At 58.0% G+C, this 57,671-nt stretch carries 48 protein-coding genes and 3 pseudogenes (1 of these 51 running past the window's edge); 30 read left to right on the top strand and 21 right to left on the bottom strand.

Annotation, left to right across the window (positions count from 1 at the left end; translation table 11 throughout):
* The 3 genes in view from K226_RS0115085 to K226_RS0115075 are tightly spaced (at most 36 nt apart) and all read right to left on the bottom strand, a layout consistent with a single transcriptional unit that may run on beyond the window.
* On the bottom strand, positions 1-254 hold the start of the coding sequence (locus tag K226_RS0115085) for a tripartite tricarboxylate transporter substrate binding protein (RefSeq protein WP_024815593.1). 730 nt of this gene lie to the left of the window's left edge; 254 of the gene's 984 nt are visible here — the first part of the coding sequence; the start codon lies at positions 252-254; its stop codon lies beyond the left edge, outside the window.
* A 36-nt stretch (positions 255-290) separates the two neighbouring features.
* Positions 291-2,096, bottom strand: coding sequence for an acyl-CoA dehydrogenase C-terminal domain-containing protein (locus tag K226_RS0115080; RefSeq protein ID WP_035242059.1), 1,806 nt, complete (start codon positions 2,094-2,096; stop codon positions 291-293).
* A 5-nt stretch (positions 2,097-2,101) separates the two neighbouring features.
* Positions 2,102-2,890: a crotonase/enoyl-CoA hydratase family protein gene (locus tag K226_RS0115075; protein ID WP_024815591.1), complete on the bottom strand. Its 789-nt coding sequence runs from the start codon at positions 2,888-2,890 to the stop codon at positions 2,102-2,104.
* Positions 2,891-2,993: 103 nt separating this feature from the next.
* Between K226_RS0115075 and K226_RS19085 the strand changes: the two genes are divergently transcribed.
* The gene (locus tag K226_RS19085; protein WP_051463552.1) at positions 2,994-3,566 is read left to right on the top strand and encodes a TetR/AcrR family transcriptional regulator; all 573 of its coding nucleotides are present in this window, start codon (positions 2,994-2,996) and stop codon (positions 3,564-3,566) included.
* A gap of 72 nt (positions 3,567-3,638) precedes the next feature.
* Here the strand turns inward: K226_RS19085 and K226_RS19080 are convergent, their stop codons facing one another.
* Positions 3,639-4,796 carry a CaiB/BaiF CoA-transferase family protein gene (locus tag K226_RS19080; RefSeq protein WP_051463550.1) on the bottom strand — a complete coding sequence of 386 codons (1,158 nt, stop codon included), beginning with the start codon at positions 4,794-4,796 and terminating at the stop codon, positions 3,639-3,641.
* Positions 4,797-4,813: 17 nt separating this feature from the next.
* Complete coding sequence (locus tag K226_RS0115065) at positions 4,814-5,611, bottom strand: enoyl-CoA hydratase (RefSeq protein WP_024815590.1); 798 nt, start codon at positions 5,609-5,611, stop codon at positions 4,814-4,816.
* A gap of 273 nt (positions 5,612-5,884) precedes the next feature.
* Here K226_RS0115065 and K226_RS0115060 point away from each other — a divergent pair, with 273 nt between their 5' ends.
* The 3 genes from K226_RS0115060 to K226_RS0115045 all read left to right on the top strand — a co-directional run bounded on the left by K226_RS0115060 (position 5,885) and on the right by K226_RS0115045 (position 9,937).
* On the top strand, positions 5,885-6,847 hold the full coding sequence (locus K226_RS0115060; protein WP_024815589.1) for an IS5 family transposase: 963 nt from the start codon (positions 5,885-5,887) through the stop codon (positions 6,845-6,847).
* Between the two features lie 1,747 nt (positions 6,848-8,594).
* Positions 8,595-8,786 (top strand): substrate-binding domain-containing protein, encoded by a 192-nt coding sequence (locus K226_RS0115050; protein ID WP_024815588.1) that lies wholly within the window; start codon positions 8,595-8,597, stop codon positions 8,784-8,786.
* Between the two features lie 203 nt (positions 8,787-8,989).
* Positions 8,990-9,937 (top strand): IS5 family transposase, encoded by a 948-nt coding sequence (locus K226_RS0115045; RefSeq protein ID WP_024815587.1) that lies wholly within the window; start codon positions 8,990-8,992, stop codon positions 9,935-9,937.
* A gap of 180 nt (positions 9,938-10,117) precedes the next feature.
* Here K226_RS0115045 and K226_RS19885 read toward each other — a convergent pair whose 3' ends face one another.
* Entirely contained in the window at positions 10,118-10,603 is a 486-nt protein-coding gene (locus tag K226_RS19885) for a hypothetical protein (RefSeq protein ID WP_162150982.1), read from the bottom strand.
* Positions 10,604-11,470: 867 nt separating this feature from the next.
* Entirely contained in the window at positions 11,471-12,817 is a 1,347-nt protein-coding gene (locus K226_RS0115035) for a replication initiation protein (RefSeq protein ID WP_024815585.1), read from the bottom strand.
* Between the two features lie 1,745 nt (positions 12,818-14,562).
* Here K226_RS0115035 and K226_RS19880 point away from each other — a divergent pair.
* Entirely contained in the window at positions 14,563-14,853 is a 291-nt protein-coding gene (locus K226_RS19880) for a hypothetical protein (protein ID WP_155886557.1), read from the top strand.
* A 145-nt stretch (positions 14,854-14,998) separates the two neighbouring features.
* On the opposite strand, the gene K226_RS0115030 is transcribed toward K226_RS19880, so the two are convergent.
* From K226_RS0115030 to K226_RS0115015, 4 genes are all read right to left on the bottom strand, one after another.
* Positions 14,999-15,991: a ParB/RepB/Spo0J family partition protein gene (locus tag K226_RS0115030; RefSeq protein ID WP_024815584.1), complete on the bottom strand. Its 993-nt coding sequence runs from the start codon at positions 15,989-15,991 to the stop codon at positions 14,999-15,001.
* Positions 15,992-15,993: 2 nt separating this feature from the next.
* Positions 15,994-16,662, bottom strand: a complete 669-nt coding sequence (locus K226_RS0115025; protein ID WP_024815583.1) for an AAA family ATPase — start codon at positions 16,660-16,662, stop codon at positions 15,994-15,996.
* An 870-nt stretch (positions 16,663-17,532) separates the two neighbouring features.
* Complete coding sequence (locus K226_RS0115020) at positions 17,533-19,395, bottom strand: site-specific integrase (protein ID WP_081739429.1); 1,863 nt, start codon at positions 19,393-19,395, stop codon at positions 17,533-17,535.
* A 1,409-nt stretch (positions 19,396-20,804) separates the two neighbouring features.
* Positions 20,805-21,776, bottom strand: coding sequence for a DNA-binding protein (locus K226_RS0115015; protein ID WP_238324272.1), 972 nt, complete (start codon positions 21,774-21,776; stop codon positions 20,805-20,807).
* A gap of 169 nt (positions 21,777-21,945) precedes the next feature.
* Here K226_RS0115015 and K226_RS0115010 point away from each other — a divergent pair, with 169 nt between their 5' ends.
* The gene (locus tag K226_RS0115010; protein ID WP_024815580.1) at positions 21,946-22,998 is read left to right on the top strand and encodes a site-specific integrase; all 1,053 of its coding nucleotides are present in this window, start codon (positions 21,946-21,948) and stop codon (positions 22,996-22,998) included.
* Positions 22,999-23,186: 188 nt separating this feature from the next.
* Positions 23,187-23,282: pseudogene (locus K226_RS19615) on the top strand (transposase domain-containing protein); the annotation flags it as partial.
* Positions 23,283-23,438: 156 nt separating this feature from the next.
* Here K226_RS19615 and K226_RS0115005 read toward each other — a convergent pair.
* Positions 23,439-24,299, bottom strand: coding sequence for a LysR substrate-binding domain-containing protein (locus tag K226_RS0115005; protein ID WP_238324271.1), 861 nt, complete (start codon positions 24,297-24,299; stop codon positions 23,439-23,441).
* 216 nt (positions 24,300-24,515) lie between these two features.
* Between K226_RS0115005 and phnC the strand changes: the two genes are divergently transcribed.
* Genes phnC through K226_RS0114985 form a run of 4 tightly spaced genes read left to right on the top strand, consistent with a single transcriptional unit; the run spans position 24,516 to position 27,992 of the window.
* On the top strand, positions 24,516-25,337 hold the full coding sequence (gene phnC, locus K226_RS0115000; RefSeq protein WP_035242057.1) for a phosphonate ABC transporter ATP-binding protein: 822 nt from the start codon (positions 24,516-24,518) through the stop codon (positions 25,335-25,337).
* Entirely contained in the window at positions 25,331-26,206 is an 876-nt protein-coding gene (gene phnD / locus K226_RS0114995) for a phosphate/phosphite/phosphonate ABC transporter substrate-binding protein (protein ID WP_024815577.1), read from the top strand. The genes phnC and phnD overlap by 7 nt, the downstream gene beginning before the upstream one ends.
* Positions 26,203-27,003 (top strand): phosphonate ABC transporter, permease protein PhnE, encoded by an 801-nt coding sequence (gene phnE / locus K226_RS0114990; protein WP_008903165.1) that lies wholly within the window; start codon positions 26,203-26,205, stop codon positions 27,001-27,003. The genes phnD and phnE overlap by 4 nt, the downstream gene beginning before the upstream one ends.
* 17 nt (positions 27,004-27,020) lie before the next feature.
* Positions 27,021-27,992, top strand: a complete 972-nt coding sequence (locus tag K226_RS0114985; protein WP_024815576.1) for a phosphonate dehydrogenase — start codon at positions 27,021-27,023, stop codon at positions 27,990-27,992.
* A 533-nt stretch (positions 27,993-28,525) separates the two neighbouring features.
* Here K226_RS0114985 and K226_RS0114980 read toward each other — a convergent pair.
* The 5 genes from K226_RS0114980 to K226_RS19070 form a co-directional block, all read right to left on the bottom strand.
* The gene (locus K226_RS0114980) at positions 28,526-29,377 is read right to left on the bottom strand and encodes a nucleotidyl transferase AbiEii/AbiGii toxin family protein (RefSeq protein ID WP_024815575.1); all 852 of its coding nucleotides are present in this window, start codon (positions 29,375-29,377) and stop codon (positions 28,526-28,528) included.
* A complete protein-coding gene (locus K226_RS0114975) occupies positions 29,374-30,270 on the bottom strand; it encodes a hypothetical protein (RefSeq protein WP_238324270.1) in 897 nt (298 codons plus the stop codon). Before K226_RS0114975 ends, K226_RS0114980 begins: the two co-directional genes overlap by 4 nt.
* Before the next feature lie 276 nt (positions 30,271-30,546).
* Complete coding sequence (locus K226_RS20455; RefSeq protein WP_369795479.1) at positions 30,547-30,705, bottom strand: thermonuclease family protein; 159 nt, start codon at positions 30,703-30,705, stop codon at positions 30,547-30,549.
* 23 nt (positions 30,706-30,728) lie between these two features.
* Complete coding sequence (locus tag K226_RS20450; RefSeq protein ID WP_369795476.1) at positions 30,729-31,058, bottom strand: thermonuclease family protein; 330 nt, start codon at positions 31,056-31,058, stop codon at positions 30,729-30,731.
* Between the two features lie 171 nt (positions 31,059-31,229).
* Positions 31,230-31,643, bottom strand: coding sequence for a LexA family transcriptional regulator (locus K226_RS19070; RefSeq protein ID WP_236748872.1), 414 nt, complete (start codon positions 31,641-31,643; stop codon positions 31,230-31,232).
* 269 nt (positions 31,644-31,912) lie between these two features.
* Here K226_RS19070 and K226_RS0114960 point away from each other — a divergent pair, with 269 nt between their 5' ends.
* The 3 genes from K226_RS0114960 (at position 31,913) to K226_RS0114950 (ending at position 35,010) form a co-directional block, all read left to right on the top strand.
* Complete coding sequence (locus K226_RS0114960) at positions 31,913-32,554, top strand: SOS response-associated peptidase (protein WP_024815572.1); 642 nt, start codon at positions 31,913-31,915, stop codon at positions 32,552-32,554.
* 73 nt (positions 32,555-32,627) lie between these two features.
* On the top strand, positions 32,628-33,422 hold the full coding sequence (locus tag K226_RS0114955; RefSeq protein WP_081739433.1) for a DNA/RNA non-specific endonuclease: 795 nt from the start codon (positions 32,628-32,630) through the stop codon (positions 33,420-33,422).
* A gap of 163 nt (positions 33,423-33,585) precedes the next feature.
* Positions 33,586-35,010 carry a tyrosine-type recombinase/integrase gene (locus tag K226_RS0114950; RefSeq protein ID WP_024815570.1) on the top strand — a complete coding sequence of 475 codons (1,425 nt, stop codon included), beginning with the start codon at positions 33,586-33,588 and terminating at the stop codon, positions 35,008-35,010.
* A gap of 18 nt (positions 35,011-35,028) precedes the next feature.
* Here the strand turns inward: K226_RS0114950 and K226_RS0114945 are convergent, their stop codons facing one another.
* Complete coding sequence (locus K226_RS0114945; RefSeq protein WP_024815569.1) at positions 35,029-36,126, bottom strand: DNA-binding protein; 1,098 nt, start codon at positions 36,124-36,126, stop codon at positions 35,029-35,031.
* Positions 36,127-36,404: 278 nt separating this feature from the next.
* Here K226_RS0114945 and K226_RS19610 point away from each other — a divergent pair.
* Both K226_RS19610 and K226_RS0114940 read left to right on the top strand, forming a co-directional pair.
* A pseudogene (locus K226_RS19610) lies at positions 36,405-36,708 on the top strand (type II toxin-antitoxin system RelE/ParE family toxin).
* Positions 36,709-36,773: 65 nt separating this feature from the next.
* The gene (locus tag K226_RS0114940) at positions 36,774-37,103 is read left to right on the top strand and encodes a helix-turn-helix domain-containing protein (RefSeq protein WP_024815568.1); all 330 of its coding nucleotides are present in this window, start codon (positions 36,774-36,776) and stop codon (positions 37,101-37,103) included.
* Positions 37,104-37,110: 7 nt separating this feature from the next.
* On the opposite strand, the gene K226_RS19065 is transcribed toward K226_RS0114940, so the two are convergent.
* On the bottom strand, positions 37,111-37,428 hold the full coding sequence (locus K226_RS19065) for a hypothetical protein (RefSeq protein WP_024815567.1): 318 nt from the start codon (positions 37,426-37,428) through the stop codon (positions 37,111-37,113).
* A gap of 730 nt (positions 37,429-38,158) precedes the next feature.
* On the opposite strand from K226_RS19065, the gene K226_RS0114930 reads away from it, so the two are divergent.
* Positions 38,159-38,665: a heme-binding protein gene (locus tag K226_RS0114930; protein WP_024815566.1), complete on the top strand. Its 507-nt coding sequence runs from the start codon at positions 38,159-38,161 to the stop codon at positions 38,663-38,665.
* Positions 38,666-38,875: 210 nt separating this feature from the next.
* On the opposite strand, the gene K226_RS0114925 is transcribed toward K226_RS0114930, so the two are convergent.
* Entirely contained in the window at positions 38,876-39,913 is a 1,038-nt protein-coding gene (locus K226_RS0114925) for a Cj0069 family protein (protein WP_230305084.1), read from the bottom strand.
* A gap of 203 nt (positions 39,914-40,116) precedes the next feature.
* Here K226_RS0114925 and K226_RS0114920 point away from each other — a divergent pair, with 203 nt between their 5' ends.
* The 12 genes from K226_RS0114920 (at position 40,117) to K226_RS0114870 (ending at position 53,799) form a co-directional block, all read left to right on the top strand.
* Complete coding sequence (locus K226_RS0114920; protein ID WP_024815564.1) at positions 40,117-41,088, top strand: chromate resistance protein ChrB domain-containing protein; 972 nt, start codon at positions 40,117-40,119, stop codon at positions 41,086-41,088.
* A gap of 199 nt (positions 41,089-41,287) precedes the next feature.
* Positions 41,288-42,517: a chromate transporter gene (locus tag K226_RS0114915; RefSeq protein ID WP_051463546.1), complete on the top strand. Its 1,230-nt coding sequence runs from the start codon at positions 41,288-41,290 to the stop codon at positions 42,515-42,517.
* A 149-nt stretch (positions 42,518-42,666) separates the two neighbouring features.
* Positions 42,667-43,014, top strand: coding sequence for a hypothetical protein (locus K226_RS0114910; protein ID WP_024815562.1), 348 nt, complete (start codon positions 42,667-42,669; stop codon positions 43,012-43,014).
* Positions 43,014-43,634 (top strand): superoxide dismutase, encoded by a 621-nt coding sequence (locus tag K226_RS0114905; protein ID WP_024815561.1) that lies wholly within the window; start codon positions 43,014-43,016, stop codon positions 43,632-43,634. The genes K226_RS0114910 and K226_RS0114905 overlap by 1 nt, the downstream gene beginning before the upstream one ends.
* A gap of 126 nt (positions 43,635-43,760) precedes the next feature.
* Positions 43,761-43,907: a hypothetical protein gene (locus K226_RS19875; RefSeq protein ID WP_153587080.1), complete on the top strand. Its 147-nt coding sequence runs from the start codon at positions 43,761-43,763 to the stop codon at positions 43,905-43,907.
* Positions 43,908-43,931: 24 nt separating this feature from the next.
* Positions 43,932-45,242: a site-specific integrase gene (locus K226_RS0114895; RefSeq protein WP_024815560.1), complete on the top strand. Its 1,311-nt coding sequence runs from the start codon at positions 43,932-43,934 to the stop codon at positions 45,240-45,242.
* Positions 45,243-45,284: 42 nt separating this feature from the next.
* Entirely contained in the window at positions 45,285-48,278 is a 2,994-nt protein-coding gene (locus K226_RS0114890; RefSeq protein ID WP_024815559.1) for a Tn3 family transposase, read from the top strand.
* Between the two features lie 1,284 nt (positions 48,279-49,562).
* Complete coding sequence (locus K226_RS0114885) at positions 49,563-51,041, top strand: SulP family inorganic anion transporter (protein WP_024815558.1); 1,479 nt, start codon at positions 49,563-49,565, stop codon at positions 51,039-51,041.
* 20 nt (positions 51,042-51,061) lie between these two features.
* Entirely contained in the window at positions 51,062-51,919 is an 858-nt protein-coding gene (locus tag K226_RS0114880) for a universal stress protein (RefSeq protein WP_024815554.1), read from the top strand.
* 56 nt (positions 51,920-51,975) lie between these two features.
* Positions 51,976-52,662, top strand: coding sequence for a hypothetical protein (locus tag K226_RS0114875; protein ID WP_155886556.1), 687 nt, complete (start codon positions 51,976-51,978; stop codon positions 52,660-52,662).
* Between the two features lie 374 nt (positions 52,663-53,036).
* Positions 53,037-53,375 (top strand): hypothetical protein, encoded by a 339-nt coding sequence (locus K226_RS19870; protein ID WP_155886555.1) that lies wholly within the window; start codon positions 53,037-53,039, stop codon positions 53,373-53,375.
* Between the two features lie 202 nt (positions 53,376-53,577).
* Positions 53,578-53,799, top strand: coding sequence for a hypothetical protein (locus K226_RS0114870; protein ID WP_024815552.1), 222 nt, complete (start codon positions 53,578-53,580; stop codon positions 53,797-53,799).
* Positions 53,800-54,513: 714 nt separating this feature from the next.
* On the opposite strand, the gene K226_RS0114865 is transcribed toward K226_RS0114870, so the two are convergent.
* Positions 54,514-54,984 carry a helix-turn-helix domain-containing protein gene (locus K226_RS0114865; RefSeq protein ID WP_255346701.1) on the bottom strand — a complete coding sequence of 157 codons (471 nt, stop codon included), beginning with the start codon at positions 54,982-54,984 and terminating at the stop codon, positions 54,514-54,516.
* Positions 54,985-57,225: 2,241 nt separating this feature from the next.
* On the opposite strand from K226_RS0114865, the pseudogene K226_RS19060 reads away from it, so the two are divergent.
* A pseudogene (locus K226_RS19060) lies at positions 57,226-57,671 on the top strand (hypothetical protein); the annotation flags it as partial.

Below are 57,671 nucleotides of genomic sequence, written 5' to 3'. Positions count from 1 at the left end.
AGTTGCTGGCTGGGAAACACGCCTCCGGCACCCGGCTTGTTCTCCACGACCACGCGCTGCTTTAACGTGGTGGCTGCGGCCTCGGCAAGCGCCCGCACGACGAGATCGGTCACGCCACCGGCAGCGAACCCGACCATGATCTTGATCGGCTTGTTGGGGAATGCGCCCGACTGGGCGTGCGCCAAAGGAATAGCCCCGGCCGCGCCGCCGACGGCTGTACCGACACCCAGGCGCACAAATTCACGTCTTTTCATCGTCATCTCCTAAGTATTTGATTTTCAGATTCACCATCACACGAGATCGGCCGGCAAATCCATCAGGCATTCCGAACCGAATGCAATGGACTTCCCGAACGCTGACAACATGGGCAACTCTTTCTCCATCCAGTACCGGGCCAGCGCCAGTTTCCGGCGGTGGAAATCGGTTCCCGATCCATCCGCCACGGCCTGCACGGCGGTCATTGCCATCACCAGCCACATGTAGCCGAAGGCATGGATGCCCATCATTCGCAGGAAGTCATAGGAAGCACCGGGCGCATCGTTCAGCTTCCTGCCGGCGTCCGTGATCCACTGCGCCGAAGTACGGACGGCCGCGGTCGCCTCCATCAAGGCGGCAGCCATGGCTTTCAGCGACGGATCGCCCAAGGCCTGCTCGGCGCATTGCTCGACTTCGGAGGCATAGCTGCCAAATGCCGCCCAACCGTCCGCAGATTTCAGCTTGCGCGCGGCCAGGTCGAAGGCCTGGACCCCGTTCGCACCTTCGTATAGCTGGAATATCCGGGCGTCGCGCACCAGCTGTTCCAACCCGTTTTCGCGGATGTAGCCGTGCCCGCCCATCACCTGAAGGGCATCGTTGGTGGCTTCAAAGGACTTGTCGGTTAGGTAGGCCTTCACCACGGGCGTGAGAAACACCCCGATCGCCTTGTCGTGCGCCTGCGACTCGCCCACGGCATCCTGCGTGGCACGCACATAGAGCGCCAGTGCCCGCGCACCTTCGATATAGGCAGCCTGCTTGAGCAGCAGCCTCCGCACATCGGCGTGGCAGATGATGGGATCCGCGACGCCTGCGCTGCGCTGCGCCGGGTCCAGCGCCCGCCCGGCCAGGCGTTCCTTGGCGTATTGCACGGCATGGCCGTGGGCCCGCACCGCGGACCCGAGGGACTGGATGCCGGTGTTGATGCGCGCATGGTTCATGAGCTCGAACATGCCGCTCATGCCCGCCGAGCTGGACTTGCCCGCCCCTTCCTTGCTGCCCCCGATCCGGTAGCCGATGGCCTCCTCGAAATTCATGGTGCAGGTGGCATTGCCCTTGAGCCCCATCTTGTGCTCGATGCCACCCGTGGTGACGCCGTTGCGCGCGCCAAGCTCGCCGGTGGCGGGATCGACGTTCCACTTGGGAACCAGGAACAGATTGACGCTGCCGAGGGCGTCCGTCACGCGGCCGTCGGCATCCGGCACCTTCGCCAGCACCAGGTGCACGATGTTGCCGGCCATGTCGTGGTCACCGGCGGAGATGAAGATCTTCGTGCCGGAGATGCGGTAGCTGCCGTCCTGCTGGGGCACGGCCTTGGTCTTCATCAGGCGCAGGTCGGTGCCGCAGTGCGGCTCCGTTAGGCACATGGTTCCGGTCCACTCCCCCACGGTCATGCGTGGAACCACATGCCGGCGCATCCAGTCCTCGCCATTGCGGCGGATGGTCGCATGCGCTCCATTCGTCAGCCCGAAGTACAGGCCCAGCGAGTTGTTGGCGGAACTCGTGAACTCGCGCAGTGCCTGGGCCATCGCGTTCGGCAGGCCGCCGCCGCCGTCCTCCACGCTGGCACTGATGCTGTTCCAGCCGCCGTTGCGGTAGAGGTCGAAGGCATTCTTGAAGCCGCTGGGCGTCGTCACCGCACCGTCGGAAAACGTGCATCCCTGTGCGTCGCCCACCTCGTCCAGCGGCGCCCACACCTCTTCCAAGAGCTTCGCCGCCTCTCCGAGCAGGGTACTGGTGTCATCGGCCGTCAGCTCGCCGATCAACTCAGGAAAACGCGGGCCGAAAACATCATGGAGCAGGAACACATAGTCCTGCACCGGGGCTTTGTAGATCGTGGCCATACCTGTCAAGCTCCACGGAAGACCGCTGGGCGCCGTTCGACGAAGGACTTGATGCCTTCGGCCGCGTCTTCGCTGCCCATCACCTTGGCTCGGATAGCGGGGATGGCCTCGATGGCGGCGGCTTCGCCGGCCTCGATGAACTTCTTGCCCGCCTGCTTCATGGCCTGTATGCCCAAGGGTGCGTTCTTCGCAATGGTTTCTGCCAGTTGCATCGCGCGTTCGATCTGCTCGCCCGGCGCCACGACCTCCTGAACCAGGCCGATGCGGTAGGCCTCCTGCGCCGTGAACTCATCGCACAGCATCAGGTGGTACATGGCATTGCCCCAGCCGGCCCGCGTCACGTATCGGAAGTGCGCGCCGCCCAGCGGGGCGATACCCCGCTTGGACTCCATCTGGCAGAAACGTGTATCGCTGGCAGCGACCACGATGTCGCCGGCCAGCATCATTTCAATCCCGATGGTGTAGTTGATGCCCTGGACGGCGGTCACGATCGGCTTCGTGCATTGGCGCACCAGCCCCATCGGATCCACCGTCTCCTTGGTGCGGGGCTTTGCCGTTGCCTTGGGGCCAAAGAACTTGGGCATGTCCAGGCCCGCGGTGAAATGCTCCCCGGCTGCGCACACGACCCCCACCCAGAGCTCCGGATCCTCATCCAGCAGCGTCAGCGCCTGCGCCAGTTCCATCATCATTTCCGGGCTGAACGCGTTCTTCTTGCCTGGGTTGTCGATGACGATTTTGAGAATGCGACCATGACGCTCATGGCGGACGGTACCGGGAACTACTGACTCAGTCATTGATATCTCCTAGATTGCTAACATTAAGTAATGATGATGACCATCATCATTATCAGTGTGTGGCAAAATTTTGCACATGTCAACCGCCATCGAGGAGTTATCCATGAGTGATTCCCCCGTAGAGACCCTCACCACACGAGAACGCATACTGAACAAGGCCGCCGAACAAGTCCGCGCAGAAGGCCTGGACTCCATTAGCGTGAACAAGCTCATGCGCAGTGTGAACCTCACACACGGTGGCTTCTATGGGCACTTCGCATCGCGCTCGGAACTGGTGACCGAAGCTCTGGAGCGGGCGCTTGTCGATGGCGAAGCCAGCGCCCGAGCCGCGGCCGCCCAGGGAAGGCCAAGAGACTTCGTGAGCATGGTCAAGAGCTACCTGAGCAGGGGGCATCGCGACTCCCGCCACAGTGGCTGCGCCATTTCGGCGCTGGCCGCGGAGGTCAGCCGCGGCGACGAAGCCGCCAGGAAGGTCATGGAGGCTCACATCGAGTCCTATTTCAAACAGGTGGCTGCGGCACTGCCCGACCACGATGAAAAGCACGCGATGGTGGCCGTGAGTGCGATGGTGGGTGCGTTGATGTTGTCGCGGGTCTATACCGACACGAAACGGTCGGATCAGCTGCTGAACCAGGTCAAGGCATTTCTGACCGACTCGTTCGGCAGCGGCAAATAGACCAGATGGGAAAGCGGGTGCGTCTTGGTGCGCCCGGCCCGAGCGGCGCAAGTGCTGGCTTGCGCGCCCCGGTCAACGGCCCAGGAGTTGTTCAAGAACCTCACGGGAATGGGCGCCCAGCTGAGGAGGAGGAAGGCGCACCCCCAGCCGCTCCCCATCCACGCGGTAGGGCGAACTCAGCACATGCGTCTGGCCGGCGTCCGGGTGCGGCTGGACCGTGACCAGCCCCGCCTCTTGCGCGCGTCCGGAGGTCAGCGCCTCAAGCAGTCCTAGAACCTTACCCGACGGAATACCCGCCTCTGCCAGTTGCACCAGCAGTTGGTCCTGGGAGCGTTGGCGCACCTCCTCCATCAGGATCGGAACCAGCGCCTGTCTGTTTGTCGAGCGCAGGATGTTTGTGCGAAAGCGCTCATCGTCGGCCAGTTCCGGTCGCCCGAGAATGCCGCAGAACCTGCCGAACTGCGCGTTGTTGCCAACCGCGATGACCAGCGGACCATCGGCCGCATCGAATACGCCATACGGGACGATCGAAGGATGGTTGTTGCCGCAACGAGCCGGGTCCTTTCCCGTAAGAAGCGCATCCAGGCCGTAGAAGGCGGTAATCATCACTCCGCAGTCGAACAAGGCCATTTCGATGTGGCGCCCCTTGCCCGTTCTTTGACGGTCGAACAAGGCGGCCAGGACCGCCTGCGCGGCATAGAGCCCCGTGACCATGTCAACGATCGCCGTCCCGAACTTCAAGGGCGGCAGGTGGGCGTCTCCATTGATGGCCATGAGGCCGGCCTCGCCTTGAATGACGATGTCATAGCCCGGGCGCTGTGCCTCCATGCCGTCGCTGGCATAGCCCGTGATCGAGCAATAGACGATGTCCGGCTTGATCGCCTTCAGGTCCTCGTAAGCCAGTCCCATCTTCGCCATGCCACCGGCCTTGAAGTTCTGCACGACCACGTCGCATTGGCGCACCAGTTCCCTGGCCGTATCGCGGTCCTCCTCGCGCTGCAGGTCCAGCGTGATGGAGCGCTTGTTCCGGTTCATGCTATTGAAATAGGTCGTCTCCGTCCTGCCGACCCGCAGGCCGTAGTCTCTCGTGTCATCACCCCGGTCCGGGTGCTCGACCTTAATGACATCGGCCCCCAGGTCTCCAAGCGCCATGCTGCAGGTCGGCCCCGCGATGACGCGCGAAAAGTCCAGCACTCGAACGCCATCAAGAGGCAGTCTGCGTGTTTCCATGACAGTCCCCGGCCGGCTCAGGAAACGGCTTTCGCGCGCTTGATGGTGCTGTCCAGCCCCTTGGCCAGGTGCGCCTGGAACTCGTTCGTCATATGGGACAGCTGATGCACGTCGAAGTGCGCCGAAAGTACGACCTTGAAGCCCTGCGCATCCCAGGTCCTGTTCAGCGACTTCTTGACGAATCGCACCGCGTACGGTGGCGCAGCGGCGACATGGTTCGCCAGTTCCATGGTCGCGCTTTCCAGATCCGAGCGGGGTACGACCTTGTTGATCATTCCGATCTCGTACGCCTCCTTCGCGCCCAGGCGCCGCCCCGTGAAAAGAAGCTCCTTGGCCTTGCGCATGCTCATCACCCAGGGGTGGACAAACACCTCCAGGCTCGCCGTCCCCATGGAGTGGGCGACGGGATCGGAGAAGAAGGCATCCTCGGAGCACACGATGAGGTCGCACATGTTCGCCACCATAAATCCCCCGGCAATGCAGGCGCCTTGGACCTGGGCGATGGTGGGCTTCTTCAGGTCGTGGATGCGCATGCAGTACTCGAAGAAGTGCTCCTCCTCGTAGTCCCAGCGCTCCTCCACAGTGGGGTTGGGGCGCTCTATCTTTGAGGACTTCAGGTCATGCCCAGCCGAGAAATGATCGCCCACGGCGGCGATGACGACGACGCGGATCTCCTTGTCGGCCTCCGCATCCTTGACCGCCGCATCCAGCTCGCGCAGTAGCAGCCTGTCCTGGGCGTTGCGTACCTGCGGGCGATTCAGAGACACACGCGCAACCGCGCCGAGCTTCTCATAGGTGATGTGTTGAAAGTCCATATCGTCTCCAGTGATCATCAAAAATATGATGATAATCATCATACTTCTTAAGTATGCAAAACTCACTCCGGCTTTGTCAAGCCAAGAAATTCGCACCGGAGGGTTTTGCCAGCGATGGCACTGGCGACTTCAGCCCGCAGGACAGTGGGCAGCAGCGTGGGAGCGACTGAATGCCGACTCCGCTTAGAACTTATCCGTAAATAGTTAAGGAAATCCTGCAAAACCTCCCCCCTTGTTTGGTAGGAGTCAGCAGGCAATGGCAATCTCACGGCTATGAAGCAAAGCAGCCTTGATCTGAACCTGAGTACCAAGAAGACCCGCAAGCAGGAACTGCTGGCCCAGATGGATCTGGTGGTTCCCTGGGCTGCGTTGGTCGAACTCATCACCCCGTACTATCCCGAAGGCAAGAACGGTCGCCCACCCTTTGCACTGGAGACCATGCTGCGCATCCACTGCATGCAGCAGTGGTTCACCTTGTCGGATCTGGCGATGGAAGAAGCCTTCTTTGACACCCCGATCTACCGGGAGTTTGCAGGGCTTGATGCCCATGGGCGAATGCCTGACGAGAGCACCATCTTGCGCTTTCGCCACCGGCTGGAAAGGCACAAACTGGCCGATCAGATTCTGGCCACCGTCAATGAACTTCTGGCAGCCCAGGGCCTGCTGCTCAAGGCGGGCACTGCCGTGGACGCCACCTTGATCGCGGCACCGAGCTCGACCAAGAACAAGGGCAAAAAGCGCGATCCAGAGATGCACTCAAGCCAAAAGGGCAACGAGTGGCACTTTGGCATGAAGGCCCACATTGGCGTGGACGCAGACTCGGGTCTGGTGCACACCGTCATCGGCACATCGGGCAACGTGTCTGACGTAGTAGAGGGCAACAGCTTGCTCCATGGTGAGGAGAAAGACGTCTTTGGTGATGCTGGCTACCAAGGCGCGCAAAAGCGCCCGGATGCCATAAAGGATGTCACTTGGCATGTGGCGATGCGCCCAGGCAAACGCAAAGAGCGGGACAAGGAAAACAACCCTATTGACGCTCTCATAGATCAAGTGGAAAAAATCAAAGCCAGCATCCGTGCCAAAGTGGAGCACCCCTTCAGGGTGATCAAACGGCAGTTTGGCTATACCAAGGTGCGTTACCGGGGGCTCAAGAAGAACACGCTGCAGCTCAAGACGCTGTTTGCGCTATCGAACCTGTGGATGGCGCGCCACCAATTGCTGGCGGCGCAGGGATGAGTGCGCCTGCAAACAGGCAAGGGGCCGCAAAAGCGGCGCGAATGACCCAAAGGGCGTGAAAAATGGCGCGAAGACGCGAGAAAACGGCCGCAATTGCATCATCTGAAAAACATCGACCCTGTAGCACTTATGAGTCCGAGTTGTTCAGGACATCCCTAGTAAGGAGCCATTCAAAAGACCGAAACACCGGCCGATGTTGGGCCGTACCCATCTGCTGCAAAGGAATCATAGTAGGGTGTGGCCGGCTTTATTGGAATCGGCACCGGTACTGGCACCACGCACATTGTCGCGTGTGTTTCCCTGCTCAGGCACAAGGCAGATATCCTTTGGTTTCGAAAAGCGTCGCACGCCCCCGGTGGCTTGCAACGATTTTCATACTAATTAACCGAGCATCCATCCAGAGAATTGCATTGGCCAATGACCCTACGGATTCTCATTAATGTCGGAACCTGTATCCATGAGGCCGGGCTAAATCCGCAACCATTGAAAACCAGCACCGCTACCATCAACAAACCAGACCAATGCGCAGCCAACACCTCGCGCCTGGCGAAATCAAACCCTTGAGTCCATGCGCTTGTTTGAAAGTCCCATTGATGCACGCCGCCTTCATGGCGATATTTATTCGACCATTAACTGGTGACGTTTTTTGTGGTGCGCCAGCGGTTCATGATTCCTCTTGGGCTTACGGCTGCCATGCTGTTCCGATGCCCCCATGCAAGGCAGCGGCCTCCTCGCCTGCCTCCACTCCTACCCCCTCACCAGCGTCCCAGGCCATGATCCCGCACCGGTCCATCGCAAGCTGCGAGCAAAGTTTGCCTGACGCCACGCCCCCAACACCCCCAACTCACCCCCCAATCAAGACGCGGCACTCCGAGCTGAAAAGCAGGCCTCAAAAAACCCCCTTTTTACGCACGTTTTGGACCTCTCTACACGTTACAGAGACAAGCCGCTGTCAACTCAAAACCGGAGAAATCCTACGGCGACTGCTCAATATTTCAGCACCCTAGGCGAGAAAGGCGTTGTCTACAACTCGTCAGCATTCGCAGCCGAGTACGCCTACATTTGTTGTCCATTTGTTGATTTGGCCCCGCATTTTTGAGTTTCTCCTCGCAAAGTCAACGGATGTAGACGTACTTTTGACTTATCGATCAACAAGTTGTCATCATTCATGGCCTTTGGTGACCTGGCGCCCTTTCCCCCCTGGTTTATTGCGGATGGCGTCATTTTGATAGGCTAAAAAGACATTTCCTATAACTGCATCAGTCCGACCGTTTTTTTTTGTTTGGCAACTCGGCCTCTGTCAACTAAATCGCGAAATCAATCATCAATCTCAGTCGGATTTGTTTGGCAACTCGGCCGATGTCAACTATTTCTGCTTGACAACTCGCTCACTGTCAACTATTTCTGCTTGACAACTCGGCCACTGTCAACTTTTCTGTCGGGCAACTAGGCAACTGTCAACTATTTCCACCAAAAACCCTCCTCAGACCAGCTATTAGCGGTGTCATAGCTATTTCCTATCAATAAAACGGCAGTTTTAATAACCAGAGCGGTATGTAAAACCTTCTTTTAATACGCAAACGTTTGGTTTTCGACGCACTCAGCGAGCGCATCCACTGGTGAACCCTCTCAATAGGTGATATTTCGTTTATTGAGCATCTTTTGGCGATCGGTTTGACCGGCTGCAGGCATTTCGAGACTGTGCAGGCCATCTTGTCATTGCCCCCGCTTCGACACTGGTGGCCCAGTGGCCACGCCGTCGATCAGTGTGATCCGCTATGACGCATATGCCCTCGGGTGGGAAGCGGCGCTTTTGTTGCTGCACAAGCTCAAGGCCGGCGAAGACGCGCAGGAAGTGCGCGTGGAGGTGCCAACCGAACTCCTGATTCGTGAGTCCTGCGCCGCACCCCGAAATCAAGCTGTCGTCGCGAGCGCATAGTACCGACTTCGACCGTTTCAGAAGCAACGATAAGAACGCTTACCTCCAAAGTGGTCAGGTTTCAAGACTTGATGTGATCCACAGACGGATCATCAATGACGCCGACATGTAGCGACTGAAAGAGCTCTTGAAAATCTGCCACCAGCCTGTCTCAAACGGCTTTGTTGCACAAAGCCAGTCCGCTGAGCTGGTAACCTCGAGACATGAGTGAACCGAAGGGGTCCAAGGCCCGCTACAAGACCACCAACTGGGCAGAGTACAACGCCGCGCTCAAAGCCCGAGGGTCGCTGACAATCTGGCTGGACAAAGGCATGCAGTGGTACGCCCCATCCAGCGGCAAACGCGGGCGCCAGCACATCTTCTCCAACGCAGCCATCCAGTTCTGTCTGGGCATCAAGTGCCTGTTCGGTCTGGCCCTGCGTCAAAGCCTGGGCATGGTTGAAAGCCTGCTGCGTCTGGCAGGCCTGGACTGGCGGGTGCCCGACTACAGCACCGTGTGCCGACGCCAGAAGACTTTGCAGGTACAACTGCCCTACCGAGCCAGTACCACCGCACTGGAACTGCTGGTGGACAGCACCGGCATTCAGTTCCTTGGCGAAGACGAATGGAAACGCAAGAAGCACGGGGCCGAGTACCGGCGCCAGTGGCGCAAGGTGCACCTGGGTGTTGATGCCCACACGTTGGAGATCCGGGCCATCGAGGTGACCGACAACAGCGTGGGCGATGCGCCCATGCTGCTCGAGTTGCTGGAGCAGATACCACCCGATGAGCCGATTGCCAGCGTCAGTGGGGACGGTGCCTACGACACCAAGGCGTGCCATGCGGCGATTGCCCAGCGAAATGCGCAGGCGGTGATCCCCCCGCGCAAGAACGCCCAGACGTGGAAGGCGACCCTGGTGGGAGCGCATGCGCGCAACGAAGCGCTGCGAGCCTGTGACAGATTGGGGCGCAGCATCTGGAAAAAGTGGAGCGACTATCACCGCAGAAGTCTGGTGGAGACCAAGATGCACTGCTTCAAACGCCTGGGCCAACGGGTGATGGCGCGCACGTTTGAGCGGCAGGTGGTGGAGTTGCATGTGCGTGTGGCTCTGCTCAACCGTTTCACGCAACTCGGGCGCCCGAGCACGGTGCCCGTGGGTGCCATGGCATAGTTGCGTCTGGGGCTGGGGTAATCTCGTCTGCCTTCCGACTTGTGCAACAAAGCCCATCAGGCTATGTTTGCTGCGATCTGGAGGTCGAGCCTGGTGGTTGATCCAGGGAGTCTCCCTCTTTAACGTACTGGGCCTGCCTTCGGGGCGCGGGGTGGCTCGACGAAGAAACGCACTATTCGCTCAGATCAGATCGATCCCGTCATGCATGTGTTTTGAGATGGCAACGCGCACCTCGTGGTGCACCAAGTCACGAAGGTGGTACAGCCCTCTTGCGTTCTTTAGACCTGCAGCCTTCACCACTTGTTCGACCGTGAAGTCACCATTGAGCCATCGCACCAGGACGGTATTTCGGACAACCTGTGGTCCCAGACGCGCGGGATACGGCAGGTTACTGCTTTGGCATGCCGTTCGAATGGTTTTAGTCACCAGATACAACAGCGCGTGCATGGACATGGATGGGGATTTCCGCGAACAAAACAGCACCTCATGATTCTGCGCCGGCTCATAGCACTGACGGGCAGACAGCCATTCTTCGAGGGCTTTCGCCACTGACGCCGGCACGTGCATGACCCTGTGAACTCCGCGTATTTCGTTCTCTACCCGCAACGCTGAGATCTTGTCATGCGGAATTGACTTGCGTGGATCCTCACCTCCCTCGATCAACACGTCCTTTACCGTCAGTTGTCGGATCTCTCTGGGAGCAAGTCCAAGATGAAAAAATTGCCATCAATATCGCGCGATTGCGCCTTTCAATCAGGTCTTCACCCACAGGGAAGGCAGCGAACGCCGCCTTCCAGAGCGCATCTGTGAGGATGGCTCCCTTGGGATCCTCGCTTGGCGGCATGTCCTCCCCCAACAAGCCAAGAGCCGGATTTGCATTCACCCACTTCTGTGACAGCGCGAATCGGTAGATTCGGTCAATGGCGCTCCAGTACCGCCTGCGAGTGATCGGACTGACCGTACCTTGTTTTTTTGAGGCCCGTAAGCTGCCGTTTATGAAATTGTGGACGTCTACGGCAGTGGCCTTGTGCCAAGCGGTGCCAGACATAGCTAGCCCATCGTTGTTCGCATGTTGACTCAGTGACGTAAGCCAGCGTTTCCAAATTAGCCGATAAAGAACCGCCCCCTTAGGAGTCAGCCAATCGCGATCGTCGTTGGCTCGGTTGTCCAACCAAAGCTCAAACACCTCTGGTCCCAAAGGCATCGGTACAGGGGATGGGAGGTGATTCTGCTGCAGAGGCTCGTGCGACATAGAGTTTTCTTGTTGTTTTGAATGCACATTACATGAAGAGATAAAAAATAAATCATCATGCCATCTCATATCCCAAGGCCGCGCATAAGAAATTGAAAGAAAAAGTCGATCAAAGACTGAATACTCAATAACCAGACAACACAATCATGTAGTGTGCGTTCATGTGCCGGCCAAATCGCCAGCGAAGATCGGCACTGTATGCCGATGCACCTGTGAGGTTTGCTCACGATGGAAATACTGCCCCCTCCCCCGAAGAATTGCGCAAACGGTAGACGTCGTTGTTATGCTGCGGGCTGAAATTGCTCAATGAACTGTGCCAGAGCTTGGGCTGTAGGTTCGCCCCATAGCTCCTTGGCATACCAGGTTGAGAAGAGGGAACGGATCATGGCGCTTTCGATGCCCTTATCAAGCTTGATGGACTTGTTCTGGTTTTGAGCCTTGAACGCGTCGAAGATCTGCTTGTGCTCCTTTTCATCGAGCTCTTTATAGACGGCCAACGCATCTTGCGCGCGTGCAGCGAGGAACTTTTCCATCACCGATGGACCTGTAGGGTTCTTTTTAGAGATCGACTTTGGAGAGCTTAGCTGCAAAGAATTCGGATTTCTAGAAATGTCTTGGAGTGTCCATCGGAAATACCCTGCCGGAGTGCCAAGTGGGCTCATGCTGGTGGACTCGGCTCTTATTTCCACGCGGGAGATGGCAGCTCGGATGACGTCTTCTTGGTACTGCGCGGCCAAGTCTGACGCGTCCGCCTGGCTGAAACCGAACTTCATAATTCTTCCGATCAACTCCGCATCGATCACTGGAGGTGCGGGGAATTCGAGCTGCGGCTGCTTGTTTTGCTCGACTCGGAATTGAAGCTTTTCCACCCTGCGGCCGTTCTTATGTTCAACGAGCTCAATGTTGATGTCGGTCAGCGCATTGATCTCAGCAATAGCTGGCTTGATCGTGTCACGCTTGAAATACTTATAGACCGGTGGCGCCTCGGCGGATATCGGATTTCCAGTGATGACCCCGTACCAATGTTCGTAGCTCTGGATGAAGGTCAACTTCGATGGGTTGGTGGCATATCGCCTGCAGATCTCATAGAGAGCAAGGGCCGAGCCGGATTTGAGCGAACTTTGATAGACGATTGACAACCGCGTATAAGTACTCGGTGCCATCACTTGCTCATGCACCTCCGGCGGGAAAGCGAAACCGAACCATACTTGGCCAGAGTGTTTATTGAATCCCTCTGGGTTCACCAATGTTACCGACGAAACCAAGCGCTCACTGGTCCACTGGCGCTCGTTTTCCATGAGCAATTTGATGTTCTGCAGGTCCTCCAGTTGTCGCTTGAGGTACTGGACATCTTTACTGTCGTATGCCGCGTCTCGAGCAAGGTCCGACAACGGAATCCAAAAATACTTCTTTGCAGCCGGTGTGTTGATGGGAGCGTTGAGTCCGGGCTCCTTCATCTCCTGCGCGTGATACATCATCACATTGAAGACCTTGCGCGAAAGCAAAGACAGGTTGCCTTCGACGACACGAAGACCGATAGCTTCGTTTGTCTTTCGGAATTGCTTTAGATCGCCTGATTCGAGGGTCGTCAGCGCATTGCTTCGAGCCTTGCTCTTCCTTGTCGCCATCGACAGCCTTTCAGTGTCACCTTCCCATCACTTTCACGGTGGCCACGGCCCCATCATCGGTGAAAATTTCACAAAGTTTTCTCACCTTTGTATGAGCCCATCGCTTTTTCACTTTTCGATGAGATCATACCGCGCTCACCGATCGATTTGATAGCTTCTCTTTAAACCTCAGGCATTTATCCAACAGGTGCAGGAAACCAAGTCCCTGTAGATGCTCACCATAGTCCCTGAATCCACTCACTTATGCTCCCCGTAGAAGCTCACCCAAATTCCGTTTAGTCCCCGGTGAACCTCACCTGAGTCCCTGTAGATGCTCACCTAGGTCCCTGAATCCACTCACCGAGTTGGGCGCTACCCCGCACCAGTGCTGCATTTGACCGATCCTAATTTGTATTCAAATGATCCAAGGGTATTCTCAAAAAGATACTCAATGCGCCAGCATCCATTCTTGAGAAATACAAACCGCCAGGCAGCCAAAAACCGTCACCAAAAAAAACCGAAGAAGAAACTCAGGGGGGCTCACCAACATCCCGGTCTGATTCGACCATGGCAAGAGTCCCCCACAGCGCTAAGCGGGCCCTTCCCTTCCCTCCTGAATGACGCGACCTTGGTGCCTGATCCATCGCCTGTCGTAACAGACTTTGGATTGGAGAATTCATTCGCCATGGAGTCGATGGATTTCCTCTGGTCCCCGATGGAGCTCACCTTTCGCTTGCATTTCGCCCGTCAGGCGGGTCAAAACTCACTATTGGACTGTTCCGGCCTTGTCTCCGCTTTCAAGCGGCCTCTAGGCCCGTGTAACACCCAACTTGACGTATGTGTTTGTCAGACATACTTAAATTAGTCCCTGTAGAAGCTCACCATTCAGTTGACTTGTTCAAGGAGTCTTTATAAATCAACAACTTTACTGATAGCAGGCACTCACTCTAGGAGTTTTTTTTGGTGAAGTTCTCAACAACATGGTCCCCGAAGAATCTCACCTTAGCTGAAGTAGTCCTGGCGTGGCGGGCGACATATTGAGGCGCGACGTCCCTGAAAAGGCTCACCTTTATCGTGATGTGACGCGAGTGCGCGAATATATCTCGCTGCCACGCCGTGTAAGGTCCCTGTAAAGACTCACCTTTGTGGCGGCAGGGATGGTTTTTTGTCGCACGGGTGGTGCGCCCAGCGAGGCTAGCTAGCAGGAAAATGGTCCCCGTAGAGACTCACCGTTAGAGATCAACCGCTGAGAGAGGGGTACAGGTCCCCGGAAAGGCTCACCTTTCTACTTTTCCAAGTAACCTGGGCAGATCTATTAGCGGAAGACAGGAGTGCAAACTTGTGTGAAGAATTTTGGGCTCTGGTCCCTGTGGAAGCTCACCTTTCGGGATAAGGCTGTCAATCCTCGGTTCTCGGAGATGTCGTCGCGCAAAGCAATGGAGATGAAATCAGCCTTGCGGTGAGGATTTGTCCCTGTAAAAGCTCACCTTTTGACTCGCTATACAGGTGTTGCACGCGATAAGCGGGGCGAGGGATAGCCGGAAGCTGTTTACGACCCATTGAGCTCGTGGCAACCGTCATGAGCAACTCTGAAAGCTTCGTAAGCACGCGGCGATCCCAGGTTGATGGGCAGCATCAAGATGGGATTACCGGCCTCTTACAAAGCTTCTGCTAAGCGTAGTGTTCAGATTTTGGTCCCCGAAGAAGCTCACCTTGGGATTCTTGGCAACGAGCAGTGGTTCTGAATCAGTAAACTTTTTCAGTACTTGCAGATTTTCCGCTGGCCACAGTGTCAAGGCGTTGATCTAGCGCGCGGCAAGGTGACAGCCATTGCCCGCGATCTGAAGTTTGCTCACTCCGAGATCCGGCGCATGGAAGAGCTCGAAGAATCTCAAAATCAACTTTTTGAGAGCATCAATGAACAGCTCTCAAAAGTCACCGAGGCGCTGACAGATGTACAAATCAAGGCGTCCAAGCTTCCTGATTCATCCGGACCTGGAAGCGCGGCTTGCAGCCGCCCTGGCAGAAACCGATACCGCTCGCCAGGAGGCCACTGATAAGGCGGTGGAGATCGGGCGAGTGACGGGCGAAATAGAAGCACTGCGAAAGCAGCTCGTTGACCTGACTTCCGCCCTGGTTTCGCCATCAAACCGCTCGTGAAGCTAGGCTGCCCTGCCCTGCCCTGCCCTGCCTCAAAGCGAATTACTCTTTCGGGAACAGTGCCATTAACTTCGACGTAATTTCATGGGCGGTCTCGGGGCTGAGGCCCCTCAGACTGAGTTCGATTCGGCCGTCCTCTTCGAAGGATTTGAGTTCGCCTTTAGCTCCTTTGAAGCTGAGCGCCTCACGGGTGGAGCGAGGGCGCTTCACTGGGCCCTTGACTGCAGCTTTGCGCCTGGCCACAACGTCGCGATATCCCATGCCTGTCTTCGCGACTTCGAGAATGAGTTCGAGAGTAGCCTCATCTCCCTCGACATCCCAAAATTCCCGGAGCGCATTAAGCATCTTGTGATTTAACAGCTCCGGATTCTCGGCGACAGCGTGTATGACTCTGTTGGACAGTCCGGCCAACGACAGTGTTCGACTGACGTGATCCTCGCCTAGGCCGAGTGATTTTGCCAAAGCTGCCTGAGTCTGATAAACCTTCTTTGCTAGCAGCTCCTTCCATTTGATAGCGTCATCGAGAGGAGTTTGCTCTCGTCGTTCAACATTGGCCGCTCGAGCTTCCTCATAGAGCTCTCTGTCGCTTGCCGGACGAGGCCGAATCTCGATCCGTAACGTCGCAAGACCCGCGGCGCGGGCCCCGCGCAACCGTGTTTCACCTTCGATAAGGGTGATGCTTGCTTGATCGTCGATGTAGCCAGTAGCAGAGATGCGCTGCCCGGAAGTCGACAGCGAAATAGCCATGTTGTCCACGGCCGTGGTCGTGTAGACAGCGCGGGGATTGAATGGATTTGACTTGATGAGGCCGACAGGGACGTCATAGACGTTTCCTACCTGGTAGTCTGTAGGGGCAGCAGTCCGATCTTGGCTCGAACCAACTCCTGGGGTGATTTGCAGGGGGCGTAAGTCTGCTGGGCCTATCTCAGACGGAGTCATGCGGGGATCACCCACGATGGGAATATTTGCTGAGACTGATTCGACGGCAGCGACGCGGTCATCAGAGACTGCGCGTTTTTTGAAACCGGTGGCCATGTTTATTGCTCCTCACCATTGATGCGGCTTAGGATCTCGTCGTATACCGCTTGCATCTCATCAACCGCCTTTTGAGAGCGCTCGCGGCCTTTCAGCTCATGCACTGCGCGACCGCTTTTGCCGGTGGCCAGCCAAGAGGCACGGTGAGCAATTTGAGACTTGAACACCGAGATACCTTCGCTGGCAAGGAATTCGCGCAGTTCCGCTGTGGCCTTGGCGCCTTCAATCGGTGAAACGCGAGTGAGAACGACGTGTGCTGGAATTTCGCCGGACTCGTGGCGCGGCCCCATCTCCTTAAGGGTGTCGAAAACGTTCAAAGTCGATTCAACTTCTTGCTGGTCAGCGCCACATGGAACTAAGACGATGTCGCTGAGCAAAGCGCACTCGAGCATAGTTCTGTAGTTTTGAGCACCGATGTCTACAACGACCAATGTGTATTTCTTCGAGAGATTTGCGAGTTCACGTGCTGGATTCGGCGGCAAGGCGAGTACGGGAATTGATGGTGTCACGCCCTCATCGTTACGAATCTTCGACCAACTCATCGCCGATCCTTGTTTATCCGTGTCCAAGAGAACCACATCCACACCATTTGCCGCTGCCAAAGCCGCGATATGAGTAGCAAGTCTTGTCTTTGCGACACCGCCTTTTTCTGCTCCGATAGTGATGACCATTTCAAATGTCTTTCATAAAACAAAGCTATTTCTGACATTTTCAATGAAAACACTATGATTTGTCAATACTAAAGGGAACTCCACTTTAATTCTGTCGTTAATTGCAATATGACTGCAATTTCGCAACTGATAAACGATAGCCGCAATCTTGGCTCGAGCCAAGATCGGATGACTTAGGGCTGAATGTGAGTCGATGTCGTGGGGGTTGGCTCGAGCCAAGGCGTTTACCTCACCGTATTGTCGATGTGGATTCAATAGCTGGGTTTGTCGGCGCTAGTGCCTTAGGGCGGTTTGTGCTCAGGGTTGTTTCGCTGAAGGTGCAGGTCTTCTGCGTCCGCCGAGTAGCTCAATGGTGAAAGGATTGGCTCGAGCCAACTTTTCGTCGATAGGTTGGGATGGCGGCCGCCTGCCCTGTGTTGGGGGAGTGTTCTTGCGATGTTTAGGAAGTCTTAAAAGCAACTTCGCACCGGAGATACGTTGAGTTTGTGAGTAACGAAAGAGTTTTTTGGAGGGGTGATTCGTGCCGTCTTCGCTAATTGGAGACTGTGGCCGCAAGAAATCGGATTCTGTGGGGGGGGTGCCGGCGGAGATTTAGGATGCCAGAGCGAATTAAGTTCTTTGCGCATAAGTCTCAAGTGCTTAGCAAACCCTATGGTCGAGACTGAGAATTTTTGCAGATGGGCGCCATTCAAAAGCTAGCCTTGTGGATCAAGATGGTGTGTTGTTCGCACGTGAGGTGGAGGCTCTTTCAGGTCACATGTAGATGTCAGTCTAGTCATTGGGTCGCATATGTCGGATGTCTAATTGTTTCAGAGCTAAATTTAGTATTCCTATTTCATGAAAATTACTGAAAATTTCGTGTCATCAAACTTATTTGAATGCCGCAGCGATAGTTTTGATCTGACGCTCTAATGGAGACTTGGCGTAGATGTTCATCGTTGTGCTGATATTGGCGTGGCCGAGCTGAGCTTGAACTACTTCCATCGGGACCTCTCGTTCAATAGCGCGAGTTGCAAAGGTGTGTCGCAGCCAGTGTGCTGAAGCGCCTGCAAGTGATTGACGTTCGGCAGAGGGGAGGGCGGATGCGTTGATAGCATTCCGCAGCCAGGTGCGTACAGTGAGATACAGAGCCTGGTAGCCAATGAATTTCATAGGATCTTTGACGCTGGCCAATAACGGAGCCTTCACAGGGGATTCCTGAAGGCAGCCGATACCGCGGGCCTCCAGGTAATCCTCCAGTGCCACCAAGGCAGAAGGAGGGATTGCTACTACGCGCGGTGCGCCTCCTTTGCCCATGACCTGCAACGCATACCCTCCGCTGACATAACGCAGATCGCCCAACTTGGCTGCCAGCAATTCAGCGGCGCGCAGTCCGACACCCGACAAGAATCCGACAATGAATCGCATACGTGCGCGGGAAGGGGAGGGGGGTTGCGCATCAATGAAGCGTTGGATTTCGGTCTGAGCGTCCGCGGAGAAGGCGCGCGTATCAATGCTGTTGACCGCGGTCTTTTTCATGGAAGCGCGTGTCTTGATGAGCGGCCATGGGTTTTGAAGAATGTAGTCGGCCAGCTTGAGATAGGCGAAGAGGGCGCCCACAATATTGAGAAGGTGATGCCGGCTCGATTGCGAAAGCTGTCCGCGAAATGGTGCCCAACCAGGCTGGCCGGGACTGGCACGCTCACGAGAGATCCAGTGCGCTGGAATGTTTTCCGTGAATGCCCGGAACGCCAGACAGTCCTCCACCTTGACCTCTGAAAACGTGATGCCCCCACGCTCATGCTGGAGCCAGAGCATGAAAACACGCGCCTCCCGCCAAAAACTCTTAACCGTGGCGGCAGAGCCTGCATGAGTCTGTATCCAGGTGCGCATGGCCTGCAAATCGTTCGAGGCGTTTAGCATGGAGCCCGATTCCAACAGAGGCGGCTCTATTGGCTGGTCCTGGAGAGGCACTTGAACGGCGGTTCCAGGGAAGCATTCGAGCTCAAGCGGATGGTCGGCCAGGGCAAGGGATGGCAGGGCGAAGAGTCGCCTCGTGGGGGCGGTAGCCGCAGGGATTAGTGTGTGGAGATGCGATGCAATGCGTTGAGCCTTGCTTTTGCCAACACCTGGTAGGTCGCGGTACCAACGCCCGCCGGCGGCAATGGCTTGGGCCATTTCGCCCAAGTTAATAAGTCCTGCGCCGGTGAGCTTGGTTGCGGTGCGGTCGTCGAACCAGCCGCTAACCATATCCTGTGATTTCGGTTGTTCTGCGTTGCTGGTTTCCAGAACGCGCAGCAACTCCAGTTGTCTCCTGCGCAACCGGTCGCGCCGCTCGGTCTTCATTTCGGTCGGGAAAGCCGCCCCATAGAACTCCAGCTGCTCGGACTCGCTCCAGCCATCCAGATCCCGTTCAGCGATGAAGTCTTCTAGGCTGGGCCGCTCGATGGCGTCCTCGACCCGAATCTGTACACCAATCAGACGCCACGCCGAATCTCCTCGACGTCGAGCGATGGCGCGAATCTGATCTACGGTCTGCCGGTGGGCGGTGACGGCCTCGTTGCCGTGCTCGATGCCGAGGTAGCGCTGGGCGCTTTCGTTGAGATCAATGCCTTCGGCCACCGCGCGCAAATGCGCGAAATGATGTGGTCCTAGCCGGTGTATGAAACGCACGCTTGTCTGGGTCCGGCGGCGTCGCAAGTCCTTGATTGGCTTGGGTTTTTGGTCCGAACTGATGGCGTGTGCGATTTTCATCACCTATTTTTATGCTTAAGATAATGTAGCATTATCTTAAGCATAGAAAGTAGATGGATGTGAGAAGGGCGTCGAAGTTGGGAGGAATACATGCAGGCCGACATTGGCGAAGTCCTGTGGCTGCATCACGTCGTTAGTTGCTACTACGCTAAACGCAGAAAGCGAAGACCGGCTCCAGCGCCATCCGCTGAAGGGAAAACGTCAAGGCTGGTGAAGGGAAAATGTCAAGCCACGCAGCCGGGCGGATAGATTCAACGCATTCGCAGGACCGCATTGGCTAACTAGAGCGATTGCTCGCTCCAGCTCTTACCGTTGGAAGATCCGAAGTAGCCAAACTGGATCCATCAAAGGCGCCACTGAGGGCGCCTTTTTTTTGCCCCGGGTTCTTAGACTGTCCAACGTTGCCGCTCTTGATCGGCCAGGCGTGCAGCGATGAGGCCCCGCAAAGCATTCACAGTGTAAATCCCAATTAAATCAATGACTTAGCGTGCATACATTGGGGCGCGAAAAGAATGCACAGTGTAAATCCCAATTAAATCAATGACTTAGCGTGCATACATTGGGGCGCGAAAAGAATGCACAGTGTAAATCCCAATTAAATCAATGACTTAGCGTGCATACATTGGGGCGCGAAAAGAATGCACAGTGTAAATCCCAATTAAATCAATGACTTAGCGTGCATACATTGGGGCGCGAAAAGAATGCACAGTGTAAATCCCAATTAAATCAATGACTTAGCGTGCATACATTGGGGCGCGAAAAGAATGCACAGTGTAAATCCCAATTAAATCAATGACTTAGCGTGCATACATTGGGGCGCGAAAAGAATGCACAGTGTAAATTCCAATGAAATCAACGACTTAGCGAACCCGCAATGTAGCGCTGCGCTGACCTCAAGCCGGGCGCGTTGATATTCCGGTGGCTATGCAATCAGGGCCATAAGGCCCCGGCGTTATTGATCGAACAGGCTACATCTGATGTGCGATTGATGACGGTGTAGTCAGCAGTTGTAGACAAACGCATCAAGGGGGCATGATTGTCTACATCTGGTGTCTATCTGTGGTCGATTCGTAGCTCTCCTGTTGAGTAGTTGTGGAGCCAGAAACGACAATCCTACAACTGGCGGAGAACGCGCGAGTGGTGGGTGGGCGACTGGATCCGGGCGAACTGCGGCACCAGGATCGCTGAAGTGGGCCGGCTCGGGTCTCGTCCTTGAGTGCCCTCGCTCTGGGCGCTTCGGCTTCGGGGGCAACGATGGCAGGCTCCATCCAGTCCATTCAAGTTGGCTGCCTTGATCGCTTGGGGCCAGGTGGCATCCGCTGAAGGGAAAACGTCAAGGCTGGTGAAGGGAAAATGTCAAGCCACGCAGCCGGGCGGATAGATTCAACGCATTCGCAGGACCGCATTGGCTAACTAGAGCGATTGCTCGCTCCAGCTCTTACCTTGCGAGTTTTCACTTTGGGCCCCACTGGATCGCTAGTCGGGATCGTCGGCAATCGATCGCGAAGTTCGTTGAGGACGGCGAACATTTCCGTGCTGCGCTGCTCAAGTTCTGATTGCAAGTCCTTCGTCTCGTGCCTGGAGGCTTGCAGATCTTTGACCAGACCTGCTTTCTCTGCCTGCAGTGTCGCCACGACGGCCTCCAGCTCCCGAGCCTTCTCCAGCGAAGCCGACAAGAACTTTGCAGATTCCCGGGTTTCGCTCTCCAATTTGAGCGCCAACCGCTTCGATTCTTGGCGCACACGATCCACCTCTGCATTAAGTCTGCGCTCCTGAGCCTGAGCGCGCTCCTCCAGACGCGTGCGTTCTGCGTGGTGGTTAACCTCCATTTCCTCCTGGCGCCGACGTTCTGCATCCGCTGCCAGGCGAAGTTGCTTGCTCTCTGCGCGTGACGCAGCCAGCATTTCCTGGCTCCCGGCAAGTTGTTGCTGCAACTCCTGAACCAGACGGCCCATTTCGGCGATCTGCGCATCCCTGGCCTGCATAGCCAGCTCATAGCCTTCGCTGCGGTCGGCTAGGCGCTGTGTTTCCTGTGCCAGGACGTCCTGCGCCTGACGTAGCGCCTCAGCTTGCTTGTTCAATTCTCTGCGCGCTTCGGTGAATTGAGCCATCGCGCGCTCGTCAGCATGCTGGAGGGCCCTGCCCCAAATGGCTTTTGCAGCCCGGACAACCGGCGCGGGCAAGGGGACTTCGGCGCCGCCATCTTGCTCAACTGCATCTCCCGGTGACTGCAGCCGCTTGGCAAGTGACCCATACCAACCATCAAGCATCGGCCCCACAGTATTTGGGGAGCCACGGCCGAGATGTTGTCGCACTCGCTCTATCGTCGGCCGCTCCCCGAGTTTAAGAACGGCGTCGGCGGCTGCCCAGACCTCTTCCATTTGCACACCACGCGGACCTCGAACAATTTTTGACTGCATCGCCCTACTCCACTACATTTTTACCAACGATAATCGATGCTTATCGTGATCTATCAACTATATTTGTTGTAAACAATACATCATATGTAGTTTTTATCAAAATTTTGCCTTTACAACCTCGGTTTCAACCATGCGCCTGCCGTCTCTGAGAAATATCCCCTCGCTGGAGCCGTCCTCCCTGTCGCTTGTGACTGCGCAGGCCGTTGAAGAGTTGATGCGCGAGGGCGAGTCCTTGAACACGTTGGCCAGCTATCGCTCTGCGCTGCGCTATTGGGCTGCCTGGTTTGGCCTTCGGTACGGGCAAGGCATCACGCTACCGCTGCCTGCGAACGCCGTCCTGCAGTTCATCGTGGATCACGCACAGCGGACTACCACCGATGGCCTGGCTCACGAGCTACCGCCAGCAATTGACCAAGCGCTGGTGGATGCGGGATTCAAAGGCAAGCCAGGCCCAATGGCGCTCAATACCTTGATCCATCGGATTGCCGTGCTGTCCAAGGCGCATCAGCTCCGAGAGCTAAAAAATCCTTGCCAGGACCCCAAAGTCCGCGAGCTGCTGGCCAAGACTCGGCGGGCCTACGGCAAACGTGGCGCGCTTCCGCAGAAGAAAGATGCGCTGACCAAGGACCCATTGATGGCCATCCTCGACACCTGCGACGAATCACTCAAGGGCATCCGTGACCGCGCCCTCCTCCTCTTTGCCTGGGCATCGGGCGGGCGCCGCCGATCAGAAGTGACGGGGGCGACGATGAAGAATCTTCACCGGGTGGGGCCCAGCAGCTTCACCTACACCCTCGCCTATTCCAAAAGCAACCAGACTGCAGCGGATCGTCCGGAGAACGTGAAACCTCTGGCGGGCATTGCGGGCGAAGCGCTGCAGGCATGGTTAACAGCTTCGGGCATCGTGGACGGTGCAATATTCAGGCAGGTCAGGAAAGGCGGACACCTTGGAGAACCCCTCTCCCCTGCCGCCGTGCGAGATATTGTTCGCGAGCGCGCAAAACTTGCCGGGCTACCGGAGGTGTTTTCTGCGCACTCGCTGAGGTCAGGTTTTGTGACTGAAGCGGCAACCCAGAAGGTGCCATTGGCTGACACCATGGCGATGACGGGACATCGGAGCGTTGCCAGCGTTGTAGGGTACTACCGCCCTTCCAATGACAACCCAGCTGCGAAGATGTTGTGACGAACGTTATCGGCAGCCCTTCATACGGCTGCTTTGCAGCGGTTGCTGTCGGTCGCGGCCGTGACCTGAGTTCACGGTGCCTGGCACAAAGCTGTCATTGGCTCACCCAGCAGCGCGGCAGCATCGATGACCGGTATCGAGGGAGCTGCAGTCATGGTCTAGCACACGTCTCCCCATGAACGGGACGACCCTACGCCTACCTGCGCGATGTCATGGCACGCCTGCCCATGCAGCCCGCCACCCAGATCGGCGAGCTGCTGCCATACCGCTGGCAGTCAGCCTGACAGCGCATATTCAGATACACGACCGCGCCCCGCAGTCAAGATGGGATCGCCGCGCGATTACGGGCGTCCTACAACCCTTAACTTAAGTCGGCCTACAGGCGAACAGTTGCCCCTCGGTCCCATGCCCCACGGCTGCATGGAATCCAAGTTCCATACCTAGGCAATTTTCTGACTTACGCTATGCGCCAAACCCAGGAAGGTCGAGATCAGAGGAGCTTGATGCCGCTCCTTTCTACAGATGAAGTGCACCTGTGTCGCCATGCTGGTGTCTGAAATAGTTAACTTAACAAGGCGAGGATCTGGCCTGTAGGCTGTTTCCGCCACGACGCCTAGGCCCAGCCCCTCCGCCACCGCCTCTCGAACGGACTCGCGGCTGCCCATCTCCAGAGCCACCTGCACCTCGACGCCTCGCTCCTTTAGTTCTTGTTCAAACACGCGTCTGGTCGTCGATCCTTCCTCTCGGATGACGAACCTCTGACCCTGCAGATCACGCAGTTTGAGAGTGGCCCGTTGCGCGAGTGAGTGTTGGGTGTTGCCGAATATCACCAATCGCTGGGTACGGTAAGCCGCGCCAAATAGATCTGGGTGAGCGACGTGATTGAGCACCATGCCCACGTCTCCCTGGTAGTCAAGAATCTTTTCAGTGATGGTTCGCGAGTCGCCTACGCCAACAGCCACGTTGACCTGGGGGAACTGTTTCATGAACAGCTTCAACACGGGCAGCACGTTGTGCGGCCCGATGGCATGGATGACCAGTCGCCCTACGTATTGATTTTTCGCAGCAGCGAGCAGTGCGTGCGCATCTTCCTCGCCACTGAAGGTACGCCGGGTGTAGTCCAACAGAGTGCGTCCAAAGGACGTGAGTTCAAGCCGCCGCCCGCGCCGATGAAAAAGCTCCACGCCGAAGTCGACCTCCAGGCGCTGTATGTGTGAAGAAACAGTCGGTTGTTGAATAGCGAGCACTCTCGCGGCAGCGGTCATGCTGCCGGCTCGGGCCGTTGCGTCAAAGGCCTTCAAGGCTGCGAGGAGGCTGAGTCCAGACATTGATGTGATCTATGGGTGCCCTCATTTTTAGGGATGAAAGTTTCATATTCATGACACCTTGGTCACCCAGACTTGAGCTGTGCTTCCACTGAAGCTGTTTCTTCCAGAACCTCCTCTTTCCCGAGAGATACCTCTGACCACTTGAGTCCTGGTGTGCGTCTAGCGCACCACAACAAATGAAACCGAGCTATGAAAACTGCAATTCGCGAGAGCCATCTGAGCTTGCGGGGTATCACGGTGACCTATGCCGATGGTCACACAGCGCTTGCGCCCACCTCGCTGGAGGTACAGCATGGCGGGTTCCTTGTGCTGCTGGGCGCGTCGGGCGCGGGAAAGTCAACGCTGCTGCGCAGCATCAATGGCTTGGTTAGCCCCACAGACGGAGAGGTGTCGGTGGCCGATCTGCCGGGCGGCACCGTCTCAAAACGCAACCTTCTTGAGCATCGGCGCCACTGCGGCATGGTGTTCCAGCAGCACCACCTGATCGGGCGGCAAAGCGTGCTGGCCAATGTGTTGATGGGCAAGCTCGCCACCCGCGGATCTCTGGCGTCGTTGTGGCCTTGGAGCAAGGCTGACAAGCTGGAGGCGCTGGCGGCCATTGACCGCGTAGGCCTGCTTGAGAAAGCCCTAGCACGGGCAGACACCTTGTCTGGTGGGCAACAACAACGCATTGGCATTGCGCGTGCCTTGGTGCAAAAGCCCCGCCTGCTGCTGGCCGATGAGCCGGTGGCCAGCCTCGACCCGGCGACCGCGCAGAGTGTGTTGACCCTGCTTCACGACATCTGCAAGAAAGACCGACTCACGGCCATCGTGAGTCTGCATCAAGTCAACCTCGCGCGCATGTTCGCCGACCGCATTGTGGGCCTTCGCCAGGGCCAGGTGGTGTTCGACGGGACAGCAGCGCAGTTGACGGAAGAAGCCCAGTCTGCCCTGTACGCGAAGTCGTCACCTGCCAACATGGGCAGTCAATTTGATTCCCCCTCTCAATCCAAGGAGTTTTTACCGTGCTGAATCGTCGCCGTTTCCAATTTATCGCTGCCGTCACTTTGGCCGCCCTGTTGCCACTTGGCGCCCATGCCGAGGGCAAAAATCCTTCCAAGCTTCGCGTTGCACTGTTGCCGGACGAAAACGCCGCCACCATCATTCAGAACGCACAGCCTCTGAAGCGGTATCTGGAGCAGACCCTGAAGAAGGAAATCGAGGTCACGGTGACCACGGACTACTCGTCGATGATTGAAGCCATGCGCTTCGGCCGCATCGAGGTCGCCTACTTTGGACCGTTCTCTTACGTGCTTGCCAAGTCCAAGGCGCCCAACATTGAGCCATTTGCCGTTGGCGTGGAGCGCGGCTCGCCGACCTACCAGTCGGTTCTCATCGCCACGGCAGGCGGCCCGGTCAAGACCCTGGCTGACGTTCGTGGAAAGCCTTTTGGCTTTGGCGATCAGGCTTCGACGTCCAGTCACCTTGCACCGCGCGCGCACTTGCTTAAAAACCACCAACTGAACGGCGAGACTGACTACCGCCCCGTTCACCTGGGCACGCACGATGCCGTGGCCCGAGCTGTTCAGGCAGGGCAGGTTCCCGCCGGCGCTCTGTCAAAAACCATTCTGGACAACCTCATCGCAAAGGGCATGGTGGATGCCAACAAGATTGTGCAACTTGAACTGTCGGCACCCATTCCGAACTATCCCATTGCGATGCAAGGTAATCTCACGCCGGAGCTCAAGGAAGCCATCCGAGCCGCCTTTCTTCAGATGAAGGACGCCGAGATTCTCAAATCATTCCGTATCGAGGCCTTTGCCGCTACCGATGACAAGGCCTACGACATTCTTCGCGACACAGCACAGATTCTCAAGCTTGATCTGGGACGCATGAAATGACATCGGTAGCCTTGGAATCCATAGTTGCCATCGACGGACAGCAGCGACTCAAACGGCTGGGCGCCGCCTGTGTCGTTCTGTTCGTCTGTGTGGTGGCTTTGTATGTCACCGGCTTCTTTGACGCGCAGCGTTTCATCGAAGGCGGCCCAGCGATTCAGCAGTTGGCCTCAGAGATGGTGCCGCCGAATTTCGAGCGCTGGGAGCACTGGGTCATTCCATTGCGTGACACCTTAGCCATGTCGATCGCAGGCACGGCGCTGACCGTTCTGGCGTCGTTGCCGCTGGCCCTGGTGGCGGCGCCCAACACCGCGCCGAATGCGGTGGTTGGGCGAATCGTCAGAACCATCTTGGCTGCATTTCGGTCTGTGCCTGAAATCATCCTGGGCATTCTGTTCGTCGCGGCCGTGGGCTTTGGGGCATTGCCTGGTGTGCTGGCGTTGGCCCTGCATTCCACGGGCATGGTGGCCAAGTTCTACGCCGAAGCCATAGAGCACGTGGACCCGAAACCTCTGGAGGCCGCTAAGGCCGCGGGCGCAAGCCGGTTTCAGGTCATCACCCATGCTGTGTTACCGCAGGTTTTGCCCCAGTTGGCGGACATCACCATCTACCGATGGGAATATCACTTTCGCGCATCGGCAGTGATGGGCATCGTGGGTGCGGGCGGCATTGGCTTTGAACTCATGGCGGCTCTGCGCCTGATCAAGTACGACGAAGTCTCCGCCATTTTGCTGTCCATCCTCATATGCGTGCTCGTGGTCGACGGCATTGGGTCGGCGCTTCGCAAACATCTGAAATAGAAAGAGAGAGGAAGGTAATGATGCCGAAAATTGTGGTGACGCAGCCCATCCATGAAGCAGTTCTGGCGCGTCTTCGATCCGCCGGTGATGTAGTGATGAATCAAGGGCCTGAGCCCTGGAGCGAGGAAGAGCTTTACCTCCACCTGAAGGACGCCGACGCCATGATGGCGTTCATGCCTGACCGGGTAGATCAGCGAACCCTGTTGCACGCTCCCAGGCTCAAGACCATCGCTTGCGCCCTGAAGGGGTATGACAACTTTGACCTCAAGGCATGTGCGCAAGCCGGTGTCAGCGTGAGCTTCGTTCCTGACCTGCTCACAGAACCCACGGCAGAACTCGCCATTGGGCTGGCCATCGCCGCCGCGCGCCATGTGCTGGCAGGTGACGTCAGTGTTCGCAAGAGCTACGCAGGATGGCGTCCCCAGCTGTACGGAATGGGGTTGCACGGCTCGATAGTGGCGGTCGTCGGACTTGGCGCCGTTGGGCGGGCCATTGTGGACCGTCTCTGTGGCTTCGGGTGCGCTCAACTGCTGGGCGTGGACCCGCATGGTGATGACGAACGCCTGACCATGGTGAGCCTGGGTGAGGCCCTGTCGCAATCCGACTATGTCATTCTGGCCGTTCCGCTGCTGGACGTAACGCGTCACCTCGTCAATGACACCATGCTTGAAGGTGTTCGGCGGGGGCAGATCCTGGTCAACATTGGGCGAGGCTCGGTTGTGGACGAGGCTGCCGTGGCACGGGCGCTCAAGGACGAGCGCCTGGGTGCCTACGCCGCCGATGTGTACGAGATGGAAGACTGGCTGCTGGCAGACCGTCCACGCCAGATTCATCCGGAACTCTTGCAACACCCCTCCACGGTTTTCACACCCCACATTGGTTCGGCGGTGAAGAAGGTTCGCCGAGCCATCGAGTTGCAGGCTGCTGAAAATTTGCTCGTTGCGTTAAATGGTAATGAGCCGCTTGCACACTACGAGGCATCGCACTGAGCGGCTCATGTGGCAGCTTCGCACTGCTCGGTGCAGCCATGAGGTCACCACACCAGAGAATGCTTTTGGACGTTCTATGGTTCTGGCCGATCTAATTCTTTGAGAAGACCTTGGCTACGTGTTTCGGACCCGCGGGCCAACTGCGGATGCTCTTCGCAATGGTTCCGATAAGCCGTGCCGCCAAGTATCCGGGGTGGGATTCCCCCGGTTTCTCGGACGGTTTTCTGGGATCGTTGCCTACATCAACACCGACCGCAGCGGGTCGGGAGAACCAATTCATCCTTGGTGTGATCAGTTGCTCCTGCTACCTTGCCCGGCTCGCATCAATAGAGTGACCGGTCTGAGCAACAAAGCGGTCGCTTGAGACCCTGCTCGATCAATGACCAGTTGCGCAACACGCGAACTTCCAGGCGTTAGGTTCGAGTGTCGGAGATCAGCCTGAAACGGTCGGCCGCCCCGGCGCGTCGAAGGTCGGCGCCTGGCCGATTGCCAACGTCCAACCCTTTCGATCTACTGACCAGCTCTGGCCAGTATCACCATGACAGAGAGCGATACAGCTTCACAACCTGACCCATCGCCTCGTCGAATGGCGGCAATTCGCCATCAACGTCTGCCGCCAACTCCTGGTAGCCAGTGCGCGCCATGGATACGACCTCTTCCGATTCCATGGAGTGGATGTCCGGAACGATACCCTTGGAGCCGCAAGAAGCCACCAAAATCTCATGAATCTTGACGAGATCTTCAGCAGTAAGCGCAGGCCCGGACTCCCGCAATAGCCAGATGTCATAGACGTCTTGTCGGCGGTTTCTTCTTCGAACAGGCTGCTGAAGCAGCGAGCGCATCTTTTCAGCCAGCACGTTGTTCAGGGTGTAGGAATGGATGGTTGCCCCTCCATCCAACTCCAGCACCTCCACATCAAAAACAGCCTCATTGAAGCTGTAGTCAATTTCGACCACCTGAGGCGAAGTACCTGCCTCCAGGCGAGCCATCTGCCCTGCATTGCTCCGGTTCGCGAACCCGATTTTCAAGGCCAGGCTCTGGTGGGTCTTGTTCTCGCCCTTGGGTTCAACCTTGTGAGACTGCAAACGGCAAAGCGTGTCGTAAGAAAGTCGGTCCTCTGCAGTGACAAGCCCTTCCCGCAGCTCTGCCAAAAGCAGGTCGACACTTTCTGCCGTGTACTTGTCCCTGGTAGAAAAATCCAAGTCCCGGGTGTAGCGAGAGCTGGCATACCGTATGGCCAGCAGAAGTCCGCCCTTCATCACCATCTTGGCACTCAAATTCTGGGAATGGCCAATACCGTCGAGGATGGTGTGCACCGCCTCCCTGAAGCCCCGTTGGCCTTGTGGAGCTTGCGCCACCCACGCGTCAATTTCAACTTCGTTCATGAGTCCCCCGCATCGGTTTGCGACGCATCCAATGACGGAACGTTGACCGATAGCGCCCACCTTTCAGAAAAAACCGATGCGTACTCTGCCTGTGGGTCCAGCTTGCGGGAGCCTCCTCGTTGAACCTTGGACGCCCACGCATCAATGACTGGATCCGATAGACCACACACCGTTTCCAGCAGGTAGCCAGCCCGCGCCTGCTCAATCGACGTCCCGTGCTGGCCAACTTCGTCAATGATGAGTTTCAGATACTTGACCGCATATTCCCGGTAGGTGTCAACGACATGCTGTATCCCGCCGCACAGCTCCGGTTCGCGGAGCATGTCCAAGAAGGTTCGTCCCACCATTGCGACGCGAATGGATGGAGACTTGATCGTCTTAAAGGCACCACGATGCGAACGACGCACCAACTCAACCCGCATCCCATCAATGCGTTCGAACTTCTGAAACTTCAACGTGGGCAGCTTGGCCGCAAGGTATCCCTCCTTGCGCATCTTGAGGTCCTTGTCCATGCGTGCAGCCGCTTGCTCCTTCCACTCCCGTTCGGGTGGAGTGGACAGGTACAGAATTTTGGAAAAGCGGTCGGTGACGCCGTGGTACTCCATGGCGCTCAGATGACTGACGTATGCGAATGGGTCAACGGAGCAGGCCACTTCCATGGGGAGCGGCTTGTTGCGCCCAAAAAGCTGATAAACCGTGCCAGCCTTGAACTCCTTGGCCGGTGAAATCAAACCAAATGACGTCAAGACCCGGACAATTTCTGCATACAAAGACAGTGGAATCGGATCGCCTGTGGCTTGGGTCGCGGCCAAAACACCCAGCTCATACCCCGTGACGACAGGCCGCTCCCACACCCCCAACCGTTCTTGGATGGGTCTGATGTAGGCGTTCAAGGCCTCTGGCAACATCAAATTATCATTCACTTGTTAGCATCACTGTCCTTAGGACAGTGATGCTAACAAGTGGTACACGGCATGTAAAGAAGATTTTTACTATCATATGCTGGCATGAACTACAATGCGTCCTTAGGACGCATTGTAGTTCATGCCGTACCGCAAATACTGACACTGGGCACGCGAAGCAATTGCCCAAGAAACAAGATCGCGCTGCATTCAAAGCAACGGGGACAGTTTACGGAAAAACATGTCCTACGCTGAAGACGGGACCACCTAATTTGGCAACGCCGCCTGGGCGCGCTTGTTGTGTCGGTACTCCCAAGGGGCTACGGGATCCGGATCAGCCCAAAGACCTCGCTTGTCGGCCTGGGCTTGTCGCTCCAGCTCAAACAGCGCCGAATCTTTCGCATACCGGCGATAGACCCATGCCATGCCCAGCTCGACCATCTGGGCATTCACGCTGACCCCGAGACATAGACTGTCCCAATGACGCGCCCGTAACGATCCCTGCCAGCCTCTTCCACCGTCACCGATTGCCGAAAAACAAGCCCCGCCAGCGTCTGTCGGGCACGTGTACCGAATGCCTGCCGTTTCTCCGGGGCGTCGATCTGCGCCAGGCGCACGCGAATCGGCTGGCGGTCCACGAGCACGTCAATGGTGTCACCATCCAGAATAGCCACCACAGGCCCGACCAATTCCGCGCGGGCCAACGTAGTGAAGAGCAGCAGCGCAACTGCGCACCATGCCCGTGCTGCGTTAGCGACTCCTGCCCTTCTCGTTTTCATTCCTGATTCCTTGGTTGGTCGTCTCTGGATCGCGCCCGGGGTCACGGACAGCGCGCCCAACCGCCGCCTGCACTTCTCTGCGAAGCACTTCCCGTGCGGTCAATGGTTCCGGCATCCGCGCCACAAACCGCTCGATTTGAGCCGCGAGGTGCGCATTGCACTCTGCCAGGCTCATTCGCTGTGCCTCTCCTGCATTTGCAGCAGCGCCAGTTCCCGCCCGTCGCATTTGAGTATCGGGGGATCTTCCATCGTCCAGACGATTCCGTGAGTTCGCCCGCAAAAACACCGCAGCGCCTCTTTGGTCGCGTACCACATTGCCAGCGGGCCCCCATCGACTACCGCCACCACGATATGACCACGGCGCGGCTTGATGGCCCGGTCCACCAGGATCACGTCGTCGTCGAAGATGCCTTCATCACGCATGGAGTCCCCCCGCACGCGCAAGGTATAGGTGGCCTGGGGATGCAAGATGATGTGCTTGAGCACATCAATCCGCTCTGCCTGAAAATCCTCCGCCGGAGACGGAAACCCCGCGCGCACGCTCGTGTCTATCTCCAGGGCCGTCAGTCCGGAAACATAGGGCACGGGAGTGGAGCAGGAAGAGTGGAGAACCGGGTGCATGGGGGAAGCCAGGATCGGCAAAGGCGCCGCAAAGATAAATACTGTTGTTATGTCCAGTATATTCTCTGCTGCGGTTCCTAGGCCATACCCGACTGCGGCGGTGTGCCCATCTTTTAAGCACCGTGCTGCAAGCCAGCACTGGCGCAGGATGAGCGAGTTATCCCAGGAACTATCCACAGCAATGCCCCCGTGGATTGGGGACAACAACACACCACACAACGACAGGACTGGGCATGTGCAGCCACTACCAGGGCATCAAGCGACCCGAGACGTACCGGGAGATCTTCAAGGCCGAGCCTCCTTCCTCCCAAGGCAAGGAAGACATGTGGCCCTGCTACCAAGGCAGCTTCATCCGCAGACATCCGCATGCTGATGTGGGCGATGAAGCCGTCCCAGCCCATGAAGCCCTGATAGGACAATTCGGGCTGGTGCCGCACTGGGCTGAAGACCTGAAACTTGGCCGCCACACGTTTAATGCCCGATCCGAAACAGTGGCCACCAAGCCCAGCTTCCGGGACGCATGGCGCCAGGCCCGCCACTGCATCATCCCAGCCATGGCCATCTACGAGCCAGACTGGCGTTCGGGCAAAGCAATTGCCACACGGATCAGCCGTGCAGATGACCAACCTATGGGAATCGCCGGACTGTGGGACAAGTGGAAGTCCCCGGGTGGAGAGACCGTGCACAGCTTCACCATGCTGACCATCAACGCTGACCAGCATCCCTTGATGAACTTGTTCCACAAACCCACGGATGAGAAGCGCATGGTGGTGATTCTGGAACCGGAACAGTTCGAAGACTGGCTGCAAGCACCCGCGACCCGCAGCATGGAGTTCCTGCAGCCCTTTCCTGCTGGGGGCCTGCGGGCGGGATAGGTCCACGCGATCCTGAAGAGACTTTGGAGTACCTTGTCCCCCTCTCAACTCAGCAATGAACCAACCGTTTGAAATGAAACAGACCACGCTGTGGGCGCGCATGTTGCGCCTGACTGCAATCCTGGCACTGACCGTAACCAGCGCAGCCAATGCCCGGCTCCCCGTCTTTGAAGCCCTGGACAGTGCATCAGGACATCCGACCCGATTTGCCCAATGTCCCCAGTTCTTCGTGGATGGCAAACCACCCGCCATACCGGCAAGTCCCAAGCTGCGCGAGCTGTGCTACGAAGCGTTTGCAATCTTGCACAGCGGGGAGACCAGGACGCCGGTCTATGTGGCGCAGCGCCTGAACCGCCAAACCATTGAGGATGCCGACGAGAAGAGAGCGACCAAGTTCTTTGCCGACGCGCGCCTCCCCCGTGGCGAGCGGGCAGAACTGGAGGACTACAAGCGCTCGGGCTACTCCCGTGGCCACATGGCCCCGGCAGGAGACATGCCGACGCCGACAGCCATGGCCCAGAGCTTCAGCCTGGCCAACATGGTGCCGCAGGACATCCAGCACAACGGTGGTGCCTGGGCCAAGATCGAGCAGGACACTCGCCGGTATATCCGGCGGGCCAAGGGCGATGTGTTCGTGATCACCGGGCCGGTGTTCACCCCGGAGAGTCCCCGCATCGGTAACAACGGGGTCGGGGTTCCAGCCTACCTGTTCAAGCTCGTGTACGACCAGCACGACAACAGAGCCTGGGCGCATTGGCAGGAGAACCGGGAGGGGGAGCGGGTCGGCAGGCCCATCACCTACGAAGAGCTGGTGAAGCGCACGGGGGTTGAGTTCTTGCCAAGGCTTGTGGTTTCGCAACTGAACTGAGGAGTGATTTACTCCTCTTGTGAGTCACGCTCACAATGGGGCACCCCGCTCCGCCAACACAATGTCGATTGAAGGTTCCATTAACAGGTTCGCCGAGCAAGACCACAGTTGACTGAAAGCGCCTGTATGGACACACTCACAATGTTTCCATACGGGACTCTCAATGCTCGAAGGGCCGTCGATCTACACGCTTCCTATCTTCCGCAACACTAAAGTTGCTGCAGAGCAGGGCTCTCGACACATTCTGGTTGACCACCTGGTTAAGGGCGAACGAGTCAGGTACTGGCGAGAGCTACGCGCCTCGAAGTTGATCAAGTGGGAAACGTTCCCTAAGTTCCCTCTAGTTCTGAACGCCGATGGGTCGCCGTGGGCACCGGCCTGCCTGTGGTTGTTAGATAGAGCGCGAGCCAACCCTCTCAAAGCATCTTCGCTGAACCCCCTTGCACAGGGGCTGCGGGCATATTTGAGGTTCCTCGATGAGGTAGGGCTTGACTGGGACGATTTCTCTGCGGTGGACAAATATCTTCGTCCCACCTATCTCTATAAGAATCACCTTCAGGATTTGATCAACAGCGGCGCTATAAAGCGCAGTACTGCCAGCGGCCGTATGCAAACGGTGGTGAGTTTCTATCGGTTCCTCAAGGACACCGAAAGGATGGCCTTCTGGCCCCAGAACGCCCCTTGGGTTGACGCAGCCGTTGGTCTTGAGTACCGCGACACCCAGGGCTTCAAACAGGTGAAGGTGGTTCAGTCAACTGACTTATCAATCAAAGTTCCAAAGCGAGACTATGCCTGGGACCGCGGAATTCATGATGGAGGGAACTTGGTACCGCTATCTCAGAATGAGCAAAAGGTGTTGGTCCATGCGCTAAAGAAGCTCGGGAATCGCGAATATGAACTCATGCATCTGATCGCTCTCCTTACAGGCGCCCGGATTCAGACTGTTCTCACACTGCGTTGGGGTGACTTTGCAGTGCCGCCCAGCCAAGTCAACCAGTGGCCGTTTAAGCTCCGATGCGGGCCGGGGACCGGTATTGATACCAAGAACAACGCGACTGGCGTGTACCTCGCTGTGCCGCAGGACCTCTATAAATGGCTCCATACCTATGCGGTGTCCGAAAAAGCTCGGGCGAGGCGCGTCAAGTCCGACCATAAGGAGTCTCCTCAAAACTATTTGTTCCTCTCCAATCGGGGTGGCCCATATTACGAGTCGAAGGACGATCTCAACGCAGCGCGTAACTCCCATGAACTGCTGAAGCGCTCGTCCCCGACCGGGCAAAACCTCAGGAGCTTCATGACTGACTACCTCATCCCAGAGGTACGGAAGACTATTCCGAATTTCTCCTTCAAGTTCCATGACCTCAGGGCCTCCTACGGGGTCAACTGGGTTGATGCCGTTTTGCAGGGTGAAGACACCCACCAGCGCTACAACTGGGCTCGGGATCAACTGCGTAAACTCCTGTGGCATGCGAATGCAACCACGACCGATCGCTATCTCCAGTACCGCCAGCACATGCACCAACTTGAACAGGCCGATGTCGACTGGAACTTGCATCTGCTTGAAGAGGGTCGGCAGGGATTCATGTAAAACCCAGCAGAAACAGGCTTAAGTGCCTGTCCCCGTTGACTTTTTCGACTCTCTCTTCCCTGGACGACCGGCCTCTTCAACCGGGTTCGCAACCAAATTAGGGCCAGTCGCCGGCGTACTGAAGCGCTCAAGCATGCTGGCCACGACCTGCTCCTGGGCCGTGACGGATGACCTGGCCGTCGCCAGCGCCAGTTCCAGCTGTTGTTTGGCGGAAAGCAGCTCGTCGACCTTGGCCTGCAACTGCTCTTTGGAAGTGCTGAGCTGCTGGACGGCCGCGTCCTGCTCAACCAGGCGCCGGCCCAATTCCTCGGAGCGCCTTTGCGCAAACCCCAGTTCATCCTTGAGCGGCCGCAGGCCTCGCACCTCTTCCTGAGCCTGGTGCAGATCGCCCTGGGCGCGCGACAAATCGCCCAGGAGGCGTGCGTTTTCCTGAAGGGTATGGACGGCTTCCTGCTGCTTGGTGGCCAAGGTCTCGTTCACGGTGCGCAACTCGGCCTGCAGGTACTGCACCTGCTGTTCGTGCTTGCGCTGGTCCTGGTCGCGCTGCTCCTTTGTGGATTCCCGGAAATGCTCCAGCGCCTGGCGCGCGTGCTTGTGCTTTTCTTCCAGGGATTGGCGATGGCGCTCTTCGGCCGCGAGGCGCTCCTGCAGGTCGGCCACCTGCTGGACGAGCTGAGTGTTTTCCAGGGTCTTGCGGCTCAGAGCTTCGCTGGTTTTGCCGTGAGCGTTTTTTTCGTCGGCCAGGGCCCGCTGGGTTTGCTCCAGCTGCTGGCGCGTGGCCAGCGCCTCGGATTTCAGGGCCGCGACGGCTTGCTGCTGTTGGCTCAGCTGCTCGGCGTGCTTGGCCTGCGCCGTGGTGACCCGCTCTTCCGCTTCTTCATTGACGCGGGCGGCTAGGCGACCCACCAGGTCCTGGATTGCCTCGCTGACGGCTACGCGGCTGCCGGTGGCTGGCCCTTCCTCTTCCTCGATCTCCTTCAGGTAGCGATGGATCGTGGTTTTGGAGCCGCTGCCCAGCTCTTCGCGCACCGCATCGATGGACGGATTGCGCCCTGCGGCCAGCAATTTATCGCGGGCACGCAGCACTTCAGACTTGTAGATTCCGGCTCGGGCCATGGTTCACCTCGTTATTTTGTACTGTAGTATGTACCATGATATTACATACTATTTAAGAGGTCAATAAATCATAGATCTTAGTAAATATCACACTGGGTAATAGTGGATTATCCAATGTGAGGGTAATTTTTGATGGTTTCAGCCGTGGTAGCGGTATGGGGTCGGCCTAATGTGGCGTCATATGCGCTTATGACCGCGCGGAACAAAACTCGCGTCCCCGAAAAAGGTCCGCCCCGGCGAATTGACGGGATTATGCCCAAACAGACATAATTTAAGCGATGTCGAAGCAAACCCGCAAACCCGTCAAATGGGTCAGTTCCGCCAAGCGCGATCTGGATGCGATGCCGGACTATGTCAAAGACGTTTTTGGCCATGCCATCGACCTGGCGCAGGCCAGTGGCAAGCATCAGGATGCCAAGGTCATGACGGGTTTTGGTCGGCCGGCGTGTTGGAGGTGGTCGAGGACCCCCAGGGCGACACTCACCGGGCGTCTACACCGTCAAGTTCGCCGGCTGGGTCTATGTCCTGCACTGCTTTCAGAAGAAGTCCCAAAGCGGCATCGCCACGCCGAAACCGGATTGATCACCACCCGCCTGAAGGCCGAAGCAGGACTTCGAAGCTTGGCAGGCACAGCAAGGAGCACGCAAATGAGTGAACCCGCAAGCATCACCACCGAAGAAGGCAGCACCAATGTCTATGCCGACCTGGGCTACACCGACGCGGCCGAGATGCAGCGCAAGTCCCAGCTCGCCGGCGAGATCGCCCGAGCGATCAAGGCGCGCCGCTTGACGCAGGAAGATGCGGCTGCGCTGCTGGGGATCGACCAGTCCAAGGTTTCGCGCATCACGCGCGGCCAGTTTCGCGGCGTCAGCGAGGCCAAACTGTTGGAGCTGGTGGCCAGGCTGGGCCATGACGTGAAGATCGTGGTCGGCCCGGTGCGGCGCCGCGCCGGCAAGATCGAACTGCAGTTTGACTGATTGGCCTTTATCCGGGCCCTGCTGATTTGGGTGGAGGGAACTCCCCTCCATGTACCTCCGGCTTGAATGCTGCCAGCTTGGTCGCCAAAGACGTTTCGGCCTGTGTCCTGACCCTGAGCCATGCGCCCAAGGTGTCACGCAGACAGGTCTCACATAAATCCGCCTCAACCCGATTTCCGTCCCCAAAAATCGAGTCATAGCCCGCGTCGAAGCCGATCGACGTCATCTCGGCGAAGCCAAGCTCGCCACGCTCGGTCTCTTTGCCGCACCGGTCACATCGGATCTGATGCACCACGCTCACGGCCTCCATGGTTTTGAGTTGCATCGAATTCTCCTTACAAATAACTGCCTGCATCATCCTGCTGTCCCGCGAAGCATAACCGTGCCGGAATGGCACGCTTAGCCACGATGACGAGCACCATGATCATTCCCTCCGTGACATGCCTGCCGGGTCCCAAGTCATCGGCATTTGCATGAACAGCGTAAGCATGCGCACGCGCAAGTATGGTTTCTCCCTGCCTTGCTGATGTGTCTCGGCGGATGCCAGACTATCTACGAGGGCAAATATGACTGAAAGGCGGGCGGCCGACCAGGAGCTGTCGTGAAAGTTGATTATTCGAATTAGTTAGCCAAAGAGCCATTTCGCGACTGCCGCGCCAAACTGAGCGCAGAGGAACGGCGAACATCACAGTTCGCTGTGATTTCGTACCCATTCTTAAGCAGACCCAGGAATGCCATTATTCCGATTCAACCCAGTTGAGCCGGATGCGCGGGAATCTCGCTTATCTCAACGTGCTTGACTGCAAGGCGGCATTGCAACCGCGTGTCAGCGGCGTTTTCAAGCACGGCTTCTTAACCCTCAAGCACCAGGCTTTCGAGTTTCCGGATGCATATCGCTTCTGCGCAAGGCAAAACGCCAATAATGGGTGCTTCGATAGTGCTTGCAAATGCCCACCAGAATGAGCAGATTGCGGGAGAATCGAAGTTAGCCAGCAAAAGCGCCTCGAGGCACCTGAACTCAAATCACATGACCGCTGAAAAGGAATTTTCTACCAATGCGCACTGCAAAAAAATCAACTCTGACCTTCGTCTTATTGCTTGGAATGCCTGTTGGTTTGCTACTGGCGCAACAAGCCACTTTCACGTCAGCCTCCTTGACGCCAGATGCCGCTTTGAAGGCGGCACGGGCTGCGCTAGAGACTTGCCGAAAAAATGGCCATCAAGCTGCCGTATCGGTCAATGACCGTGCCGGCAACGCGCTCGTTATGCTTCGCGACCGTTTCGCCGGTCCACACACAGTCGATACGGCCATCAACAAAGCCTACACGGCCGTGACCTTCAAACTCGATACCACGAGTTTCACCCGTTCCACTCAAGGAGGTGAACCCGCATCTGGCGTGCGACACCTTCCCCGCATCGTGGCCATCGGCGGTGGCATTCCCATTGAATCGGCTGGCTCCATCGTGGGCGCCATTGGGGTTTCGGGCGCGCCGGGCGGGGATGCCGATGACGTCTGCGCCAAAGCGGGCATTGCTGCTATCCGCGACGAACTCGACTTTTGACTAGGCCGCACTCTCGTGCGGTCAGTGGTCAAGCTCCCTGCTGACGTTGCCAGCCTAACCCCGGCCATGGCCAGTATTCTTATGCATCCTGCAATAGACGAGAGTCGGTGGCTAGCCTACATACACCAGCTTGATAGAACACGCGTCAATCACTTAGGCCAAAAGTCAGGTTCGCAGCTACTTGGCTGTGGCAACGTGCGCAACAGGCGATCAAATCTGCTTTAGACGACGTTGAACAGCCGAAACGAGCGGCTGGATGGCGGAGTCCGGGAACGGCGCTACGCTGCTGACGTTGATTTCGCAAAGCACATAGCGCTCAGAGGCATCGGCGATAGATTCTCCGAACATGAAGTCGCAGTCCCAGAGGAACGGAAGTTGCTCGCGCGAAAGGCCGACGCGTGTGCGGAGCAACTCGACCCACTCAGTCTCCAGTCGTTCCTTCAAGAACTGGAACTGCGGCAGATTTGCGGCGTGGTACAGCCTCGGGCTGGACGGCGGTGCCGGCTCGTCAGGTTTGGCGGGGTAGAGCGCGTTCACCGACTGGTGCCCGAAGCCCTCGACCCGATCCTCCACCAGATAGGCGCGCACCATGCCTTCCACCAAGCGCGGTTGCCATGCCTGGTCGATCATGTGTCCGCCGTTCTCCGGCTCGAAGTACGGAGCCAGTCTTGCCAAGAGCGCTGGAATTTCCATCACCTCTTCGTCGCTGCCACGCTGGGCGTGGCGCACCCGCAGGCGCGCGGGTGTGGCCATGGGACCCACCAGTTGCACGCGCCAAACACCGTTCCCGCTCTGTCCCCGGTATTGCTTGAGTACCCGTGGGCCGTGGCGGAGTCGTTCTGGCAATTCCTCCTCGAGTTGTTTGAGGCTGTCGACTCGGCAAACGTCGCTGCCAAACGGGAGATCGCGCGTGTGGAACAAGACGTCCTTGGTTCCCAGCTTCAGGATGGCCTCCGGATGCGCGCTGACCACAATCCCCGAGTCGGCAACCCGCCGCAGCATGGCGTCCAGGACATCCCGTCGTCGTCCGCCTTCGATGGGATTGCACCAGACCAGCACGAGGCGGCAGTTGCGCAGCTGCGTCTCCACTTCTTCGGCGAAGTCGTCGTTGTACACGGCAGGGACCGCCGTCACGCCGGCGAGGGCGAAAGCATCAAACAACGCAGCAAACCGGCTCTCGGTCGGATCAGAGCGATCCCGCATGCGGCGATCGCCTGGATAAAGTAATGCGACGGTTGATGTAGGCAAGGGCAACTCCTCAGCGGCTCACACGCCAGCAAGCTGCCAGAGCAATTGAAGCGTATTTCATAAGGTCCTCATGGCATTCATAAGAGCTTCAGCAATGGATACCCCCACTGGGCCGAAGAGAGCCTCGACCAGCAAAGTATTCGCGTTTCTGGTCTGTTGACTCTTTTAATGTCGAGTTCAAGACATTACAGTATGATCATGACATGAGTTTGCTGTTCTTGCCACCCTGGTTGTTGCTGATTGTTTCACTGCCTACATCCGGCGCCACCGCGCGGACCCGCATTTGGCGGGCGTTGAAGTCGCTTGGCTGCATGGCATTACGGGACGGGGCGTATCTCCTACCAGCTGGTGAGGAACGCGAAGTGGCGCTGCAGGAACTGGCTGAGGAATGCCGGCGCGAGGGAGGCCACGCGTGGCTGATGGACGTGCAGCCGCGGTCCGTCGACGAAGCTGCAACCTACCGGCAGCTGTTTGACCGCAGCGACGATTACGCCGAGCTGTGCAAGTCCTGGAAGGAGGCGGGACGCACGCTCAGCGGGCTGGCGGGGTCCGAGGTCTCGCGCATGCAGCGCAGGCTGCAGCGCGAGCGCGACATGGTGCGGGCCATTGACTTCTTCCCCGGCGACGCGAGCCTGGAGGCAGAGGCGGCCTGGACGGAGTTCACCCAACGCATCGAGCGGGTGTTGTCGCCAGACGAGCCTCACGAAACGGCAGGCGGCATTGCCAGGCTGGATGCGAGCAGCTACCAAGGCCGGACGTGGGCCACGCGACGTCGGCCCTGGGTGGACCGCGTTGCCAGCGCATGGTTGATTCAGCGCTTCATCGACCGCGATGCGCGTTTTCAGTGGCTGTCCCAGCCGTCAGATTGCCCGAAAGGCGCACTCGGTTTCGATTTCGACGGCGCGGCGTTTACGCACGTGGGCGAGCGGGTGACCTTCGAGACGCTAATGGCTAGCTTCGACCTGGAGCAGGATGCTGCGCTCATGCGCGTCGCCGCGCTTGTACACCAGCTCGACGTGGGCGGCGAACCGGTCGCCGAGGCTGCAGGCTTCGAGGCCGTGCTGGCAGGCGCGCATCAACGCCTGGACGAGGACGACGCGCTGCTGGCGGAGATGAGCAAAATGCTCGACTCCCTGTACGCGTACTTTCAACAAGCTGGCGGTCGCCCAGGATGACCCAGATGATCCGCCCAGCCCCCCGCACATTGGTGAGCTTCGCGCCAAGTTACCCCGAGCCACACCTGGAACCCACCCAACTGCCGATAGCGACTTTGATTCAACCAACCACCTGTTATAACGCCATGACACTTTTCCTGACCGGCTTGCGCGCCGCTTCGATCATCCGTCCCAACCTCAACTCTGAACCGGGGGCAGCATGAGTGCGCAGACGACCACCGGCGCTGCCGGCCCCGAGGCCGTGCCTCCGACGCTGACGTACTTTCAGCTTTTCATGCGGTTTCTCAAATTCGGCTTCCTTGCCTGGGGAGGCCCGGTGGCGCAGGTCGCCATGCTGCGCCGGGAACTGGTGAACGAGGAACGATGGATTTCCAGCGAACGCTTCAACCGCTTGCTGGCCGTGATGCAGGTGCTGCCCGGACCCGAGGCGCACGAGCTGTGCGTGCATCTGGGCATGCGTGCGAAGGGGCGGCTGGGCGGGGTGCTGGCCGGTCTCGCATTCATGCTCCCGGGATTCCTGTTGATGCTGGCGCTGTCATGGCTTTACTTCCGGATGGACATCGCTGGCACGGCACTGGGCGCCGCGTTCCTTGGTGTACAGGCAGCAGTGATCGCCCTGATCGTACGGGCGGTGCACCGGATCGGCGAGCACATCCTGGTGGACCGTTGGCTGTGGGCCATCGCCATCGTGGCCGCACTCGCCTCCGCCGCCGGCGTGGCCTTCTGGATCACCCTGCCAGCCGCCGGCGGCGTCTATGCCTTGTGGATGCTCAAGCGTGGCAGGCTCGCCCTCCTGGTCGCTGCCGGCGCGGTGGCGCTGGCCGCCGCGATGGCGCTCTGGGCGCCGCGCGCACAGCCGCTGGTGGAGGCGGTCGTCCAGGGCGAGGCTTCGCTGCTGCTCATCTTCGTCGCCGGGTTGAAGGCGGGCCTGCTCACCTTCGGCGGTGCCTACACGGCGATCCCGTTCATCCGCAATGACGCGGTCGGCCGCGGCTGGATCACCGACGGCCAGTTCCTCGACGGCCTGGCCTTGTCTGGGGTGCTGCCCGCGCCGCTCATCATCTTCGCCACTTTCGTTGGCTATGTTGCCGGCGGGCCGCTCGGTGCGCTGGTCATGACCGCCGGCGTCTTTCTTCCCGCGTTTGCCTTCTCGCTGATCTTCTACGACCGGCTCGAGGCAGTGCTAGAGGTCAAGGAGATGCACGCCTTCCTCGACGGCGTCGCCGCCGGGGTGGTCGGCCTAATCGCCGCGACCACGGTTGACCTGGCGTTCGTCACCGCCGCGCGTGTGCCGTCGTTGGCGGTGGCCGTATCGATCTTTGTCGCGGCCTTGGCCTTCCTGTATGCCTGGAAGAACAAGCTCAACATCGCAGTCGCGATCATCGGGGCCGGAGTCGCGGGTTGGCTGCTGATGCCGAGCGGCGCGTGAGCCAGCAGGGTATGCAGCCTGTTGCTTGCCCTCGCTCAGCGCGCTGCGTCGCGTTAAAGGTCGCTCCGATCAAGAAAAGTCGCGCCAGCGGAGGCCTCGGCTCAACCCGCCTAGACGGACGGCTGCGCCGAAACGTTGCTTGCGGTTGCTTGCTGCTCGTGCTTGGTGCATGGACGCTGCCGGACGTGGCCGCTGAATCGGCGGCTTTTGCTCCTTTGAATGGCCAGCAGATCCGCTCCGCGTTGCGCGGCAGCTCAGTCGGCGACGGGAGACATTGGGAGCATCAGTACCTCCCCGATGGTCGACTCATCCGCTCCGAGAGCGGGACAAGCAAAGCGGGCCAATGGTCGGTTCAAGGCGACCAGCTGTGCCTGCTGAAGCCCGAGATCAGCAGCACACAGGCGGCGTGCTTCTCGGTGCATCGACGAGGCAACGAGTTGCAGTACCTAGATGGGCAGCAACTCGTATATCAAGGTTTTCTTAAAAGGAGTTCATGATGACTACATCCCCAGCATTTCAAAGTCAGGACGCGCTCAAGCCGCTGCCGTTCGATCCGTCAAAACTAACGGGTCTGTCCGAACGAATGATTCGTTCCCATTGGGAAAACAATTACGGCGGCTCGGTCAAGGCACTGGCCGCTGTCAAGGCCCGGCTGGTGCAGGCCGCAGGCGACAAGGACCTGCCGCCCTACATCTACAACGACCTGAAGCGCGAGCACCTAATTCGCACTGGATCGGTGGTGCTGCACGAACTGTATTTCGAGAACCTCGGGGGCAGTGGCGAGGCCGCAGCTACCGAGCGAGAGGCGATCGCTCAAGCCTTCGGCAGCTTCGAAGACTGGGTGAGGGAATTCCGCCGCATCGGTGCCGGCCTCGGTGGGGGGTCCGGCTGGGTGGTTCTTGGGTTCAACCTGCACACCAGGCAGCTGGAAAATTACTGGATGGCCGATCACGCGCATGGACCGGCCGCCACCGTTCCGATCCTGGTGATGGACATGTACGAGCACTCTTATCAGATGGACTACGGCGCTGCGGCGGCGAAATACATTGATGCTTTCTTCCAGAACATCCAGTGGGAGAGCGTGAGTGCACGGCTGGCCGGCGCACGTGCGATATGAGGCATTTAGCGTTGCATGTGGCGGGTTGGCACTCTCTCGTGTGCACGTGAAGATAGGCATCTCCGGACACCGACGGCGCGACGGCTCGGTATTCTCACAGGCGCGGACCCAAGCTGGCTGGTCTTGGTGCCCTTGTCCATCCTGGCCGAGCAACTGGTGCGTGCATGGAACTGGCGCCAATTGCTGTACCCCCTGCGCCCGGCGGGGCGCTTCGATTTGTTCGGCACCATCATGGCTGGCTACCTGCTGGCGGAGCGGGGCAAGCCACGCTAATGGACAGGCGAAAAACAAACTGAAATGAATCGTGTTGTTGACTACATCGAAGCCGCTGAGCGCGACAACACGCGTCGGAGCTACGCTTCGGCCATACGACATTTTGAAATAGAGTGGAAAGGCCTCCTGCCCTCGACGGCTGACGCCATCGCCCGCTACCTCGCCGACTACGCGCCTACCTTGGCCATCAACACCCTTCGCCAGCGGCTGGCGGCACTGTCCCGATGGCATGCCGACCAAGGTTTTGCGGACCCCACCAAGTCGCCCTTGGTGCGCCAGGTCCTTAAAGGCATTCGCTCAATTCACGCCGTGCCAGAAAAGCGCGCGCGCCCCCTGGAGCTGGCGGTGCTCCAGCAGATCGACCAGTGGCTCGATGTCGCGATTGGCAACGCCCAGCGGTCCGGCGACCGGCCGGCCTTGCTGCGCCAAACCCGCAACCGCAGCCTGATGTTGCTGGGGTTCTGGCGCGGCTTTCGCTCCGACGAGTTGGTCAACCTGCGCGTAGAGAACATCGAGGTGACGCCGGGCCAGGGCATGGCGTGCTACCTGGGCCGCACCAAAGGCGACCGGCAGCTGCAGGGCCGTGTTTTCAAATGCCCAGCCTTGTCCCGCTTATGTCCCGTGACGGCCTTCAATGCCTGGATCGACCTGGCCGGGTTGACCGAGGGTCCGGTGTTCCGCAAGATCGACCGCTGGGGGAATGTGGCCGACGAAAGTCTGCATGCCGACAGCCTGATTCCGTTGTTGCGCAGCCTGTTCGCCGAAGCCGGTGTCGAGTCGCCCGAGGAATACAGCAGCCACTCCTTGCGCCGCGGCTTTGCCGGCTGGACCCGCGCCAGCGGCTGGGACATCAAGGAACTGATGGAATACGTCGGCTGGAAGGATGTCAAATCGGCCATGCGCTACCTCGATGCGTCGGATTCCAGCCTGCAGGCCCGGTTCGAGCAGGGCCTGACGGCCCTGGCACCGGCAGTTCCGCAGCTACTGCCATTGTTGTTGACCGAACAAATCGAAGCGCCCCGCCCACCGGCCGAAGGAACGACGCCCATGGCAGTCCTGCGCGTCACGCTGGTGCTGGCCCGCTTCAGCAAGCAGTCGCGCGGCCTGGCTCGCGGTCACCGGCTGATCGAGCAGACCTGCTTTGAGCGTTTCGCCATGCAACGCCTGAACACCGAGGGAACGCTCTACGAGCTCGCAGTTCCCTACCTGTCACGTGACTTGCTGGACGAGGTGATCGCCACGCTGCTCGATGACATGTACCGCATCGCCGAGGACAACCAGTGCCTGCTGGAAACCTCATTTCACGAACCCGCGACCGACACCTACTGGGATTGAGGCGATGGGAAGCATTGCCGCCAGGCGGGGTAGTCCCCGCGAATGACCACGCTCCATGAGACGGCCTATCCCAGCCTGAAACCCGATCCGACACCCCGTGAGCTGGCGGAGCTTTACACACCGACCAAGGATGAACAACTCCTGGCTGCCGGCATCGGCAAGCGCGCCTTGCCGCGCATGGCGGCACTGATCCACCTGAAAGTCTTCCAGCGCCTGGGCTATTTCATCTCCCTGGCCGAAGTGCCGCCGGTGATCCGGGAGCACATTGCGCAGCAGGTGGGCGTGGTTAGGCCGCCCCCGGCGGCGGACCTCAAGCGCTTCGAGGCCTCGGGCTCGCGCACCGCCTTGTTTGCGACCTTACGCCGGCACCTCAATGTCAAACCTATGAACCCGGGGGGCCACGCCTGGCTGGAGGTCGTGGCCGACACGGCGGCCGAGACCAAACACGCGGTGGCCGACATCATCAACGTGATGCTGGAGGAGCTGGTCCACCATCGCTACGAGCTGCCCGCCTTCTCGACGCTGGACCGGATGGCGTATCGAGCCCGGGAAAAGAGCAACAACCGGTATTTCTCCGCAATCACCAACCAGCTGACAGCCCATACCCGGACCTTGATCGACAGTTTGCTTAAAACCGCCACGGGCGAGTCGGTTTCTGCCTGGCAAATGCTCAAACGCGAACCCAAGCGGCCGACCAACAAGGAAACGCGCACCTACATCCAGCACATCCGGCGCTTGCAGTACCTGGTGGAGCAGCTTCCCAAGCCCGACGTGCCGGTGCCCAAGCTCAAACAGTTTCGCCACCTGGCGCGCGCCCTCAATGCGGCCGAGATGGCCGAACTCAAGCCGCAAAAGCGCTACGCCCTGGCGGTGATCTTCATCCGGGCGCAGCATGCCCAGTCCCTGGACGATGCCGCGGACCTGTTTATTCGCCTGATGCAGAACCTGGAAAACAATGCCAGGCAGAAATTGCTCTCGTTCCAGCAGGAGCGGGTCCAAAAAACCGACATGCTGGTTGGCCAGCTCAAAGACATCCTGGGCGCCTACCAGCTGGAGGGCACCGACACGCAGCGTGTGGACGCCATCGGCACCACCCTGGTGGCCGACGTGGACGAGCTGCTCAACGAATGCGAACAGCACCTGGCCTATGCGGGCCGCAACCATCTGCCTTTCCTGCTGCAGCCCTACAAGATGGTCCGGGCCCAGTTGCTCAACTGCATCGGCATCGCCTCGCCCAAGGCCAGCAGCGAGGACCAGGTAGCGGAGCGGCTGATCGAGGCCCTTTACAAGCTGCGCGACAACCGTGCGGACATCGTGCCGCTGGACATGCTGGGCCTGACTGAAGACAAGGATTTCCGCTGGATGTCAGGCCAGTGGAAGCGGTTGGTGTTGGTCCGTCCATCCGGCAAGGGCCGGGCGGAGGCTGTCCACCGCCGGTATTTTGAACTGGCGGTCATGCATGCTGTCAAAGACGACCTGAAGTCGGGCGATCTCTTCATCAAGTACGGCGAGCGCTATGACGATTACCGCGAGCAGTTGGTCGATGACGAAACCTTTGAAAGAGAAGTGGGCGACTATGGCCAGGTCACCGGCATCGAGACAGATCCCGGCACCTTTGTGGCGATGCTCAAATCGGCGATGTCCCAGCGGGCCCACGACATCGACGCCACTTTCCCGGAAAACGCCCATGCCGAGATCGTCGACGGCCGCCTGATCCTGCGGAAACCGCCGCGCTCAGAAATCGTCGAGGCGGCCGCGCGGATCGACGCCCTGATCACCGAGCGAATGGAGGCGGCCAGCATCGTGGACGTCATGATCGACACCGAGCGCTGGTTGGACCTGCACAAGCTGTTCCGGCCACTCGCCGGGACCGACAGCCGCCTGGAGGATCTGCGCATGCGCGTCATCACGACGCTGTTTTGCTACGGCTGCAACCTGGGGCCCGTGCAGACCGCCAAATCGATCAAAGGTCTGAGCCGCCGGCAGATTTCCTGGCTGAACTTGAAATACGTCAGCGAGGACCTCCTGGACAAGGCCATTGTCAAGGTGATCAACGCCTACAACAAGTTTGAGCTGCCAGGCTACTGGGGCACGGGCAAACACGCGTCGGCGGACGGCACCAAGTGGAATCTTTACGAGCAAAACCTACTGTCCGAGCACCATATCCGCTATGGTGGGTACGGCGGTATCGGCTACTACCATGTATCGGACAAGTTCATCGCGCTGTTCAGCCATTTCATTTCCTGCGGCACCTATGAGGGCATCCACATCCTTGACGGGCTGATGACCAACGAATCGGACATTCGACCGGACACGATTCACGGGGACACCCAGGCCCAGAGTTACCCGGTCTTCGCGCTGGCGCACCTCCTGGGCATCCAGCTCATGCCGCGCATCCGGGGCATCCAAGACCTCAAATTCCATCGCCCGGAGCCGGGCAATGTTTACCGCAACATCAATGCGCTGTTCAGCGATGTGATCGACTGGCGGCTGATTGAGCTGCATTTGCCGGCGATGCTGCGGGTGGCGGTTTCCATCAAGACCGGCAAGATCACGCCGTCGGCGATCCTGCGCCGGCTCGGCACCTACAGCCGCAAGAACAAGCTGTATTTCGCGTTTGTAGAGCTTGGCAAGGTCATCCGGACCATGTTCCTGCTGAGCTACATCGGCGATGTCGGGCTGCGCAAGGTAATCCATGCCGAAACCAATAAGAGCGAGCAGTTCAACGGCTTTGCTCAGTGGTCATTTTTTGGGGGAGAAGGGATCATTGCGGAGAACATCCGGCACGAGCAGCGCAAGGTGATCAAGTACAACCACCTGGTGGCCAACATGATCATTCTGCACAACGTGGTGGGCATGACGAAGGTGCTGCAGGAGCTTCGCGACGAGGGGACCGAGATCACGCTGGAGATCCTGGGCGGCCTGGCGCCGTTCCGCACGGCGCACATCAACCGGTTTGGTGACTACACGCTGGATTTTCGGCGGAAGATTGGCCCCTTGAACTTCGATGCCACCATAATCCCAATGGAATCATAGACTTAGGGTCGTTTCTGCTGGGTTTTACATGAATCCCTGCCGACCCTCTTGAACTGATTCGCTCGGCTTAATCTCGAAAGTGCTTGGCTATTATTTTGCGGCTGTTAGTAGAGTGGACATCGTGCGTGTTCCAGTTGTTCCGGTCAGCAAGTCCGGTAGGTGAATCAACTAGTCTTTGACGGTCCGATAGAACGACTGCTAAATAATCCGTTCACACCGTTCCTTTTTATCGAGTGGGAAGGACGGCGTCGATAGGCAGACAATGGGTCGTTGTTATCATCGAAGACTATCGTGTTGTAGCTTTCCCGTGCTTGCTCGAAGCGGTCCGTAGCCAAGCGCAGGCACTTCGACGAGCCCCGCTATACAAAGGCCGTCCACGGCAAGGAGGGCAGCAGGCGGCGGTTTAGCCGGTCAGTATTCGTCGGCCAATACGCTCGTGGCTATGGATCAATTGCGTTCGGCGATTGCCCGGAGGCAGTTCTTGCCGGAGCCCGTGAATGGTGTTTCAGTGTTCTTGCAACCATCTATCGCGCCGATGTGGGCCAAGTTGGCAGTACGTCCCTATGCGCTTCGCAACGTGTTCGTAGATGGGTTTCTTGGACAAGTTGGGCAGGGCCTCCACATACCTCGCACACCCGCTTTGAAAGCGCCTCTACGTAGGCCAACATCGATGCGTCTGCAGGGTCGAGTCGGAAAAAGCGCAGATTAAGAAATCCCCACTTTTCCCGAGCAAGCAGTGCTACGGGTTGCACGTTGCGTATTCCAGTTGTTCTGGTCGGCAAGTCCAGCAGGTTGATCACGTAGTCCAGAGAACGTGACCACCCCGACGTTGAATGAGTAAAGGTGATAGGTCCGTCGGTGGATAGGCGCGGAATCCCTTCGCTCCATCTTCTTTCAGCCCCCAACAAGTTGAGCGGTGCTAAATGATGGCAAGCACCAAACTTTTTAGGTCTAGTCATCCCCGTTACAATGGTGCGATGCACAACCTGCTGCGACTCTCCCTGCACAGCTCGGGCACTGCCCGATGCACGGAGTTGCCGCGCGGTTTTTTCTGCTCCGTGACACCGCCATAGCGCTGTGTTTCCGGTGGCCCTAGGCACCCTTCTGGCGTGCCTTGCGGTCCTTTATTTCCCTGCACACTTTTTCGCTTTGCCGCTTCAAGCGTTCTTGCCTTTCGGGCTGGACTACGCATTTTGCGTCGGCACGTTAACTGCTTTGCGTGGCGCCTAAACCAATCGGTTCTCGTGGTCGCTGCGCGTCGTCTTTCTATTTTTGCTTCTGCCTATGAATCTCTCCTCAATCCGCCAAACATGGTTTTCTAACATCCGCGGAGACCTCCTCGCGGGCATCGTGGTCGCCCTGGCGCTCATCCCTGAAGCTATAGCGTTTTCGATCATCGCAGGCCTGGACCCCAAAGTCGGCTTGTACGCATCTTTCAGCATCTGCGTGATCATCGCTTTCGTCGGCGGCCGGCCCGGCATGATCTCCGCCGCTACCGGCGCCATGGCGTTGCTCATGGTCACGCTGGTCAAGGAACACGGGCTGCAGTACCTCCTGGCGGCAACGATTCTCACCGGAGTCCTGCAAATCCTGGCAGGAGTATTGAAACTGGGTCTTTTGATGCGCTTTGTGTCGCGCTCAGTCGTCACCGGGTTCGTCAATGCGCTGGCCATCCTGATCTTCCTGGCTCAGTTGCCGGAACTCACCAATGTGGGCTGGCAGGTGTATGCCATGACAGCTGGGGGCCTTGCCATCATCTATGGCTTCCCATACATCACCAAAACCGTTCCCTCTCCACTCATCACCATTGTTGTACTGACGGCCATCTCCATGGCAATGGGCATGGACATCCGGACGGTGGGTGATATGGGAGAACTGCCCGACAGCCTGCCGGTGTTTCTGATCCCGGACATCCCGCTGAATTTGGAAACGCTGAGAATTGTTCTTCCCTACTCTGCCGCGCTGGCAGTGGTGGGCTTGCTTGAGTCCATGATGACTGCGGCAATCGTGGATGACCTGACCGATACCCCCAGCAATAAGAACCGCGAATGCATGGGCCAAGGCGTGGCAAACATTGCTACCGGCTTCATTGGCGGCATGGCGGGCTGCGCAATGATCGGTCAATCGGTCATCAACGTGAAATCCGGCGGCCTCACCAGGTTGTCCACACTCTCTGCGGGCATTTTCCTTCTCTTGATGGTGGTGTTCCTCGGCCCATGGGTCAAGCAGATTCCCATGGCAGCGCTAGTGGCCGTGATGATCATGGTGAGCATTGGCACCTTCAGCTGGGACTCGGTGCGCAACCTACGCCAGCACCCGCCGAGCTCATCCATCGTGATGATTGCCACCGTGGTGGTCACCGTGTCTACGCACGACCTGGCCAAGGGTGTGTTTGTGGGTGTGCTGCTGTCGGGCATCTTCTTTGCGCACAAGGTGGGCCGTGTGCTGCGCGTAGACAGCAGCAGCGAAAACGAGGGCCGTGAACGTGTTTACAACGTCGTAGGCCAGGTGTTCTTCGCGTCTTCAGAAACCTTTTTGGGCGCCTTTGACTTCAAGGAAGCGGTACAGAAAGTGCGCATTGACGTGAGCCGCGCCCACTTCTGGGACATCACCGCGGTGAGCGCACTGGACAAGGCCGTTCTCAAGTTCCGCCGCGAGGGCACCGAGGTTGAAGTGATCGGCATGAACGAAGCCAGCGCCACGCTGGTGGACCGTTTTGCCATTCACGACAAGCCCGGCGCTGTCGAAAAACTGATGCACTAACAATCAAGGAGACAACACATATGAACAAGGTATACGCCTGCATTGATGGCATGGCAGCCACCGCCGCCGTGATCGACTGGGCCGCTTGGTCTGCCCTGCGGCTGGATGTGCCGCTGGAGTTTCTCCACGTTTTGGAACGGGACCCTGACCGCTCTGCCGCTACCGACCTGAGCGGGGCCATCGGGTTTGGCGCACAGGAATCCCTGCTGGGCCAAATGAGCGAGATTGATGCCCAACGCGGCAGGCTGGCCCAGGAAGCCGGCCGCCAGATGCTAGCCAAAGCCCAGGAACGGGCGCGCGTCGTCGGTGTGCAATGGGTGGATGCACGCATGCGCCACGGCGAGGTGGTGGATGGCGTTTTAGACATGGAGCCGGATGCGCGGCTGTTTGTGCTGGGCGAGCATTTCCACGCTACCGGTTTTGCCAAGCTGCACCTTGACCACCATGTGGAGCGTGTGGTCCGAGCCGTCAAGCGCCCCGTGCTGGTGGTCACCTCCGAGCACTTTGCCGAGCCTGATCGCTTTGTGGTCGCCTACGATGGCAGCGCCACCGCCCGAAAAATGCTTGAGACTCTGGCTCGCAGCCCCATGCTCAAAGGCATTCCTGCGTTGATCGCCATGGCGGCAGCAGACACACCCGAGTCCCACGTGCAACTGCAGGAGGCCCACAAAGTGCTGACTGAGGCGGGCTTTATCGCCGCCACAGTAATGCTCCAAGGCGAGCCTGAGCAAGTGCTGCCAGAGTTGTTGGAGGCGCAGGGCAACACCCTGCTGGTCATGGGCGCCTACGGCCACTCCCGCATTCGCCAGTTGGTGGTGGGCAGCACCACAACAACGCTGCTGCGTTTAAGCAAAGCACCGGTACTCATCTTGCGCTGACGACCAAACCCGCCGCCCACGGTGTGGGCTGGCACACCACTCAAGGAGGGCTCCGTTTGCATCGTTTTAAAACCTGGTGGTTAGTCTGCGTGGCCGCAGTAGTCGGAAAGCTGCTCTGGGCATCTCTATCTTCAGAAACCTTGTTCGCAGTGATGCAAGAGGACGGATTTGTCGAGTCGCTTACTCTTGGCCTCTATGCGGCAGCGTTTGGGACAGTGGCAATAGCGCCAGGCAGGGGGAGCCGACATTGGACGTCGTCGCGCCTGGCGCTGTTGATCGTTATATTGGGCTTGGCCGCCCGCGAGTGGGATGCGCACATCCGACTCACGGGGTCCAGCGTCTTACGAGTTTCCTACTATCTCAATGGGCCGCTCGCAGTTGAAAAACTGTGGGCGCTGAGCGCAGTGGCTTTGTTTGCGGCAAGCCTGTTGTGCCTTGCGTGGCACTACACCCGCGCACTGCGTCAACAGGCGCGCGGCAACGACGCGATCCGTTCCGCAGTGATTGCATTCATTGCAACCGCGCTGATCGCCAAAGTGCTCGACCGGGCCGTCAACGTCTTGGCGCAAGACTTTGAATTTGTGATACCAGTGACTTTTGCAATGCTGATGTTGTCCATCGAGGAGACGCTTGAGCTTGCTTTGCCATTGATTGTGGTGGCCGCCGTATGGCAACACGCCCGCACTGTATCCCCACGCGTATCTCGCACACGACCGTTGGGAAGCACAGCCCAATCCGGTTGAACGCTTGAAGCATCGGCGTGCTTCTTCTAATATTGACAGCCCAACAGTCCAACTCGCTTGCATCGATCAGTCCCATGTAGTGCCTCACACCTCAGGTCGGCCCCTCCCACGGAGGGTACTTACAAACCCGCCGAGCCATGTCTCGGCCAGGCTTGCACCTGATGTGATACCGCGCCGCCTCGGCGCCCTTTCCGAGGCTGTCAGCTTGTCTCCCATGTAGTGGCCGCTTGGCTTGCGCAAGATCGCGCGGGTCCATACAGCTTGCCTATGAAGGAGTGTTGACATGCGTTTTCGAACGAACTTACAAGCTTTTCTGGAGGGCGCCTACCTTGGGAAGCCAAGGCGAACGCCATGCCAGGCAAAAGGGGGAAGCGATGACCGCAACCTACCTTGAATCCACTGCCTTGATGAATCTTTGGTCTGGCTCCATCGGCTACCTCGGATACCCTTCGCACCCCACAGAGATCCATGCACGCGAAGCTTCACTGCGCGGGTGCGCGGTCGAGGCCACGGTTCTTGGGCCGATGCAGCAATGCGCTATCCCTGTGCTCATTCACGGAGAGGAGCGCGGCATCTTGCCAAGGCACGAATTGCCGGACTGGTTTCATACCGACTGGGGCGGGCATGTCCGCGAGGGGCAACGTCTACTGGTTCGCGTCGTCAACATTCGCTCAGACGGGGTCGCATTGGTTTCCATGCGACCACCTGCGTGATGGCCCGCCGAGGGGCCCGTCCAATGGACATCAGAGCTGAATCGCAGGGCATTTGCATCCGCTGGGGCACCTACTACCTTGCTTACCGTACCTCTATTACGGGTCAATCTGGCGATTTTGGTGCTACGGCTTATCTGGGGTACTACGATGTGGAAGGACGTATGTATGGCTCCGTGTGCTCCCCAACTGTCGCCAGAACTCGATGACCTCTGAAGAATTGATGAACGTGGTCCAGACCTACCGGTATCGCGATGCTGTGTTCGTGATCGTGGACTCACTGCCAATGCCATTTCAGGAGAGCTTCGTGGGGTTCCTCCGTGGATCGGCGGTGCCCGTGGGTGATGGCCTCAATCGATATGCGTTTACTTCCGACTTCGAGCGTTGGCTGGCGACCTGCCCACTAGTGCACAAAGCGCAGCCATGATGCGAAGACTACAACTGGCCGCCATGGTCACCGGGCTGACGTAGGCCAGGTTGGCCGCTGCTCGATATGTGCGTTGCAGCGCGTGCGGTGCCATGGCTCGGTGATCAGCGTGCCCGGTGCGCCACACACTTCGCAGATATGCATCGACAACTTTTCTACGTACACAACCATTGCCGCGTCAGCCGGGTCGAGAGGAAAGAACCGCAGACTGAGGCGGCCCCATTTCTCTCTCGTAACAAGTGCGCGTGCCTGGACGCCCCCAGAGTCAGCCCGCGCCTGCAATTGTTCCAACAGCACTTCGAGCAGTGCTACCCAGCCAGGTCCTCCACACGGGTGGCAATGCGTGTAGATCAAGGGATACTTTGTTTCGAGGTCTGCAACCCTCATAGGGGCTCTCCAACGCTCTCGAAGAAGTGCTCCAACCGATCTCGCTCAGCTGAACGCTGCTCCAACGTCCAGTCAACCTTGTATCCAATCTTCAGCAGCAGGCGGTAGTGTGTTCGCAAGTTGTCCAATCCTCTTTGCTGCAACGGATTGACGGCGCACTCGCACACTGGACAGCTCGACGTCACGCAGGATCTGTCGAAAGTGCCAAACCAATCGCAGCGCGGACAACTAAACGGGTACCCTTTTAGGGCATCTTTGAAAATCATTTCGTTCCTGCTTGGAGATCATTTCGGTACGGCTGGACCCCCGGAGCCCGCAGCTTGCGGATCACCAAAATTCCTTCCGACTAAGCCGCTCAAAGACAGAAGAGAAGGCTATCAGCGCCTCAGCGTCCCACTCGACAGCATTGGCAGTTGCTGCAACAGATGCACTGTCCTCCTCATGTTCCTGCGCCCTTCGCGCCACTTGCTCAATCAGACTCGTTCGTGGCACAAGTACATACCTCACATCGCAATCCAGCCCGTGAGCAAGCTTGGAGAGGGTTCGTAGCGTAATGCTGCCTTCAGCTTCGGCTATTTCGAGTTTTCTCACGCCCTGGGCGCTGATTCCAATGCGGCACCCCAGCGCGTTGGAACTCATTCCGAAAGCGAGCCTGATCGTTCTGACCCAACCACACCGGGGTGCGCCATCACGGTGGAGCCTCGCGTATTCGCGGAGCTGCGCATCCAACTCTGCCAAGCGGGTGACGTTCAAGCGACTTTTCAAGGGACAAACGGTGAATGCGAGATGAGGCAACACTTAAGGTTGCGCGCGATCAGTACGAGCGCAACCCACAGCTTTCCTTCGGCTCGTCGCAAGCAGCTTGCGCATTGCACACGGAAAGTTCAGCTATCTTCGCACGCAAGTCCCTTATGGGACTATTTAGTCCCATAAACTTTTGAACAAACTATGTGCGCGAGCAGAATTTGGATCCATGGCTGCTTCGGCGAGACCGAGCTGACCGCACTGCTGGAAGTCGGAGGGTGGGAAGCGATTCTGCCGAGTGCTCTGAAGGATCGTCAGGCTCCTTGCAGTCGCAAATCAGATGCGAGACCTCGTCCTCGACCAGCACGCTGACCTTCAGGGTGGCACTGGGAGCGCCGCGCTCGCGATGACACTGCTGCTCATCGCGGTGACCGAGCGCCAAGCGATGGGGCCCCGGCGACCATCTCAACATCGAAATGGAAACCCTGCACGATGTACTGGAACTACTCCAGCGCCCCGCATCGACCAGGAAATCGTGGACAGAGTGCTACAGCGCCGAAACGAACGGTCAGACGTAACGCTGATTCAGGCGATCAGAGAACTGACTCGTAGGAAAGCCAACAGCGCCTGGAACGCCACTAGAGGTGCTATCGGAAACTAGCACGGCGAAATCCTTATGGATGGTCTTCAAAATTTCGTTGATCGACTGGCCATCCAGCTCCGAGCAATAGGCTGCGGCAACAAGGGTCAGAGGATGAATTGCAGGCTTGCAGGCAGACTCTCAAATCGCCCGGATTGCTTGGCACCTGATGACCCTGCTCAATACGGCCCACGTGCCGCCTGCTGGTGGAGTTGAGCAAGTCCCCCTGGGTCGCGCACGTTGCCGACCTCAGGCGCTTCAAAGCGGCGACCAAAATTGGCTTGGATTGGCCGCGGTGTGTCGAGTCGGCATTGACTCGATTTCCGCTCAAGATGAACTAAAAAGACGACGACCAACTAGTCCCCATTTTGGTTGAAATTAGGCCTTTTACCTATGCCTAGCTTATGCGGTTCTTGATCTCATGGTGCACCCAAGTCTACCGAGTGCCTAGAAGGGTAGCCGAATGCGTAGTTGAGATCGAAAAGCTGATCACCAGTTTGATACGTGACGGACCGGTGTTCAGGGCGCAAGAACAGCATTTGCGGCCCACCGGTAAACGGGGTGCACCTGAACATCCAGTCCGCTCCGTACCAGAGCACGACTCTGATCATGAACACCCTGTCGCTGTTCACTTTCCACGGAGCGATGCTGCTGCCGGGCAATCGCTCGCACGTTGTGGGTCCGGCTGCCTCAAGCTGGCAATGTGAGGTGATCTGCAGGCTGCAGTGGGTTATGGGGCGAGGAGGCGGTTGGCATCTGCGCATCTTGCAGGTTGGCAGGTATTGCGCTTCACACTTGAAGCCGTCATTCGAGCCCTATCAACATCCCAAATGCCAAGATTAATAACGCCCTTGCTTCTATATTTATTTAATATAGAAGATCCATTTCGTCTCTCAATGCACCGAATGCTTGACCTGCTTTTTTGAGTTTTGAGTGCGTGACTAACGCCTGTTTAATTTAAATGTCAAAAAATCATCGTTGCAGGAAATTGAAATGCTCTAGATTTCTTAACCAATCGACCCAGTCGTTGACCAATGTGCTTGAATATCTGTACACTTTCGAATTAAGTGGCCAAGTCACTGACTGGCAGTCATTGAAAATCCATGAATCAACAGCTTCCACAACGAAGCATGACCTTTAGCCGACTAGCTAACTTTGAGCGATCGATCTGTTTTTTGAGCACCCCAATGGAGAGCCATTTCGGAGGCGACCGAGCCGACGGACCGCTTATGGGCAGACTTCGGACCGTTGAGAAAACGCCCAGACGGCTTTCACGCAGAGGCGCACCGCAGGTCTAACTGATCGTTGGCGCCACAACGCATTCCTTGATCGAACCGCCCGGATTTAGCAGGACAGTCGATGCGCAAGCTGTTGGCGAGGGCGCGCAGAAGGAGGACTGAGACCATATCGAGTGGGCTGACGCAGGTGACCAGATGAGAGCGGCCATACGCAGCAAGAAAGAGAAAGCAGCCGAAACCTATGCGGTTGACAGACTGGACCCGAGCAAAAAGGGCCTATTGCGCTGAGCTACACAAGCTTGCATTTCCCTTGATGGAGAGCTCCTGAAATTTACGTCCTGAGCGGACCACATTCTGCGCATGTCGGACGGTGCGCAGATGCACGTCTACTTATGGTGTTACCTAGAACGAAAGTTGATGCCCGGCAAGGTTTATGAGTTCAATCCTTCCAGTCTATCTCCCCAGCGCGTTAACGATATGCCTAGGGCCATTGAGCGTTTGTCCAAGCGATTCCGATTTAACAACGCCCGTCCACGAACGGTAACCCAGGCACTGCACTTCTTGGCCAGCATTCTGAACTGGCTAGACGAGCCTAACCACCAGGGACGCTATGAAGCAGTCCTGAGCGACCCCGACCTGGCACTGGAGGCTCTAAACAGCACCACAGCTACGTGCGGCAGCGAATGCAGGCAATCGCACGGGAATAACTTCGGCCAGGCGGCAGCGTCGAACCTCGACACCAATGCCATCAAGATGATGTCCGTGGTTCACGACCGGGAATACGGCGACGAGATTGAACCTATTCCGTTTTTCCATAGCGAAGGTGTCAAGCCTCCCAAAACTGAAAGTGTGGCCGGCTTCAT

Source organism: Acidovorax sp. JHL-3, from assembly GCF_000526295.1.
Lineage (GTDB): Bacteria > Pseudomonadota > Gammaproteobacteria > Burkholderiales > Burkholderiaceae_C > Acidovorax > Acidovorax defluvii.
This window is presented reverse-complemented; position numbering and strand designations above follow the sequence as displayed.

Bases quoted from the DNA above. Each gene is read 5' to 3' on its own strand.
- K226_RS0115080 (WP_035242059.1), bottom strand. From the start codon at position 2,096: ATGGCCACGATCTACAAAGCCCCGGTGCAGGACTATGTGTTCCTGCTC.
- K226_RS0115075 (WP_024815591.1), bottom strand. From the start codon at position 2,890: ATGACTGAGTCAGTAGTTCCCGGTACCGTCCGCCATGAGCGTCATGGT.
- K226_RS19085 (WP_051463552.1), top strand. From the start codon at position 2,994: ATGAGTGATTCCCCCGTAGAGACCCTCACCACACGAGAACGCATACTG.
- K226_RS19080 (WP_051463550.1), bottom strand. From the start codon at position 4,796: ATGGAAACACGCAGACTGCCTCTTGATGGCGTTCGAGTGCTGGACTTT.
- K226_RS0115065 (WP_024815590.1), bottom strand. From the start codon at position 5,611: ATGGACTTTCAACACATCACCTATGAGAAGCTCGGCGCGGTTGCGCGT.
- K226_RS0115060 (WP_024815589.1), top strand. From the start codon at position 5,885: ATGAAGCAAAGCAGCCTTGATCTGAACCTGAGTACCAAGAAGACCCGC.
- K226_RS0115045 (WP_024815587.1), top strand. From the start codon at position 8,990: ATGAGTGAACCGAAGGGGTCCAAGGCCCGCTACAAGACCACCAACTGG.
- K226_RS0115035 (WP_024815585.1), bottom strand. From the start codon at position 12,817: ATGGCGACAAGGAAGAGCAAGGCTCGAAGCAATGCGCTGACGACCCTC.
- K226_RS0115030 (WP_024815584.1), bottom strand. From the start codon at position 15,991: ATGGCCACCGGTTTCAAAAAACGCGCAGTCTCTGATGACCGCGTCGCT.
- K226_RS0115025 (WP_024815583.1), bottom strand. From the start codon at position 16,662: ATGGTCATCACTATCGGAGCAGAAAAAGGCGGTGTCGCAAAGACAAGA.
- K226_RS0115020 (WP_081739429.1), bottom strand. From the start codon at position 19,395: ATGAAAATCGCACACGCCATCAGTTCGGACCAAAAACCCAAGCCAATC.
- K226_RS0115015 (WP_238324272.1), bottom strand. From the start codon at position 21,776: ATGGAAGAGGTCTGGGCAGCCGCCGACGCCGTTCTTAAACTCGGGGAG.
- K226_RS0115010 (WP_024815580.1), top strand. From the start codon at position 21,946: ATGCGCCTGCCGTCTCTGAGAAATATCCCCTCGCTGGAGCCGTCCTCC.
- phnC (WP_035242057.1), top strand. From the start codon at position 24,516: ATGAAAACTGCAATTCGCGAGAGCCATCTGAGCTTGCGGGGTATCACG.
- phnE (WP_008903165.1), top strand. From the start codon at position 26,203: ATGACATCGGTAGCCTTGGAATCCATAGTTGCCATCGACGGACAGCAG.
- K226_RS0114985 (WP_024815576.1), top strand. From the start codon at position 27,021: ATGATGCCGAAAATTGTGGTGACGCAGCCCATCCATGAAGCAGTTCTG.
- K226_RS0114980 (WP_024815575.1), bottom strand. From the start codon at position 29,377: ATGAACGAAGTTGAAATTGACGCGTGGGTGGCGCAAGCTCCACAAGGC.
- K226_RS20455 (WP_369795479.1), bottom strand. From the start codon at position 30,705: ATGGCATGGGTCTATCGCCGGTATGCGAAAGATTCGGCGCTGTTTGAG.
- K226_RS20450 (WP_369795476.1), bottom strand. From the start codon at position 31,058: ATGAAAACGAGAAGGGCAGGAGTCGCTAACGCAGCACGGGCATGGTGC.
- K226_RS0114960 (WP_024815572.1), top strand. From the start codon at position 31,913: ATGTGCAGCCACTACCAGGGCATCAAGCGACCCGAGACGTACCGGGAG.
- K226_RS0114955 (WP_081739433.1), top strand. From the start codon at position 32,628: ATGAAACAGACCACGCTGTGGGCGCGCATGTTGCGCCTGACTGCAATC.
- K226_RS0114950 (WP_024815570.1), top strand. From the start codon at position 33,586: ATGCTCGAAGGGCCGTCGATCTACACGCTTCCTATCTTCCGCAACACT.
- K226_RS0114945 (WP_024815569.1), bottom strand. From the start codon at position 36,126: ATGGCCCGAGCCGGAATCTACAAGTCTGAAGTGCTGCGTGCCCGCGAT.
- K226_RS0114940 (WP_024815568.1), top strand. From the start codon at position 36,774: ATGAGTGAACCCGCAAGCATCACCACCGAAGAAGGCAGCACCAATGTC.
- K226_RS19065 (WP_024815567.1), bottom strand. From the start codon at position 37,428: ATGCAACTCAAAACCATGGAGGCCGTGAGCGTGGTGCATCAGATCCGA.
- K226_RS0114930 (WP_024815566.1), top strand. From the start codon at position 38,159: ATGCGCACTGCAAAAAAATCAACTCTGACCTTCGTCTTATTGCTTGGA.
- K226_RS0114920 (WP_024815564.1), top strand. From the start codon at position 40,117: ATGAGTTTGCTGTTCTTGCCACCCTGGTTGTTGCTGATTGTTTCACTG.
- K226_RS0114915 (WP_051463546.1), top strand. From the start codon at position 41,288: ATGAGTGCGCAGACGACCACCGGCGCTGCCGGCCCCGAGGCCGTGCCT.
- K226_RS0114905 (WP_024815561.1), top strand. From the start codon at position 43,014: ATGACTACATCCCCAGCATTTCAAAGTCAGGACGCGCTCAAGCCGCTG.
- K226_RS0114895 (WP_024815560.1), top strand. From the start codon at position 43,932: ATGAATCGTGTTGTTGACTACATCGAAGCCGCTGAGCGCGACAACACG.
- K226_RS0114890 (WP_024815559.1), top strand. From the start codon at position 45,285: ATGACCACGCTCCATGAGACGGCCTATCCCAGCCTGAAACCCGATCCG.
- K226_RS0114885 (WP_024815558.1), top strand. From the start codon at position 49,563: ATGAATCTCTCCTCAATCCGCCAAACATGGTTTTCTAACATCCGCGGA.
- K226_RS0114880 (WP_024815554.1), top strand. From the start codon at position 51,062: ATGAACAAGGTATACGCCTGCATTGATGGCATGGCAGCCACCGCCGCC.
- K226_RS19870 (WP_155886555.1), top strand. From the start codon at position 53,037: ATGACCGCAACCTACCTTGAATCCACTGCCTTGATGAATCTTTGGTCT.
- K226_RS0114870 (WP_024815552.1), top strand. From the start codon at position 53,578: ATGACCTCTGAAGAATTGATGAACGTGGTCCAGACCTACCGGTATCGC.